This is a genomic window from Kineococcus endophyticus, assembly GCF_040796495.1.
In the GTDB taxonomy this organism is placed as follows: domain Bacteria; phylum Actinomycetota; class Actinomycetes; order Actinomycetales; family Kineococcaceae; genus Kineococcus; species Kineococcus endophyticus.
In genome coordinates, this window is record NZ_JBFNQN010000018.1 from 1 (window position 1) to 57671 (window position 57671).

At 69.0% G+C, this 57671-nt stretch carries 58 protein-coding genes and 4 pseudogenes; 37 read left to right on the plus strand and 25 right to left on the minus strand.

Features of this window, described 5'->3' with window-relative positions; translation table 11 throughout:
* Positions 1-193: 193 nt before the first annotated feature.
* The 4 genes from AB1207_RS22010 to AB1207_RS22025 all read right to left on the minus strand — a co-directional run bounded on the left by AB1207_RS22010 (position 194) and on the right by AB1207_RS22025 (position 3497).
* Entirely contained in the window at positions 194-829 is a 636-nt protein-coding gene (locus tag AB1207_RS22010) for a phosphatase PAP2 family protein (RefSeq protein ID WP_367640776.1), read from the minus strand.
* The gene (locus AB1207_RS22015; protein ID WP_367640777.1) at positions 819-2093 is read right to left on the minus strand and encodes a hypothetical protein; all 1275 of its coding nucleotides are present in this window, start codon (positions 2091-2093) and stop codon (positions 819-821) included. Before AB1207_RS22015 ends, AB1207_RS22010 begins: the two co-directional genes overlap by 11 nt.
* Positions 2090-2752, minus strand: coding sequence for a hypothetical protein (locus tag AB1207_RS22020; RefSeq protein ID WP_367640778.1), 663 nt, complete (start codon positions 2750-2752; stop codon positions 2090-2092). Before AB1207_RS22020 ends, AB1207_RS22015 begins: the two co-directional genes overlap by 4 nt.
* A 241-nt stretch (positions 2753-2993) precedes the next feature.
* A complete protein-coding gene (locus tag AB1207_RS22025) occupies positions 2994-3497 on the minus strand; it encodes a helix-turn-helix domain-containing protein (protein ID WP_367640779.1) in 504 nt (167 codons plus the stop codon).
* Between the two features lie 403 nt (positions 3498-3900).
* Between AB1207_RS22025 and AB1207_RS22030 the strand changes: the two genes are divergently transcribed.
* The 16 genes from AB1207_RS22030 to AB1207_RS22105 all read left to right on the plus strand — a co-directional run bounded on the left by AB1207_RS22030 (position 3901) and on the right by AB1207_RS22105 (position 19907).
* A complete protein-coding gene (locus AB1207_RS22030) occupies positions 3901-5940 on the plus strand; it encodes a hypothetical protein (RefSeq protein WP_367640781.1) in 2040 nt (679 codons plus the stop codon).
* A 204-nt stretch (positions 5941-6144) separates the two neighbouring features.
* Entirely contained in the window at positions 6145-6432 is a 288-nt protein-coding gene (locus tag AB1207_RS22035; protein WP_367640783.1) for a hypothetical protein, read from the plus strand.
* 2 nt (positions 6433-6434) lie between these two features.
* Positions 6435-6890: a hypothetical protein gene (locus tag AB1207_RS22040; protein WP_367640784.1), complete on the plus strand. Its 456-nt coding sequence runs from the start codon at positions 6435-6437 to the stop codon at positions 6888-6890.
* 206 nt (positions 6891-7096) lie between these two features.
* Positions 7097-10081: an ATP-binding protein gene (locus AB1207_RS22045; protein WP_367640786.1), complete on the plus strand. Its 2985-nt coding sequence runs from the start codon at positions 7097-7099 to the stop codon at positions 10079-10081.
* Positions 10078-12363, plus strand: a complete 2286-nt coding sequence (locus AB1207_RS22050; protein WP_367640787.1) for a hypothetical protein — start codon at positions 10078-10080, stop codon at positions 12361-12363. Before AB1207_RS22045 ends, AB1207_RS22050 begins: the two co-directional genes overlap by 4 nt.
* 46 nt (positions 12364-12409) lie before the next feature.
* Positions 12410-13000: a hypothetical protein gene (locus AB1207_RS22055; RefSeq protein WP_367640788.1), complete on the plus strand. Its 591-nt coding sequence runs from the start codon at positions 12410-12412 to the stop codon at positions 12998-13000.
* Positions 13000-14172, plus strand: coding sequence for a M23 family metallopeptidase (locus tag AB1207_RS22060; RefSeq protein WP_367640789.1), 1173 nt, complete (start codon positions 13000-13002; stop codon positions 14170-14172). The genes AB1207_RS22055 and AB1207_RS22060 overlap by 1 nt, the downstream gene beginning before the upstream one ends.
* A 398-nt stretch (positions 14173-14570) precedes the next feature.
* A complete protein-coding gene (locus AB1207_RS22065) occupies positions 14571-15224 on the plus strand; it encodes a hypothetical protein (RefSeq protein ID WP_367640791.1) in 654 nt (217 codons plus the stop codon).
* A 100-nt stretch (positions 15225-15324) separates the two neighbouring features.
* Positions 15325-15618 (plus strand): hypothetical protein, encoded by a 294-nt coding sequence (locus tag AB1207_RS22070; protein WP_367640792.1) that lies wholly within the window; start codon positions 15325-15327, stop codon positions 15616-15618.
* Entirely contained in the window at positions 15618-16211 is a 594-nt protein-coding gene (locus AB1207_RS22075; RefSeq protein WP_367640794.1) for an HD domain-containing protein, read from the plus strand. Before AB1207_RS22070 ends, AB1207_RS22075 begins: the two co-directional genes overlap by 1 nt.
* On the plus strand, positions 16202-16327 hold the full coding sequence (locus AB1207_RS22080; RefSeq protein ID WP_367640796.1) for a hypothetical protein: 126 nt from the start codon (positions 16202-16204) through the stop codon (positions 16325-16327). Before AB1207_RS22075 ends, AB1207_RS22080 begins: the two co-directional genes overlap by 10 nt.
* Before the next feature lie 50 nt (positions 16328-16377).
* Positions 16378-16722 (plus strand): hypothetical protein, encoded by a 345-nt coding sequence (locus AB1207_RS22085; protein WP_367640797.1) that lies wholly within the window; start codon positions 16378-16380, stop codon positions 16720-16722.
* A 747-nt stretch (positions 16723-17469) separates the two neighbouring features.
* Positions 17470-18135 (plus strand): RNA polymerase sigma factor, encoded by a 666-nt coding sequence (locus AB1207_RS22090; RefSeq protein WP_367640911.1) that lies wholly within the window; start codon positions 17470-17472, stop codon positions 18133-18135.
* 224 nt (positions 18136-18359) lie between these two features.
* The gene (locus tag AB1207_RS22095; protein ID WP_367640798.1) at positions 18360-19103 is read left to right on the plus strand and encodes a hypothetical protein; all 744 of its coding nucleotides are present in this window, start codon (positions 18360-18362) and stop codon (positions 19101-19103) included.
* Between the two features lie 114 nt (positions 19104-19217).
* The gene (locus AB1207_RS22100; RefSeq protein WP_367640799.1) at positions 19218-19481 is read left to right on the plus strand and encodes a cold shock domain-containing protein; all 264 of its coding nucleotides are present in this window, start codon (positions 19218-19220) and stop codon (positions 19479-19481) included.
* Between the two features lie 123 nt (positions 19482-19604).
* Entirely contained in the window at positions 19605-19907 is a 303-nt protein-coding gene (locus AB1207_RS22105; protein ID WP_367640801.1) for an immunity protein CdiI family protein, read from the plus strand.
* A 69-nt stretch (positions 19908-19976) separates the two neighbouring features.
* Here AB1207_RS22105 and AB1207_RS22110 read toward each other — a convergent pair whose 3' ends face one another.
* Positions 19977-20546 (minus strand): nucleotidyltransferase family protein, encoded by a 570-nt coding sequence (locus tag AB1207_RS22110; protein WP_367640803.1) that lies wholly within the window; start codon positions 20544-20546, stop codon positions 19977-19979.
* A 132-nt stretch (positions 20547-20678) separates the two neighbouring features.
* Here AB1207_RS22110 and AB1207_RS22115 point away from each other — a divergent pair, with 132 nt between their 5' ends.
* From AB1207_RS22115 to AB1207_RS22125, 3 genes are all read left to right on the plus strand, one after another.
* Positions 20679-21080, plus strand: coding sequence for a hypothetical protein (locus AB1207_RS22115; protein WP_367640804.1), 402 nt, complete (start codon positions 20679-20681; stop codon positions 21078-21080).
* Between the two features lie 240 nt (positions 21081-21320).
* The gene (locus AB1207_RS22120; protein WP_367640806.1) at positions 21321-21860 is read left to right on the plus strand and encodes an RNA polymerase sigma factor; all 540 of its coding nucleotides are present in this window, start codon (positions 21321-21323) and stop codon (positions 21858-21860) included.
* The gene (locus AB1207_RS22125; protein ID WP_367640807.1) at positions 21857-22549 is read left to right on the plus strand and encodes a hypothetical protein; all 693 of its coding nucleotides are present in this window, start codon (positions 21857-21859) and stop codon (positions 22547-22549) included. Before AB1207_RS22120 ends, AB1207_RS22125 begins: the two co-directional genes overlap by 4 nt.
* Before the next feature lie 63 nt (positions 22550-22612).
* On the opposite strand, the gene AB1207_RS22130 is transcribed toward AB1207_RS22125, so the two are convergent.
* Both AB1207_RS22130 and AB1207_RS22135 read right to left on the minus strand, forming a co-directional pair.
* A complete protein-coding gene (locus AB1207_RS22130; RefSeq protein WP_437179005.1) occupies positions 22613-23440 on the minus strand; it encodes an alpha/beta fold hydrolase in 828 nt (275 codons plus the stop codon).
* Between the two features lie 142 nt (positions 23441-23582).
* The gene (locus AB1207_RS22135; protein ID WP_367640810.1) at positions 23583-24656 is read right to left on the minus strand and encodes a hypothetical protein; all 1074 of its coding nucleotides are present in this window, start codon (positions 24654-24656) and stop codon (positions 23583-23585) included.
* Between the two features lie 567 nt (positions 24657-25223).
* On the opposite strand from AB1207_RS22135, the gene AB1207_RS22140 reads away from it, so the two are divergent.
* From AB1207_RS22140 to AB1207_RS22150, 3 genes are all read left to right on the plus strand, one after another.
* Positions 25224-25433, plus strand: a complete 210-nt coding sequence (locus AB1207_RS22140; RefSeq protein ID WP_367640811.1) for a hypothetical protein — start codon at positions 25224-25226, stop codon at positions 25431-25433.
* A gap of 395 nt (positions 25434-25828) precedes the next feature.
* Positions 25829-26866, plus strand: coding sequence for a tyrosine-type recombinase/integrase (locus tag AB1207_RS22145; RefSeq protein ID WP_367640813.1), 1038 nt, complete (start codon positions 25829-25831; stop codon positions 26864-26866).
* A 200-nt stretch (positions 26867-27066) separates the two neighbouring features.
* Positions 27067-29373 carry a tyrosine-type recombinase/integrase gene (locus tag AB1207_RS22150; RefSeq protein ID WP_367640815.1) on the plus strand — a complete coding sequence of 769 codons (2307 nt, stop codon included), beginning with the start codon at positions 27067-27069 and terminating at the stop codon, positions 29371-29373.
* On the opposite strand, the pseudogene AB1207_RS22155 reads toward AB1207_RS22150, so the two are convergent.
* Positions 29363-29596, minus strand: a pseudogene (locus AB1207_RS22155) (metal-sensitive transcriptional regulator); the annotation flags it as partial. The gene AB1207_RS22150 and the pseudogene AB1207_RS22155 sit on opposite strands and share 11 nt — an antisense overlap.
* Before the next feature lie 29 nt (positions 29597-29625).
* Here AB1207_RS22155 and AB1207_RS22160 point away from each other — a divergent pair.
* Positions 29626-30426, plus strand: a complete 801-nt coding sequence (locus tag AB1207_RS22160) for a uracil-DNA glycosylase family protein (RefSeq protein WP_367640816.1) — start codon at positions 29626-29628, stop codon at positions 30424-30426.
* Between the two features lie 23 nt (positions 30427-30449).
* Here the strand turns inward: AB1207_RS22160 and AB1207_RS22165 are convergent, their stop codons facing one another.
* The 4 genes from AB1207_RS22165 to AB1207_RS22180 form a co-directional block, all read right to left on the minus strand.
* Positions 30450-31226, minus strand: a complete 777-nt coding sequence (locus AB1207_RS22165; protein ID WP_367640818.1) for a CDP-alcohol phosphatidyltransferase family protein — start codon at positions 31224-31226, stop codon at positions 30450-30452.
* Complete coding sequence (locus tag AB1207_RS22170) at positions 31223-31669, minus strand: YidH family protein (protein ID WP_367640820.1); 447 nt, start codon at positions 31667-31669, stop codon at positions 31223-31225. Before AB1207_RS22170 ends, AB1207_RS22165 begins: the two co-directional genes overlap by 4 nt.
* Entirely contained in the window at positions 31597-32760 is a 1164-nt protein-coding gene (locus AB1207_RS22175; protein ID WP_367640912.1) for a sulfite oxidase, read from the minus strand. Before AB1207_RS22175 ends, AB1207_RS22170 begins: the two co-directional genes overlap by 73 nt.
* Before the next feature lie 96 nt (positions 32761-32856).
* Positions 32857-33801, minus strand: coding sequence for a LysR family transcriptional regulator (locus AB1207_RS22180; RefSeq protein ID WP_367640821.1), 945 nt, complete (start codon positions 33799-33801; stop codon positions 32857-32859).
* Positions 33802-33953: 152 nt separating this feature from the next.
* Here AB1207_RS22180 and AB1207_RS22185 point away from each other — a divergent pair, with 152 nt between their 5' ends.
* Positions 33954-35141, plus strand: coding sequence for a TDT family transporter (locus AB1207_RS22185; RefSeq protein ID WP_367640823.1), 1188 nt, complete (start codon positions 33954-33956; stop codon positions 35139-35141).
* A 234-nt stretch (positions 35142-35375) separates the two neighbouring features.
* Positions 35376-35753, plus strand: a complete 378-nt coding sequence (locus tag AB1207_RS22190) for a hypothetical protein (RefSeq protein WP_367640824.1) — start codon at positions 35376-35378, stop codon at positions 35751-35753.
* Between the two features lie 101 nt (positions 35754-35854).
* Here AB1207_RS22190 and AB1207_RS22195 read toward each other — a convergent pair whose 3' ends face one another.
* The 4 genes from AB1207_RS22195 to AB1207_RS22210 all read right to left on the minus strand — a co-directional run bounded on the left by AB1207_RS22195 (position 35855) and on the right by AB1207_RS22210 (position 38470).
* Complete coding sequence (locus AB1207_RS22195) at positions 35855-36361, minus strand: universal stress protein (protein WP_367640826.1); 507 nt, start codon at positions 36359-36361, stop codon at positions 35855-35857.
* 20 nt (positions 36362-36381) lie between these two features.
* Positions 36382-36759, minus strand: a complete 378-nt coding sequence (gene crcB / locus AB1207_RS22200; protein ID WP_367640827.1) for a fluoride efflux transporter CrcB — start codon at positions 36757-36759, stop codon at positions 36382-36384.
* 5 nt (positions 36760-36764) lie between these two features.
* Complete coding sequence (locus tag AB1207_RS22205) at positions 36765-37319, minus strand: fluoride efflux transporter FluC (protein ID WP_367640829.1); 555 nt, start codon at positions 37317-37319, stop codon at positions 36765-36767.
* 395 nt (positions 37320-37714) lie between these two features.
* Positions 37715-38470 (minus strand): hypothetical protein, encoded by a 756-nt coding sequence (locus AB1207_RS22210; RefSeq protein ID WP_367640831.1) that lies wholly within the window; start codon positions 38468-38470, stop codon positions 37715-37717.
* Between the two features lie 353 nt (positions 38471-38823).
* Here AB1207_RS22210 and AB1207_RS22215 point away from each other — a divergent pair, with 353 nt between their 5' ends.
* Together AB1207_RS22215 and AB1207_RS22220 are read left to right on the plus strand one after the other, a co-directional pair.
* The gene (locus tag AB1207_RS22215) at positions 38824-40155 is read left to right on the plus strand and encodes a hypothetical protein (protein WP_367640832.1); all 1332 of its coding nucleotides are present in this window, start codon (positions 38824-38826) and stop codon (positions 40153-40155) included.
* Between the two features lie 60 nt (positions 40156-40215).
* On the plus strand, positions 40216-40815 hold the full coding sequence (locus AB1207_RS22220) for a hypothetical protein (protein WP_367640833.1): 600 nt from the start codon (positions 40216-40218) through the stop codon (positions 40813-40815).
* A 39-nt stretch (positions 40816-40854) separates the two neighbouring features.
* Here AB1207_RS22220 and AB1207_RS22225 read toward each other — a convergent pair whose 3' ends face one another.
* The 6 genes and pseudogenes from AB1207_RS22225 to AB1207_RS24525 all read right to left on the minus strand — a co-directional run bounded on the left by AB1207_RS22225 (position 40855) and on the right by AB1207_RS24525 (position 47265).
* Positions 40855-41472: a hypothetical protein gene (locus AB1207_RS22225; protein ID WP_367640835.1), complete on the minus strand. Its 618-nt coding sequence runs from the start codon at positions 41470-41472 to the stop codon at positions 40855-40857.
* Positions 41469-42521 (minus strand): HNH endonuclease family protein, encoded by a 1053-nt coding sequence (locus AB1207_RS22230; protein WP_367640836.1) that lies wholly within the window; start codon positions 42519-42521, stop codon positions 41469-41471. Before AB1207_RS22230 ends, AB1207_RS22225 begins: the two co-directional genes overlap by 4 nt.
* Before the next feature lie 162 nt (positions 42522-42683).
* Complete coding sequence (locus tag AB1207_RS22235) at positions 42684-42893, minus strand: hypothetical protein (protein WP_367640837.1); 210 nt, start codon at positions 42891-42893, stop codon at positions 42684-42686.
* 382 nt (positions 42894-43275) lie between these two features.
* Positions 43276-45171 (minus strand): heavy metal translocating P-type ATPase, encoded by a 1896-nt coding sequence (locus AB1207_RS22240; protein WP_367640914.1) that lies wholly within the window; start codon positions 45169-45171, stop codon positions 43276-43278.
* Positions 45172-45247: 76 nt separating this feature from the next.
* Positions 45248-45715: an ArsR/SmtB family transcription factor gene (locus tag AB1207_RS22245; protein WP_367640838.1), complete on the minus strand. Its 468-nt coding sequence runs from the start codon at positions 45713-45715 to the stop codon at positions 45248-45250.
* Between the two features lie 147 nt (positions 45716-45862).
* A pseudogene (locus AB1207_RS24525) lies at positions 45863-47265 on the minus strand (DDE-type integrase/transposase/recombinase).
* A gap of 102 nt (positions 47266-47367) precedes the next feature.
* Between AB1207_RS24525 and AB1207_RS22255 the strand changes: the two are divergent.
* Complete coding sequence (locus tag AB1207_RS22255) at positions 47368-47754, plus strand: hypothetical protein (RefSeq protein ID WP_367640839.1); 387 nt, start codon at positions 47368-47370, stop codon at positions 47752-47754.
* A 123-nt stretch (positions 47755-47877) separates the two neighbouring features.
* On the opposite strand, the gene AB1207_RS22260 is transcribed toward AB1207_RS22255, so the two are convergent.
* Complete coding sequence (locus tag AB1207_RS22260; RefSeq protein WP_367640841.1) at positions 47878-48666, minus strand: hypothetical protein; 789 nt, start codon at positions 48664-48666, stop codon at positions 47878-47880.
* Positions 48667-49186: 520 nt separating this feature from the next.
* Between AB1207_RS22260 and AB1207_RS22265 the strand changes: the two genes are divergently transcribed.
* From AB1207_RS22265 to AB1207_RS22275, 3 genes are all read left to right on the plus strand, one after another.
* Entirely contained in the window at positions 49187-49696 is a 510-nt protein-coding gene (locus AB1207_RS22265; RefSeq protein ID WP_367640843.1) for a hypothetical protein, read from the plus strand.
* Positions 49693-50406, plus strand: coding sequence for a hypothetical protein (locus AB1207_RS22270; protein WP_367640845.1), 714 nt, complete (start codon positions 49693-49695; stop codon positions 50404-50406). The genes AB1207_RS22265 and AB1207_RS22270 overlap by 4 nt, the downstream gene beginning before the upstream one ends.
* Positions 50407-50521: 115 nt before the next feature.
* Positions 50522-51019 carry a hypothetical protein gene (locus AB1207_RS22275; RefSeq protein WP_367640846.1) on the plus strand — a complete coding sequence of 166 codons (498 nt, stop codon included), beginning with the start codon at positions 50522-50524 and terminating at the stop codon, positions 51017-51019.
* Between the two features lie 87 nt (positions 51020-51106).
* Here AB1207_RS22275 and AB1207_RS22280 read toward each other — a convergent pair whose 3' ends face one another.
* Positions 51107-51655 carry a hypothetical protein gene (locus AB1207_RS22280; RefSeq protein WP_367640847.1) on the minus strand — a complete coding sequence of 183 codons (549 nt, stop codon included), beginning with the start codon at positions 51653-51655 and terminating at the stop codon, positions 51107-51109.
* A gap of 209 nt (positions 51656-51864) precedes the next feature.
* On the opposite strand from AB1207_RS22280, the pseudogene AB1207_RS22285 reads away from it, so the two are divergent.
* The 6 genes and pseudogenes from AB1207_RS22285 to AB1207_RS22310 all read left to right on the plus strand — a co-directional run bounded on the left by AB1207_RS22285 (position 51865) and on the right by AB1207_RS22310 (position 55204).
* Positions 51865-52626 (plus strand): annotated as a pseudogene (locus AB1207_RS22285) (class I SAM-dependent methyltransferase).
* Positions 52627-52689: 63 nt separating this feature from the next.
* Positions 52690-52980, plus strand: coding sequence for a hypothetical protein (locus AB1207_RS22290; protein WP_367640848.1), 291 nt, complete (start codon positions 52690-52692; stop codon positions 52978-52980).
* A gap of 195 nt (positions 52981-53175) precedes the next feature.
* The gene (locus tag AB1207_RS22295; protein ID WP_367640850.1) at positions 53176-53646 is read left to right on the plus strand and encodes a hypothetical protein; all 471 of its coding nucleotides are present in this window, start codon (positions 53176-53178) and stop codon (positions 53644-53646) included.
* Positions 53647-53803: 157 nt separating this feature from the next.
* Positions 53804-54166: a hypothetical protein gene (locus AB1207_RS22300; protein WP_367640851.1), complete on the plus strand. Its 363-nt coding sequence runs from the start codon at positions 53804-53806 to the stop codon at positions 54164-54166.
* Between the two features lie 327 nt (positions 54167-54493).
* Positions 54494-54748, plus strand: a pseudogene (locus tag AB1207_RS22305) (transposase); the annotation flags it as partial.
* Between the two features lie 321 nt (positions 54749-55069).
* Entirely contained in the window at positions 55070-55204 is a 135-nt protein-coding gene (locus tag AB1207_RS22310) for a hypothetical protein (protein ID WP_367640853.1), read from the plus strand.
* A 296-nt stretch (positions 55205-55500) separates the two neighbouring features.
* Here the strand turns inward: AB1207_RS22310 and AB1207_RS22315 are convergent, their stop codons facing one another.
* The gene (locus tag AB1207_RS22315) at positions 55501-57141 is read right to left on the minus strand and encodes a methyl-accepting chemotaxis protein (RefSeq protein ID WP_367640854.1); all 1641 of its coding nucleotides are present in this window, start codon (positions 57139-57141) and stop codon (positions 55501-55503) included.
* Positions 57142-57671: the final 530 nt, after the last annotated feature.

Here is a 57671-nt window from a genome sequence, read left to right on the forward strand (position 1 = left end):
AGCGTGTCGCGCAGCAGCTTGGTCAGCGTGGCATCGAGATCCATGCGGTCGACCGTAGAGACGACGGGGGCCGGTCTCGACCGCTTTCCTGGAGCGTCGGGCGACGGCCAACGCGCGGTCATCCCGCACTGCGGGCGACGTCCGGTCATGGCGCATGGGGTGGGCGGGGGAGTCCCGAGTTCGACTCCTACGGTCAGGTCATCAACAGGTAGGTGGCCGCGGTGATGGCACCGCCGACGACACCGCCGAGGAGAACCTGTCCCAGCGTGTGATGTTGGAGCCGTACGCGAGACCACCCGGTCAGCGTGAGCAGGACAGCGCCGACGGCCAGCACCAGGGGGCCGAACAGGATGGTCAGCACGACGACGCTGCCGACCATGCAGCCGGTGTGGATCGACAGCTTGGTCCAGAGCGTGTTCACGAGCAGGAACGCCGGGATCGAGGCGATCGGGGCGACCGTGACGGCGACGACCTCACGGGGGGCGCCGAGGTGATGCACCACGGCCAGGCCGACCAGGCTGGTGAGAAGCCCGAACAGCACCGGGATGAGCCGCTGGTTGCGGGCCCGCAGGTTCCGGTCGCTCAGGCGGCCCAGCCGGACCCCGGCCAGGACGAAGGCGTAGGGGATGACGGCGGTGAACAGGGCCGTCAGTCCCGCCCACTTCAACGCCGAGGTCGTGGTGGGGCTGACGGCCAGCGCGACGAGGAGCTGGGTGACGGGCATGACCAGCGTGGGGGAGAAGACGTCGGACACCGCACGCGCCAGGCGCCAGCGGGGGTCCGGTGCGTCCGCGCGCGTGGGGGACGTCGAGGTGGCCTCAGCGGTCAACGCGGTCTCCGGGGAGTTGAACAGTGCTGCCCACCCGACCGGAGGGCTCGCCCGAGCCGACGCCGGCCTCAGCGGCGCGGGGGCAGGGGCGCGGGTGCTCGACCTCGACAGCGTCAGCCAGGTCCAGCGCCGTGGGCCAGGCGGCGGCCAGGCGTTGCAGCATCGGGCCGTCGTCGTCGTGCAGGTCCTCGGTCACGCGGGGCACCGGTCGCAGGTCGTCGAGCTTGCGGCGGCGGGCCAGCTCAACAGCGGTGGCCAGGACCAGGGCCTCGTCGTCGCGTTGGCGGGCCAGGGTGAGCCGGATCGCGTCGAAGTCGGCCGGGTCCATCCACGGAGTGAGCTCGGTGATGCTGTCGCGGACGGCGGTCTCCCGAGTCGCCAGGCGCAGTGCGGGGGAGACGACGGTCAGGTCCACCCCGGCGTCCGGGGTGGCCTGGTGCAGAGCAGCGCCCATCGGGCGAAGCCAGCGGGCGCGAGTGAGGTCAGCGACCTTGGAGGCCCACCGGTCGAAGCCGGCCCAGCTCCGCCCACGAGAGCGCCAGCAGCCGTAGCAGATGGACAAGAACGCCACGATCAACGCCGCGCGACCAGAGGCCATCGCCACATCGCGCAGCCCCTCGCCGGATTCGATGGAAACCGCGATGACCTTGGTGATGCCGAAGTAGGCGCACGTCAGACCTCCGATGCCGAGAAAGACGACCCCGGAGCGACGAGGAGACGGGTCTCGTGCGGTGCGCCCGAAGCGCAGGCAGTACACCGTGAAGGGGATGCAGACCACCAGAAAGTAGCCCATGAACAACAGCCAGTAGAGCGTCCCGGTCCAACCGCCGAGACCGTTCTCGACCTCCAGCAGGTCGTAGCGGTTGGGGCTGAGGGAGTAGCAGGCGAACATGGCCGCAGCCGCGAAGGGCCAGGCTTGCCGGATGCGTCGGGTGGCAGTGGGAGGACGGTGCCGGGCACTGGCCCCACTCAGATTCTCGGCGGCCACGACGGCGTTGTAGAAGGCACCCAAGGCAATGAGGTGCTTGAGGTGGTCGGGCAAGAACGGCTGGCCCACCAGCTCGCCCAGGCGGCGACCCAGCGGGTCAACACTCAGCGTGAGCGTCACCGCGCAGGCGGTCAAGATCCAGAACATGCGCCGGGTCTGATCCTCAGGCCGCGCGTGCCCCTCCCGACGGCGGCGCCGCATCAAGGTCCAGACCCATGCAGCGGTGCCCGAGCAGACCACGGCGATGAGCACGCGCCCCCACAGCAGCGCCGTCACCGACGGACCTCAACCCGCTTGGGGGAGCGGTCCTGCGCACCCCGGTCGTCCTGGGCGTCCCGGTCGTCCCGGCCGTCCTGGTCATCGACGATGCCGAGCATGTGCCGAGCACGAGCGTCGGCCACCGAGGGCACCGTGCGCGGTGCGGAGGTCTTCGAGCTGCGCAGGCGACGGCCGAGCATGGTGGCGACCAGCTCGGTGTGGCGCTCGCGCGGAGAGGTCCACTCTCCGCGCGCCAGGGACGGCAAGAGACGTCCTTCCAAGATGCTGCGGGCGGTGGCGTCGTTGATCTGCGTCAGGTGCTCGTCCATGCCCAGCTCGCAGGTGTGACCCAACAGCATGTGAGCGAACTCGTGGCGCAGGTTGTCGTCACGACCCGTCGACCACGCCGCGGCATCGACCAGCAGCAGGTCCTCGTCCTCCCCCTCCAGCCACGCCGCGCTGACGTGACGCTTCCCGGTGGCATCCCGCACGCGCTCGCGGTCGACGTACCAGACCCGCACTCGTCGGCCGCGGCGTTCCTCCAGCAGGTCGCGCAGGTCGGAGATCGAGGCGTCTTCGGGCAGGTCCAGGTCGTCGACGAGGCGCTGGCTGCGGCCGGCGACCAGCAGGTCCAGCAACCGCAGGTAGGCGCGCCGTACGGCGCGGGGCGCGTGCAAGGCCGCACGTCGCGGTTCCGTTGGGACAGCGGCGGCCTCGCGCGGGGTTGCAGGCTGGGGGATGCCGACGCCGGGGGTGCTCTCGCGCATCGCTTGCTGAACTCCACTGGATCGAGGGACCCGGCGATTATGCACAGCCGTCCGCAAGAATCAAAAAGCACAGCTCACAGCGTGTGACCGCTGTGGCGGCAGTGGATTGTTCCTCCTAGAGACGTCGCAGCCCGTGGGGCTAATGGACGGCTCAATCAGTTGGGTCGTCGGCATTTTCGCCGGCCGAAGCGGCGTTGCCGGCCTGCTGGCGCCCACTGCTGCGGGGCAAGTCGTCGCGATCTTCGACCTGGCCGATTTTCTCCATTGAGGCGATCAGGTCGGTCACTACGGCCAGGCCCTCAGGGGTCAACCGACTGGCGCGCAGGAACGTGTTCGATAGCTTCCGGTCACGCATCATGGTGAGGAAGTTCATCTCTGATTCAAGCTGAGCTGATTGTTCTTCGCCAACAAAATACTTTGGGCTAACACCAAAAACATTGGCAATAGCTTTGACTTGATCGAGTCCCGGATTTCTGCTCGCGCCTGATCGCAGCCGGGAGAGGTGTTGATGCGTAACGGCCGTCGGGCCAACGCGAGCAGTGCCGTCTGCAATCTCTTTGAGCGAATACTCCCGCCCGCTGGGATGGCGCATCGTGTCGAATAGCTTGTTCAGGCGGTCGGCAAAGTCCCCGCGGTCTTCGTCGGGGGATGCCACGAACTGCCTCCTGTGCAACAAGCTGGGTCGGGACACCCAGATTAGGGGGTCCGGCCCGCCGAGCAGTGTCGGTCGTCGTGTTCGGTCGTCGCACATTGGTGTGCGCAGCATCTAGGGTGTGTAGCGCCTTGATGCGCAGCCAGCGATCCGGGCCGAGACCTGGGGCACCAGGTTGTGGCGGTGGTGCCCCCCGACGGGGGTCGTGAGGGGCGCCACCTAGGTCCCGGACAGGACCGGAAGGCGTGGTCGTTCCATCACTCGACCGACGTCTTCCCGCGACGGGTGAGGCGGCAACCCCACTCGGCGTGCTGACCGAGACCTGCTCACCGTCCCCCGGCGGTACGTCGTGGCCGCGGCCAGCCGCCGGGGGGCGGTCCATCCATCTGAGCAGAAGGAGCCAGTGATGACACCTCCCACCCAGCACAGCACCCGCTCACGACCTCGCCCGATCACGCTCGCCGCGGCGGCGGCCATGACCGGCCTGCTGGTCATGACCCAGCCCGGAGCGGCCATCGCCGCCGACAAGACCGGCAACGACGACACCGAGACCACCGTCCTGCACCCCACGATCAGCGGGACCGACGGCACCGTCCGTTACTCGGTCGCCGGCCTGGCAGGCGGCGGCATCCAACTGTCGTTCGTCCACGTCCCCAACGAGGCGGCGGGGGAGAAGTCTGGCCGTGCCGAGACGCAGTCGAAGGAGTTCACGGTCACCGTGGACGCCGCGGCCATCGCCACCCAGACGGTGACCGACGACGGCGGCACCGTCGTCCCGGCCGCCGACACCAGCGACAACACCAGCGACGACTCCGCTGACGAGGAGGCCGACAAGACGGCCGACGAGGACGGCGACAGCGCCAAGGACGCGAGCACCCGGGGCGCCATCGTCGAGCAGGACGTCACCGATGACTCCACGAAGGTCACGCTCTCCGCCGACACCGAGGGCGTTGCAACCGTGTGGGTCCTGCCGCAGCAGGCTCCGGCCGCGGCCGACCCCGACGACCAGTCCTGGGTCACCCGGACCTGGCACCTGCTCGTCGACAAGATCACCGGCAACGACGAGGACAGCGACCAGGACGACCAGGGCGACGCCAAGCCGACCGTTGAGCCGACCAGCTCCCCGACGTCCAGCCCGACGTCGGACCCGACCTCGAGTTCGTCGTCTACCCCGTCCAGCTCGCCCACCTCGTCGAGCACCGCGACCGGCGGCGCCGACCAGGACGACGCGGACAACACGGCCGACGACGCCGCCGCGGGTGGGGGCGACACCTGCGTGGTGACGCAGGACCAGCTCACCACCAGCACCCGCGACGGCGGGGACGGCACGGTGGATGCCCCGCTGGAGGACGGCCCCAGCGCGGCGCCGACGTTCAGCGAGGAGGTCCGCAAGAAGGCCGCCCAGCAGCAGGAACAGGCGTCGGACTGCGGCGAGGGCACCAGCGCGGGCACCAGCGAGGGCACCAGCGAGGACAGCGACAAGTCCGACGGTACCGACGTCACGGAGGTCTCCGACAGCTCGACCGGCTCTGCGACGTCCAGCAGCGGCAAGGGCAAGGTTGAGGTCGCGGCCGGGGACTGGCTGTCGGGAATCTCCGGTGAGCGGCCGGCGGCCGAGAAGCTGCGCGGGGTGCCCGCGGAGGTGGCAACGACGTGGGCCGACTTCTCCGGCAACGCCGACCAACTCAACCCCGGCGCGGAGTTCGGCCCCGACGCCTGGGACAAGTCGCTCATCATCGCCATCCCGCCGTTCCCCCAGGGCTCCTCGTGGGAGGCGACCGCGGCCGGGGACAACGACGAGTACCTGCGTCACTACTTCTCGACCCTGGAGTCGAAGTGGGCCGGTCGTAACGGGACCGCCTACATCGAGTACAGCTACGAGGCCAACGGGTACTGGATGGCCTGGCCGGTCAAGGCCGGACAGGAAGACGCCTGGGCCAAGGCGTTCGAGCGGGCTCGCTCGATCCAGCAGGAGGAGTTCCTCGACGCGCTGCTGGGCGTCCGCTTCAACCACGAGTCCAACGGCTATGACGGCGACTCCCACGACCTGCTCCAGGCCATCAAGGGCAGCATCGACTTCGTGGGCACCAGCTACTACAACGCCTACCCGCCCGTCAGCACGCAGACCGAGTTCGACGAGCGGGCACAGATGCTCGACGGCGGCGGCGGCCCGAAGGGCATCGCCACCTGGCTGGCGGCGGCGAAGGAGGCCGGGCTGCCCATCGAGTTCGCAGAGTGGGCCGAGAGCGCGAAGGACGGCGACTCCGCCGCGTTCATCGACGGGATGCACGACACCTTCTCCAGCAACGCCGGCCCCGGGCCGGGGCAGGTGTTCGCTGAGTCCTACTTCAACATCGACAAGGACAACGACAACTGGCGGATCAACTCAGGCAAGTTGCCCGAGTCCGCGAAGCGGTACGCCGAGAAGTTCGCAGACGTCGGCTGAGAGCGGCCTCACTGGCTGACGGCATGTATCCCGGGGAACTCTGACCCCGAAGCGCGTTCTGGCTGTCGGCGCCGGACGCTGGCGTGGTGGGCGGATTGCCCGCCCACCACGCTGACACACCCCTCCTCGACCACTTCCCCGCTTGACGTCCAGCGGGTGCCGTGTACCGTGTAACACGTCATACGATACGACCTAGGAGAACCCATGCACACGCTCGCAACATTCGCTTCGTTCGCTACCGACGCTGCTCAAGGCGGCGGAGGGGGCGGGTTCGGGACCGGCGGTCTGCGCACCTGGATTTCGGAGAACATCGTCACCCTGGCCCTGCTCGCGCTCGGGTGCATCATCCTGTGGAAGTCGCGCGGGGGAGAGGTCGCCAACGGAATCTCCATCGCCGCCGGCGCCATCGTGGGAATCTGCTTCCTCGGCATGGCCACCGGCACCACCGCCACCGAGCTGGGTAGCTGGCTCGTGGGCCTCCTGCGGGGCTGACCATGCGCCTGCCGGACGACGATGAGATTTACAACGTCGACAGCGTCTACCTCGGTCCGCCCGGCCGCTTCATCGGCCGGTTTCGGCAACGGGCCATCATCCTGTTCCCCGGCATCTTGCTGCTCGTCTTCGTCATCGAACGCCGGGCAGGGTTCCCCTTCACACTGCTCACCGTCGGCCTCACCGTCATGGCGTGCGCGGCGTTGACGGCCTCCATCGTCGACCACACCAGTAGCGAACGATCCCTCGGCGTCCTCCTGCGCACCAGTTGGCAGGAAGTCATCGGTCGCCGCCCCCGCAGGGCGACCCCGCGCAAACGCCGTACCCGCAGCGCCGAGAAGGTCCTGCGGAAGACCGCAGTCCGTCAGCGACCGGAGGAATCGCTCGGCCCCCGACGAACCCGGTTCCGTGACCTCCCGGCCCGCACAACCCCCGATACGGACAGCTCCGCCAGTTGACCCCCGCAGCTCGCTACGCACCCACTGGAGAACTCAGCATGGCCCTCTGGTCCACGGCATCCAAGGACGCCGCACCCGAACCCCCGTCGGGGTTGTCGTCCCTGCCCAAGCACCCTCGACCCATCGAGGGTGACGACGTCGAGACGGCACCTCGTACTTCCCTCCGTGGTGCTCGCAAGCTGCGCAAGCCCAAGGACAACGACCTGGTGACTACGTCGCCCTCGGACCCGTCGCCGGCAGACCCGCAGGAAGCGACTCCGCAGCTCCCCTCGCTCGCCGCTGACCGCACCGGCGAGGACGTCCAGCCGGAGTCGACCCTCGACCAGCCGCACGACGACGTCGAGGTGGCCGACCAGAACGAGGCCGGCGCCGCCCAGCACCGCCTCCGCGACCTGCTGGCGGCGCCGACCACGGCGGCCCGACGGACCGGGGACGGGGCTCGGGCCCTCACCACCCGCGCGTTGACCCTGGCTACCCAGCGCCCGCCCCGAGCTGGGCACGCGGCCGAGACGGCGCGACAGGACGGCACGCCTTGGGCGCTGGAGTCCGTCGTGAACCACCTCACCTTCACCAAGCAGCGCATGATCGCGTGGTACCTGGCGGACCCTCAGCAGTGGAGCTTCCGGCCCACCGCTGAGGGCGAACAGCTCATCGAGGCCAACGCCGGGCAGCTCGCGGAGCTGGTCGGCTCGACCGTCTTCATCCGTCGCACGAGCCGTCCGTGGCCGATGTCGGCGTGGGCCAAAGCGTCCTGGCGCAACTCTCCCGATCCGGGGGCGGCCTACGCCGAAATCCTCAAGCGCGACCAGCGGCTCCTCCAGTCCCAGCAGCAAGCCGACACGCTCACCTACTACGGCGTGGACCTGGGAACGCGCCCTCCGCTGACTCGTGTCCTGGCCAAGGTGCATGAGGCCGTCGCGGATCGCGAGATGCGCGCCCTCCAGGCCCGGCTGGACCACCTTGACGCCATCATGGCCGGCGACGGCCTGAGCGCACGGCCGGCCCTGGGAGCGGACATGGCCTGGCTCCTGGCCCGCTCGTTCGCCCTGGGCTGCCCCGTGCGGCACGACCGTGAGGTGACCCCCGCGGAGTGGACCCGGGAAGACCTGGCCAAGTTCATCGACGGGGTCGACTGGAGCGCCGAGCCGCTGGCACCGACCATCACGATCACCTCGACCCTGGGCGACCAGCCCGTCACCCGGCACGTTGTCACCCTCACGGTCGGACAGATGCAGGAACTTGCCATCCCCGAGGGGTACGACCCCTGGATGGCCCGGGTCGATCGACTCCCCTTCCCGGTGGAGTGGACGGCCCGTATCGACGTGCGTACTCCCGAGCAGACCTCCAAGGAGATGGAGAAGCTGTCTGACCGGATCGACGCGCAGGTCAACCACTACCAGCAGGACCACGGCAAGCGTCCGCCGAAGCAGCTCGCCCGACAGTTCCACCGCACCGGTGAGGTCGAAGACGAGATGCGGACGGGCTTCGACGGCCTGAGCACCCGTACCCGCGGGTGGTACCGCCTCCACGTCTCCGGCCGCACCGAGGAGGAGGCGTTGAAGCGCGCCGAAGCGGTCCGCAACCTCTACAAGCCGAACATCAACATCGAGCAGGAACTCGGCCAGTACCAGCTCGCCCGAGAAGCCGTCCCCGGCGAGCCCCTGGCCAACACCGGGCACACCCGTCGACTCCCGGTACTCAAGGTCGCCGCCGCCGTGCCCGCGGCCACCGCCGAGGTCGGGGACAAGCGCGGTGTGCTCATCGGGGAGACCGCCGGTTTCGTCTCCCGAGCAGTCGTGCACGACCTGTGGCTGGGCCCGGAGGTGCTGGACCAGTCCGGCCTCTGCCTCATCGCCGCTGCCCCTGGTGGCGGGAAGTCCAACCTCATGGGCCTGCTCATCGCCAAGACCTGCGCCCAGGGCGTCCCCTGGACGGTCATGGACCCCTCCGGTCGTCTGGGCCAGCTGTGCGCCCTGCCCTGGTTCCGGGGAATCTCCAAGCAGATCAACCTTCTGCGCAGCGAGGCCGGATCGCTCAACCCCTACGCCCTGGTCCCCGAGCCCAAGCGCGAATGGTTCACCGACGAGGACGACCCCGAGAAGTCCTACCGAGACGCGGTCACCGCGGCACAGATGACCCGGCGCGACCTCACGTTCGACACCCTGCGCTGGTGCCTGGACCCCTCCCAGGCCCGTGACGGTGAGATGCGTACCGCTCTGCGCGACGCGATCGGCAAGGCGCCGGCCACGATCCACTCCAGTGCACACGGCGTGCTGGAGGTGCTGCGCCCGCGCAAGGGCGTCTACAAGACGAGCGGTGCAGTACTGTTCCGCAGGCTGGAGGAAGCCAGCCAGCGCGAGCTGGCTCGGCTGTTCTTCGCGCCGCCGGAAGGAACGGGCTCCACGCACAGTGAGGAGACGCAGCAGCCGCGGCTCAAGGTCTACAACCTCAAGGGACTGGTGCAGCCCGAAGAACAGAAGGAGCAGGACGACTGGTCGTTCGAGGAGCTGCTGTCCCGACCGATCATGAACCTGGCGGCCTGGAGCTCTGCCTCGGACCTCTACAGGGGCGACATTCACTCGCGCAAGGGCTTCTCGCTGGACGAGGCGCACGAGGTGACCAAGGTCGGCACCGGAAAGGCCCTTGTCGGCAAGGTGCAGACCGACTCGCGGAAGTTCGACATTGCCGCACTGGTCGCCACCCAGAACCCCTCTCGCCTCCTGGGGGAGGGAGCAGCGAACCTCGTGGGTTCCGCCTTCGTCGGGCGGACGCTCGACCTGGACGAGCAACGGGACGCCTTGAAGATGCTGAGGCTGCCCGCCGGGGTCGGGTACGAGGCCATCCTGGGCGGCCTTTCTCCCAAGTCCTCGCGCACGCGCCGCCCGGCGGACGACTTCGAGGGGGAGAACGAATGGCTGAACCGATCGACCCCCGCAGCGGCCAACTACAAGGAGTTCATCTTCGCCGACGGCATGGGTGGTGAGAACGGCCAGGGCGGGATCGAGAAGATTCGCGTCCTCCTGACCCACCACCCGGAGCTGTTGCAGGCGTTGGACACCCGATCGGACCCCACCCGTGCCGCGGCTGCTCGCCGTCGTGCGGCGCAGGACCGAGAAACGATCGACCTGACCAAGGCCGAGGAATCGGCCGCCGGTGGCGCATCGCTGACCACTGGAGAGGAGACCTGGTGAGCACCACGCACACCCCGCAGGCAGTCTCCGGTAACTCAACGCGCGCCCGGTGGGTCACACGAGGAGTCCTGGGCCTGCTGCTGGCGCTGCTGCTCGGGGGAGCCGCCGGTGGAAGCGCGCAGGCCGCCCCCGCAGCGGCTCCCGCGCTGGCGGCCATCGACCTGGACTGCAAGGAGACACCGCTGCCCGCCGGTCCCAGCGATGGCCTGGCCGGCACCCTGAGCACCGCCCCGACCGAGCCGGTCTCGGGCGACCCGTTCAGCAAGGACGGGCCCACTCTGGCGGAGGTCTACGGCTACTCCTACACCTGGCAGGTCTACGACAACGGCTGCGGCGTCACCGATGGACCGCTGGCGTCCTGGGGCACCGACACGGCGAACCTCATGCTGGGTCTCTCGGACAGCGTCCTCGCGCTGACCGGATCGGCTCTGGGTGCGGTCGTCGACCCGTCGGGATGGATTGGCGTGCTCGACGACCCGATGGTGCAGGCCACCCAGGCAGTCCGGGAAGGCTTGTGGGGCCCCTGGCTGGGCGTGGCGATGATGCTCGTCGCCGTCGTGATCTTGTGGAGAGCGCGCGTCTCGCAGGAGTTCTCCCGCACCATCAACGCCGGGGCCTGGGCGATCCTGGTGCTCGTCGGGGTGACCGTGCTCCTGGACTACCCGGTGGAGTCCACCCGGGCCGTCGACGACGTCACGCAGTCGGTCGTGACGACCGTCTCCAACAGCTTCGACCAGCGCGAGGACGACGGAACCGCCTCGGGCGCGGTGAACGCCCAGATGGACGCCTTCTCCCGCCAGGTTCTCTACTCGACGTGGGCCAAGGGCGCCTTCGGGGACGCCAACTCCAAGACCGCCCAGGAGTACGGCCCCGCGCTGTTCAAGGCGTCTCACCTGACCTGGCAGGAGGAGGCCACCGTCAAGGCCGACCCGGAGGGGGCGGGCAAAGAGATTCTGGACCAGAAGGCGTCCGACTTCGAGGAGACCGCCGACGCCGTCAAGAACTCGGACAGAAGAGCCTACGAGTACCTGACCGGGAACGAGAGCCGATGGCCGGCGGCTGAGCAATCCCTCATCCTCACGCTTCTGCTCATGCCGTTCCTGTTGCTGGCCGGGATCATCGTGCTGGTCTCCTACCTGGTGATCCGGCTCGGGGCGCCACTGGCGCCGGTGCTGGGCCTGCTCGGCATCATCGAGCCGTTGCAGTCGGTCGTCACCAGCGCGGCCAAGAAGATCGGAAGCGTGCTGTTCGCTGGCCCGGTGTTCTGGGTCGGAGCGAACGTGAACCTCATCATCGCCAGCGCCATCCTGAACCAGACCGACGACGAGATTGCCTGGTGGCTCCGTTACGGCCTGGCCGCCGCCGCGGGCATCCTGCTGTGGATGCTGCTCAAGCCCGCCGCGTTCTTCACTGGCGCTGCCGGAGGCGCAGCCCGCAAGGCGTGGGGCGCGTTCCGCGACTTCCAACTGGTCAAGGCGGGCACCAAGGGAATCCGGGACCGGCAGGACCGCGAGTACGGTGAGGAGAAGCGCCGTCGTGGTGCCCCGGCGCCCGAGCGTCAGGGTTACGGCGAGCGGTTCACCTACCCCTCGCTGACGACCGGACCCAACGCCAGCGACCGCGAGACCCGCACGCCCCAGCCCGAGTCGGTGTACGTCGGCAACGTCACGGCCTCCCGACACCACGAGGGGTCGCAGGCCGCAGCCACGACCACGCCCGGGACGTTCGTGCGTCGTGAGGTGGCGGCCCCGGCTCCAGCGACCGCCCTGCCCGCAGGGGGGGCCCGTCGCGGCGTCGACACCCGCTCCACTGTTCGGCGCATCGCCCTCGACTCCGCGGCAACAGGTTCCTCGGAGGCCGGCGACGACACCAGCTCGTCGAGCGCCAGCAGCATGAGGGGCGCCACGAGGAACGCGGTCGCGGGCTCCCGCGCCGCCTCGACGGCAGCGGCCGACCCGACCTCGGAAACCCCCCGTGGTCAGGCGCCTGGTTCCGACCGGGGGCTGACCGCTGGAGGCAAGCACCGTGTGGCGCCGGTCGACGGCGTGCTCGACGAGAACCGTCCCGGCAACACCGGAAGCACCTCGGCCTTGCGGCCGGCCACCGCGCAGGCGTCGGTCCCGGTGCACCTGGCCGAGAACGAGGCCGTGGTGGACGGGCAGGTGACCCACCGCGTGCCGGACGGGGTCGCGGAGTCGAACTCCTATGTCGACCCCCGCACCGGGCGCACGGTCTACGAGGTTTGGTCCCCGATGGGCTCGGAGGTGCACGATGTGGAGTGAGATTCTTCGGCCGATTCTGCGCTGGCCGCTGAGGTCGCCCCTGCGGTTGCTGGCTAGCATCGCCGCCGTCCTGGTGCTCATCTTCGGCCTCGGCAGCTTGAACCGGCAGGGCGGTGACACCCGCCCGATCGCTCAGGCGACGGCCACCACGGACGAGCAGTCGGGAGCTGACCAGCCCTCTGGTCAGGACAGCGGCGGAGGCGCCGGAGGTCTCGACGAGGACGAGGAGGAGGCCGCCCCCGAGCCGCCGGCCATCGCCGTGCAGCGCGCCGCCGCCTTCCTCACCGCCTGGGCCAGGCCGACGGTTCCGGCCGATCAGTGGCGTGCGGACCTGGCACCGTTCGTCGACCCGCTCCTGGCTCAGGGGCTCGCCCTGACCGATCCGGTCAACGTCCCGGCCTCCCGAGTCGAGGACGCCGGCACGCTGGTCCGGTCGGCTACCCGCTCGGCGCTGTACGACTTCGCCACCGACGCCGGCACCGTGCAGGTCACCATGACCAGCGACGGCATCACCTGGTGGGTCAGCGAGGTCACCCCGCAGAAGGCGACCTCGAGAGCGGACACGCCGGAGCCCACTCCGGGGGCTGACGGCGGCCAGAACGGGGCGGGGGGCGCCACGGCACCCCCGGCGGGCTGATGGTCGAACCCGCCGCCGTCGCCGCCCTGCTGGCCAAGGAGGCCGCCCGCCGTGCCGCCGTCGCCGCGTGGAAGCGACGTGGCGGGGTGGCCGCCGCCATCGGCGCGGTGCTGGTGGCCGCACCGATGGCCTTCATGGCCCCGGTCGCGGTGATGGGGGGAGCCGACACTCAGAACGTCTCGGCCTGCACCCCGCTGGGCAACGGCGGGGTGGGCCTGGGTGTCCCGCAGGGCAAGGCCATCACTGCCGCCAACCTGACCCAGGACCAGAGCGACAACGCCCGCGTCGTCGTCACCGTCGGCCAGCGAGCCGGGGTGCCCGTACAGGGCTTGGTCGTGGCCATTGCCACCACCCTCCAAGAGTCTGGGCTGCGGAACATCGACTACGGCGACCGCGACTCCCTGGGGCTCTTTCAGCAGCGTCCCTCGACCGGCTGGGGAACACCGGGTCAGGTCACCGATCCGGTACTGGCCTCCGAGGCGTTCTACGGCGTGGCCGCTCACACCAACAATCCCGGCCTGCTGGACATCAAGGGGTGGCAATCCATGAGCGTCACCCAGGCAGCGCAGGCGGTGCAGCGCAGCGGCTTTCCGACGGCCTATGCGAAATGGGAAGACGAGGCCCGCATCATCGTCGCCTCGGTCGGGGGCAGCAGCTCCACCGTGAACCCAGACACAGGAGCCACGGTTCCGGGGACCAGCGACGCACTCACCGCGGCCTGCAACCCGTCAGGGGGATCTCAGAGCGGGGTGGAGGTGGGGGCCGGCGGCTGGGTCGCCCCCCTGCCGACCCCGTTCGTCATCACCTCCGGCTTCGGCCCCCGTCGGTCACCGACGGCCGGAGCCAGCTCGGTGCACGCAGGCATCGACTTCGGCGTCCCGATCGGAACGCCCGTCTTCGCCGCCGCCGAGGGCACCGTGATCCGGGCAGGAGCGGCCTCGGGCTACGGCATCGCGGTCTACCTCCAGCACGCAGACGGCGTCATCACCCGCTACGGGCACCTGTCGCGCACCACCGTCAGCGTCGGGGACACCGTCACCGCCGGCCAGCAGATCGCCCTCAGCGGCAACACCGGGGTCAGCACCGGAGCGCACCTGCACTTCGAGGTGCGTCCTGGTGACGTCCCCACCAACCCCGTACCGTGGATGGCCAGCAAGGGGGTCACGCTGTGACCTGGCGTGAGCAGATCAGCGGGGCCGGCCAGCAGGAGGGCCCGGAGACCGTCGAGCGGAAGGGGTGGGCCGTGGAGCCCGAGGAGCCCCGAGCGCCCCACGGCCGCCAGGGTCCTGACCGCGATGAGGCCGCCGACCTCCCGGCGTTCGACTTCGCCGCCGCCTGGGGGGGACCGCTACCTCTGGTCCGAGACCACCGAGACCACCGAGACCACCGAGACCACCGAGACCACCGAGGCCACCCCGACGACCTCGGCGGGGACCTGGACCACGAGCACGACGCAGAGCGCGTCCACACGCCCAGGTCCACCGACGACTTCCCCAGCGGAGCCACCAGTGACACCGTCGGGGAGGTCTTCGAGGTCGAGGACACCTCCTGGCTGCTGGTTCCCCCGCCGGTGCGGGCCGCAACCAGCCTGGAGCACCTGCCTGACCTACCGGCGGGCACCGCGGTCGCTCTACGGCATCCGGGCGGCGGCTTCCTCCTCGACCTCGTCCTGACCAAGTCGAGCACCCAGGTACGCGCGACGTCCGACCCAGCCGAGCAGGGCCACGAGCCGCAGGAGGCCCGGCACGCCCTAGTGACGAGCGAGGCGCACTGGGCGGTCCACCGGTACCTGCGTGACTGCACCTGGTACCAGCGTTGGGCGCCAGCTCGGGACCTGTTCGTCTACAGCGACCTGCCCCCATCGGCGGCTACCGCCGGGCCCGGCGGCAGCACGGCGAGCGACCGGATCGACGGCCGAGCTGGAGGCGGGGCCGTCCGGAGGAACTGGGCGCAGGAGTTGGACCGCGACCCGAGCCTGCCCCCGACGCAGCGTCCCGCTCCGGCTCGCGAGTCGGGTTCCCTGCTGGGCCGACGACTGCGTTTCCAGGCTAAGCCAGGGGACTGGCAGTGGGTGATCGCGTCGAGCGAGCCCTACAGCGACGAACACGGTGCGATCGTCGTGCGCGTCGTCTCCATCACCACCTGGCACCTGTGGCACGCCCACAGCTTCGACAACGACGGTGCGGTGCTCGCCCTGCCTCTCGAACGGGCCTGGGTCTACTGACGTCTTCGTGTTACGTGTAGTGCGAAACACGGTAAGGTTTCACCCATTCCAGGACGCCTGCTGAGTGCGTCCACCCTCAACCTCGCACCCAAGGAAACCCATGACTCAACAAGTCAGTAAGAAAGACAACGACCTGGCCTACCTCATCATGGCCTGCGTCGCTCTCCTTGCAGTGCAGCGCCTCTGGTCAACTCGTATCAAACCCTGGGTGCTGGAAAACCTACAAGCCGTCCAGGCCGGCGACTGGCAGCACAGTGTCAGCGGTGACGTGACCACGCTGGACGTCGTCGGCATGAGCCTGCTGTTGCTGCCCGTCGTCGTACTGCTGCTGCTGATTCGCCAGCGCCGCAAGAACAGCAAGGACGCGAAGAACAAGACGAAGGAGAACAGCTGATGACTGAACTCTCGCGCACCATCCCGCGACACGACATGTCCCGACCAACTCGAGAACTGGGTCTTGAGGTGATCCGCAGCCTTTCCGATCCCGCGCGTGCGGCGGCAGAATCTCTGCTAGCCGAATCCCTGCGTGATCGGTGGTCTCACGTTCAGAGGGTTGCAGCGACTGCCGGTGAGTTGGCGGACGCGGTCGGACTGTCTCAGGCCGAGCGCGACCTCGCGGTGGCTTCGGCGTGGCTGCACGACGTCGGCTACGCACCCGCCCTCCTGCGCTCGCTGGACTCACGCTGCCTCGGCCCCACCGGTTTCCACCCCCTCGACGGGGCCGTCTACCTGTACGCCGAGGGCTGGCCCGACGACCTTGTGGGCCTGGTCGCCCATCACTCCCTGGCGGACGTGGAGGCCCTGCACCGCGGCCTAGAACCCGAGCTTGTGCAGTACCCCGACCGTCCGGGACTGGTCCGCGACGTCCTGTGGGTTGCAGACCTGACCTCTGGTCCCCGAGGGCAGCGACTCACCATCGACAACGCCTGGCCGACGTGGTGCTGCGCTACGGCCGAGACCATCTGGTCAGCGAGTGCATGGTGGTAGTCGCAACCGCCGCGATGGCCGCAGCCCGCAGGCTGCACGCCCGCGCCGACGCCGGCGGACGCATGTCCGTGGCGTTGAGCGTGGCGATGGGCGCGTGGCCTGACGCGGCCGGGTGAGCGGGACGCTGCTGACGACACGTTGGTACGAAGACTCACGGAGGCCCCTCATGGACCAGGACGTCCCGCGCGATCATCCCTCGCTGGAGCAGTACCCGGATCGTCCGACCTACCTTGCCCGTATCGACGGTGTGCTGTGGCGGATGCCCATGCGCGACGACTACGACGCGGCTGTTCCCGTCCCGGTCACCGACCTCATGCAAGCTCGGTCCGTCATCGGTCTCCTGGAACGTCTGGTGCACAAGGGGATCGTGGATGACCCGGTGGTGTTGAAGATGATCGGACGAACCGCGGTTGTCGGCTCCAACGAAGCTCCGCCGCTCACTGCTGGTGAGGTCGAGCGGTGGTTAAGGGATCTGCGAAGTCGCATCAATGCCTGGATGCCGCACTACTGACGTTCCCCCCCCGGCTCACACCCCTCGGAGCTGGGTGTCCGGGAGCCACTGCTGAGCTAGCAGGGTGTCCTCCCCTGGCCGGGGGATGGCGTAGGTCACGCGGGCTGACCAGCCTCCGAAGGGCAATCGACGCCACGCAGTCATCACGCCCGGGTACGGTCCGTCGCTACCCTCGTCGTCGCCCAGGACCCTGCACAGCGCCGCGGCGGGCCGCTCGTCGGCGCCTGGCCGGGCCGCAGCCTCAGCCGCCGCCTTGCGCTGTGCGAGGTCGGCCGCTCGGACGCGGTCTTGCTTGTAGTCCCCGTCGATGCGGGCGCGTTGCACCCGTGAGAGCTGGCCTCCTGCCACGCATCTATGAGAACACTTGTTCGAACTGTGCCGTGAGGATCACGCCCAAGCTCTGTTATGTCTCAGGACATCGGTGACAGTTCTGCATCAGGACATCGGTGACACTTCCAGCTCTTGTGGTGGTGACACTTCCCGGTCTTCCGAGCCCACCGGGCTGCCTCAGCTGGCCCACCGCGCGGCGCGGACCCCCTGCGCCCGGCGATCCACACCCGGTGCACGTTGATGGGCGGACCCGTCCACGCGAGCAGCACCCATGGAGCCAGGCCGCGGCCCACCCGGGGCGGCCGCGACTTCACGGTCACGGACGTCACGGTCATGCCGAATTGAGGACGTTCTCAACTCGTGCCTCATGATCGGGAACCCGGCCGCAGCTGCGGGCATAGGGAGGGCGTGAGCGAGATGGCAGACCAGGCCGCACCCAGTGACGGGGCGCTGTGGCGGCGGGCAGCGGCCGGAGACGGGGACAGCTTCGGAGTCCTCTTCGACCGTCACGCCGAGGCAGTACACCGCTACTGCGCCCGCCGCACCGGCTCCCTGGATGCCGCCGATGACCTGCTGTCCATCGTCTTCCTGGAAGCCTGGCGCCGGCGCGAGGAGGTGCAGCTCGTCGACGAAGTCGCACTGCCGTGGCTGTACGGAGTGGCTCAACGCACCGTGCAGCGGCGCTGGCGCACGGCCCTGCGTCACCGCCGCGCTCTGCAACGCCTACCTGCGGTGCTCGCCACTCCCGACCATGCCGATGAGGTCGCCGCCCGCCTCGATGATGAAAAGCACCTGGCTCAGCTGCAGGAAGCCTTCCGCCGACTGCGCCCTGCAGAGCAGGACGTCTTGACGCTGTGCGTGTGGCAGGGCTTGGACTACGCCTCGGCCGCGGTCGCCTTGGGCGTACCGGTCGGCACGGTGCGCTCGCGCCTGTCTCGCGCGCGAGCTCGACTGCAAGCCCACGTGCCACCCCCGGGCGAAGCCTTGCCGGGCTGCGCTCCCGCTGCGAGACCGCCAGCCGCGCCCCGCTCCTCCACCCTCGCAGCGCCCCCTACCTCCACCACCGCTTGGGAGCAGTCATGACCTCCACCTTGTCCGGTATGGATCCCCGACGTAGGGCTGCGGTGCGCGACCTGCTCGTGGCTGAGGTCAACGCCACAGCAGCGCGCCCGGCAGGCTTGCCCTCAACGTCCACCGAGGGGCCGGATGAGCACCGACCGGCCGCGGCGACAGCCCGGCCACCCAGGCCGCGCAGGCCGCGGCCGGCGAGGCGCCGCATCGCCGTGGGGCTCGCCTCTGCCGCGGCGGTGAGCGTGCTGGCGGCGGTGATGCTGGCCGGGGACCCCACCGCTCCGGCCAGCTACGCCACCTGGACCGCAGCCCCCAGCCCCGCGCCGGCTGCCGGCAATTCCGAGGAGGACGGAACCTGGGATCGCGTGCTCGGGTTCTTCGGCGTGGGTGGCATCCAGACTCAAGCCTCCCAGTGCGAGGACCTCACCGGCGGCAGTGTCGGCATCGAAGGCGTGCCCCGGCGTGAACGTGACGCGGCCCAGCGCAGCGTCCTGGTCGACCGCCGCGGGGATTGGACCTTCTGCGTTGACGTCATCAAGGGCGCCGGCACCGCAAACGATCCGCTCATCGTGATGAACGGGCTGAAGGCGGACAAGCCCATTCCCGAAGGCATCGTGGCCAGCAACAACACCACCGTGTGGGACAAGCCGTACACCTGGCCCGCTGGTGCCAACATCAGCGTGCTGGGCGGTAACCCCTTCGCCGCACCCGACGTCGACGCCGAGAAGGAGAGCTACTCCCTGGTTGGTGGGGCCGGCCCAGACGTGACTGGGGTGGACATCAACTTGGCCGATGGAACCGTCGTCACCGCGACCGTCCATGAGGACTACTGGGCTGCGTGGTGGCCCGGAACCGTGACAACGGCCCGGATCAACACCCTCACCATCAGCACGACCAGTGGTGAGCGCTACGACGTGGACCCTCGCACCATCGACCTGCCCTGGGAGCAGTACGGCGCCTCCACCACGCCGTGGCCCTGACCGTTGGATGTGAGGAGCGCACACGCGGTCATGGCGATGGCCGCGCGGTCCCGTCTGCGTGGTTGATTCCCGTCTGGCAGTCGTTGAGGGCATGGTGTTGATGTGGCACGAGGCGTGGTCAAGTGGTTCCGAGCAGGGAAGGGCACCGGCGCCATCAGCAGTTCTGAGTTGCCCCCAGGGCGCGACGCGTGGGTGCACCTCAGCATGATCGAAGGACCGGGACCCCTCACTTTGGAGATCGGCGAGGCGGTGGACTTCGAGTACGAAGCCGCCCAGCAGGACAGCTTCGACTTCCGAGCCACCCGGGTCCAACGCGTCACCGCCGATGACGTGCCGGTAGCGGGCCGCCCGGCCCGCTCGAAAGGACGATCTCGGTGACGCGCACGTCTTACCGCGAGGGCGGTACGCCAGAGTCAGAATGGGCTGACGTCGACGCCAAGGACTGTGCGGCGCGAAGATCGTTCCATGGATGAGTCCTACCGCCCTCGTGCTCTGCGGGTGATGGCTGAGTACGGGGAGCAGGACCCGGCCTGGGACAGCGACATCGAGCACATGGGGCCGGTCACGCTGGCCGAGCTCGGCGTCAGCGAGGACCTCGTCCGGCGGCTGCGCGGGTGGAACGAGCGGTTTAACGCCATCGCCTTGACCGACTTCCGCTTCGGCAGCGCAGCCGTGGAGGACGCGTGGGCCGATGAAGGACTGCGTCTGGCCTACGAGCTGCAGAACGAGCTGTCGGACATCGTGATCAGCTACGTCCACGACGACGACCCGCGGCCCCTGCGAGACCGCCGCGGGCCAGGGTGAGCATCACCCGCACACGCCGCGGTGCGCGCGGCGCACGGTCATCCCGCTGTCGTGACGTTCGCGCTGAGCTCATGGCCAGGGCTCCACGACCAGATGAGGCCACTGCTGGGCCCACCGCTGGGCCTTGGTCTCGTAGACCTCCCGGGGTGCCAGGACCGGGTTCGGTCGCAGGCGCATGGAGAACAGGTCGCTGTAGCCGTGCGGCGCGTAGACAAGCAGCTGATCCTCGGCGGTGGTGACGCCGAAGCAGCAGGTCGTCGAGGCGAAGTGGTCGATGGCGTCGGTGGCGCTGGTGAAGGGTGCGGCGGGGACGCCGAAGTGTTCCTCGTACCAGAGGTGCACGCGTGCTTCGTTGCGGACCTCGACAGTGACGTCGAGGTCCGCGAACAGGTGGCTCGCGCGTTGGATGACGGCGTCTTCCGCCTCGTAGGACAGGTCGGCGGGGTCGAAGTAGAAGAGGTCGTAGTCGTTGATGCCCGCACCTGGATCCCGTTCCTCCAGGGCGTTCCAGACGGTCTGGAAGACCGCCCCGGCGGTCAGCCACCACTCGTCGAGCCCGAGCTGAGGTGCTCGCTGCAGCAGGATGCGGTTGACCGGGTTGGTCAGCACGAGGTCGAGAAAGCGGGCTTGATCGTCCACCGCGTCAGTGTGTCCGATCCTGGCACGCCGTTCGGTGACGACTTCACGGTCATCCCGCGGTACGCGCGGAGCGCACGGCGCCCGACCTGGCCCACGCTCCTGGTCCAACCCGACGCTGACAGGCTGCATCACGTGCTGTCGAAGCGATGGGCCCGCGAACCACGATGGGTGCAAGCAGCCGCCACCGCCTTGGTGCTGCTGCTGACCTGGGGAGGCCTGCAGCACCTCCTGGACTTCATCACCGGCGGCTGGCCCCCCTACGCCTACGCCCCCCGGTGGCTTGCGGCCTACTGGAGCGCCCTGCTCCTCCTGGACCCCTTGGCCGCCGTCCTCATCACCCGCCGCCACCACGCCGGCATGCTCCTGGCCCCGCTCATCCTGCTCACCGACGCCGCCGCGAACGGCTACGCCATCCACGCCCTGGGCCTCGGCGGCCCACTGGCCCCGATCGGGCACGGCGTCGTGAGCATCCTGGCCATCGCCAGCACAGCGCTGACCCCGCGGCTGCTGCGACCTGCGAACGGCCCGGCCTGAGCAGGGCGATCAGGCTCCCCAGGTGCCTGCATCACGAGGGGCCGCTACAGCGATCGCACTGTCATCCCGCGGTGCGGGACTGTCATTGACCTCAAAGTCGCCGCAAAGTGCCGGCCGTCCCGCGGTGCGCGCGGACGCACGGTCATCTCGCGGTGCGGACTTGGGGACTCCGGCAGACCGCCCCGTGCAACCCCCCAGCCCGACTGCGGCGTACATGCTGGCGACAGGGAGGAGGGCGCGGTGCACCTCAACTACGACGACGACAACGTGGCAACGTTCGACGCCTTCGCGGCCGCTGTCATGCCCCGACTACGCCACATCGCCTATGCCTGGTGTCACGACTGGCACCACAGCGACGACGTCGTCCAAGACACCATGGAACGCCTCTACGCTGCCTGGCCCCGTGTCCACCGCGGCGGCCAGGAGTACGCCTACGCCCGCACCACCCTGATCCGACGGCTCATCTCCGAGAACCGCCGCGCCTGGCGACGCCACGAAAGCCTCACCCTCGACGACGTCCCCGCAGCCCGACAGCGCACCGCACCCGACGCAGCCGGCCACGCGCTGGAACGTCTGGACGCCTTGGATCTGCTGCGGCACCTCCCCGTCCGCCAGCGCGCCGTGGCCATCCTGCGTTTCCTGGAGGACGTCCCGGTCAGCGACGTCGCCGACCTACTGCAGTGCTCCGAAGGCACCGTCAAGAGCCAGGCCCACCATGCCCGCCGCTTCCTGCACCAGCACCTCACCGACCCGCACACCCCAGATGGAGCCTGGCGATGACCCACTCCCCCCACCACCACGAACGCGGCGAAGACGACACCAGGACAGGTCAGGACGTCTCCGCCGGCCTGCGCGCCGCCTTGCGTGAGCGGCCCGCCCCGCCGCCGACCTGGGACATGGCCACGATCAAGGCCCGCGGCCGGCGCCGCCGGGCCAGGGCCCGCGCCGTACCGATCGCCGCCGGGTTGCTGCTCTTCGCCGGGGTGGGCGCGGTCGCCGCCACCAGCGAGTGGCCGTGGAACACGACCACCACCGTCGCCACGTCGGGGGTGGACGCAGAAGGCAATGACCCTGACCAGGTCGTCCGCGGCTACCTCAGCGCCCGTCAGGCCGGGGACAACGCGCGCGCCTTCAGGGACTACTGGACTCCCGACGTCGGCTCGCGGCTCGACGTCACCACCGAACCCCTCCTGGTCGACCACGTCGACATCGGCCCGACTCAGACCGCACCCACCGGCGCCGCCGCCCGAGTGCAGGGCTGGCAGCAGGCCGTCACCGTCACGGTGACCCTGCACTGGGACAACGGCCCCGGCCTGAGCACAGGCAAAGCACCCTCGCCCGCACAACTGGTCCTCGTCCGCCACGGCGACGACCAGCCGTGGCGGATCTTCTCCTCTTTCGACTTCCCCGGGTACAGCGTTCCGTCCATTCCTGCCCCGCCCAGCACGGGTGAAGCCACCACCGGCTGACCCCGACGTCACGGTCATCCCGCGGTCCGAGCGGAGCGCACGGTCATCCCGCGATACAGGCGATTAGCCGGCATGTGGCGACTGATCCCCGGAAGGCACGTGGCCGGTGTCGAGGTACCGGCGCAGGAGTCGAGCCCAAGCCTGGGGCTGATCGAGGTGGACGTCGTGACCTGCGTCAGGCACGACGACGTGGCCGGTGCCCGGTCGCAACTGGAGCATCCGTTCGATTTCCGCGGCGTCGAGGTAGCTACGCTCCGCCTGCACCAGCAGGGTCGGTGCCTGCACCTGCTCCCACTCCGCCCAGCGCGCGACCTCAGCCACCGCCGCGATGGCCGCCTGCATCACGTCAGCATCGAAGCGAGGCCAGAACCCGCCGTCTCGCTCCTGCAGGTCCTGCGCCCAGGCCTGAGCGATCGGCGTCGCGTCGTGGTGGGCCACCGCCGCCTGCCGGGAGGGGAACGGCATCGGCCAGGAAGCGAACCAGTCCCCCAGCTGCTGAGAGGAGTCTTCCCCGCCACCGACCCCGCCTTCCAGCAGCACCAGACGCTGCACGAGGCGGGGATGCCACGCGGCGAGCAACAGTGCGGTGTGAGCTCCCATCGACTGCCCCACCAACGAGACGGGGCCGTCGCCGACGACGGTATCGATCAGAGCGGCAGCATCGTCGACGTAGGCGCGGCGGGAGACGTCACCCGGGCGGCGGGTGCTGTGTCCGTGGCCGCGCTGGTCTAAGGCCAGCACCCGGTAGCCGTCACTGAGCGCGGTCGCGGTGGCCACCATCTCCTGCGCGCTGCCGGCCAGGCCGTGCAGCAGCACCACCACGGGTCCAGAACCGCCGGAGTCCAAGTACGACAAGGTCACGTCCTGGTGGTGGACGTGTAGGCGCTGCACGGTGGGCTCCGATGGGTAGAGGTCTGAGCGTGGCCGACCGTAGACGAGTACCAGCCGCGACTTCATGCGACTTCATGCGACTTCACGGCCAGCCCGCGGTGCTCAGCGTGCACCATTGCGCCGCTGGGCTTGACTGACCAGCTCACAAGTGCGTGAACAGCAGCTCTCGACGTAGTCCGAGTCCGTACCGCTCGTCCGGTCGGGCGTTGCGCCTGAGCCAGTCGTCCACGGCGTTCCCGAGGACCTGGCGGCCGATCAGCCGACCGATACGCATCTCGTGGGCCAGCATCGTCGCCGATGCCAAGTTCACAATGTCTCGGGCGACCACAGAGGACTCCAGATCGTTTTGCGGTCCCTCCGTGAACATGCGCGCGTCCTCGTAGTTCGCCTTGATGCGCAGCCGAAACAGGTAGTCCACCATCGTGTGCGGCCGCACCTTGGCGATGGCCGCGGCGCGCTGGGCCGGCTTGAGGCGGCCCTTGCGCGGCCACGTCGGCTCCTTGCGACCCGCCTTGCCCTGCGCCCTTCTCGCGGTCTCTTCTGCGCGCCATGACTTCTTCTGCGCCGCGACGAGCTCAAAGCGGAGCTTGTCGAGCTTGGCGTCGATCGCGTGGGCGCGCGTGCTCGTAAGCGCCTTGGCTGCGATGTCCCAGCAGTTGTCCCGGTCGCAGGTCGTCCATGCGTGCACGTCGGCCAGCGGCCGCCCCGGCCCGTTGCGCGATCCATCTGCTGCCGACTCCTTGTGCCCTGGATCACCCATAGCGAAGCTCCACGGAGCTACCGAGAAGGCGCGGGTGATCCAGAGCGCTCCAACCTGGTCCTGCGTCCCGGGGTGGTTCGTCGGCCGTTCCCGTCCCTCCGCCGTGATCAGTGCCTGCGTCGCGCCGTAGGAGATGTAGTAGAGCTGCACCGCTCCCCAACTGTTGGCGAGCCGTATGAGGTCTTGATCGCGGGCCGTGTGACGGGTCATGTTGAGGATGAGCTCCGTACCCCACGCCCGGTTCAGGCAGTCGAGGACGAGTCCCACGTCCACCGGCTGCGGCTGCGGCTTCGTCGACGCGGGGACGCGGTTGGCGAGCGTCTGCGCCAGCGTCTCAAGGCCGCGCTCGGTCGTCGTGACGCCCGAGAAGCCAGCAAGGTGCGCGAAGGCGCTGAGGTAGTGCGAGTGCGTGCGGAACGAGCCGACAGCCTCGTCGTTGATGAACGTTTCGGTCACGAGTACATGATCGCCGAGGTAGTCGTTGTCCCTGGGGTGCACGCCTCAAACGACTTCACGGTCATCCCGCGGTGCGCGGGCGCACGGTCATCCCGCGGTGCGCGGGCGCACGGTCATCCCGCGGTGCGCGGGCGCACGGTCATCCCGCGGTGCGCGGGCGCACGGTCATCCCGCGGAACGGGTGGTAGTAGCGGCTCAGTCGCGTGACGCGGCACCCTTTCCACTGCCGGCGCGCTTGCGCGGCCACAACACGATCCACACCACCGAAGCGATGGCGGCACCCATGATCATCGACGGGACGTCCATGGTCCACCCTCTCAAGACCGCCCCGACAAGGCGCCATGACCTACCGCGGGCGAGCAGCTCATCTCGCGGTCCGCGACCTCGCGGTCATCCCGCGTTGTGCGCGCTGTCACGACGGGCGAGCGACGGCGACTCCGCTCTACGACTGTCACCGATGTCCTGAAACATGAAGTGTCACCGATGTCCTGATGCAGAGCTGTCACCGATGTCCTGATACATCACAATCACGCCCAAGCTCCGCCGTGCTGGGTGCATCCTCATGAGGTGCCCCTCATAGCGCGCTGCACCGCCACCCTTGCCGGCGATGAGCTGGTCCTGGCCATGCGCAACGGCGCCGAGCACAGCCGCATCCCCGTCGACGACACGATGGACCCTGTCGAGGCGATGGAGCGTATGCACCAGGGGACGATGCCGGTGCGTTTGCTCTGGTCTATTGACCGTACTAGCGAACACCTGATTCGCCGCGTCTGCTGAGAAGCGCTCCCAACACCTTGCGTAGATGCCATGCGGGAGCGTTGCCATGCCGGTGACCGGTCACTAGCCTCGGTCCTCGCGTCATCGCAGACGCCAGCTCTACCCCATCAGCGGGGTCCTGTCGGATCGGAGCCCTGGATGCCCGGTAGCAAAGGATCGAGTGGTCTGTCCCGTGTGACGATCTTCATGGCCCAGGTGCGTCGTACACGATGAACGCCGTTGATCGAAGGCATGAGATCGCCACCCTCCCCTTATCCAGAATCGGCACAGTCGAGCCAACCGCGAACGATTCACTGCAGGCCTTCACCTGGCGATGTCCGCAGTGGCCTCGAGCTGCCGATGCCGTCAACGGATACCTACGTCAGCTACAGAGCAGCGACGCCCGACCAAGCACCTTGCGTTCCTACGCCTACGACGTACAGCGGTGGTTGAGGTTTCTCCGATCCATCAACGTCGAGTTTGACGAGGCGTCACAGTTCGACTACTACGACTTCCGCACCTTCCTCAGGCACCACGGCAAAGACCACGGCGCCAGACGGTCCCGCGGACCACAGTTCGCGCAGCGCAACCTCACGACGGGCAAGGTGCACGCCCACGCCAGCGAGTTCGGACTGGCCACTCTGCAGCACTCACGTACCGTTCTGCACGAGTGGTACGAGTTCCTCCACGACGTCACCGGCGCACCGTTGACCAACCCGATCCCGCATTCCTACCGGCGGGAGCGAGGTCACCAGCGGATCCATGAGCACCACAACCCGATGCAGGACTTCACCGCGCACCGTCCCAGGCTGCGCGAAGGCGGCCGCAGAGTCCCCACTACCCAACCCCGATCCATGACCAACGACACCTTCGACGACTTCTGGAAGGCGCTGACCTGCCACCGAGACCGCGCGCTGGTCAAGGTGCACGTCGATACGGCGATCCGCCCCTCAGAGCTGCTGGCTCTCACCGCTGGTGATGTGGACTGGGGTAGACCGACGATCATCGTCACCAGGAAGGGCACACGGGCACGCCAGGTTCTCCCCCTATCACCCGAAGCACTGGAGTGGCTTGGGAGGTACCTCATCGAGGCGGACTACGCGCCGACGCCCGAGCAGCCGCTCTGGGTAACCAGACGGAAGCCACGCCGACCCCTGGCCTACGACGCCTACCGCCTCGTCTTCCACCGGGTGAACGCGGTCCTGCAGACCGACTGGACGCCGCACGACCTGCGCCACACCGGCCTATCCAGGATGCTCGCCGCCGGCATGCCCGCGCGCTACGTGCAGGAGATCGCCGGGCACGCGAACCCGCACACACTCACCCGGTACACCAGGCCGCACCTCGAGGAAATCATCGCCGCCCAAGCCGCGGCTCGCTCCCGCCCAGAACCCCCGCCGCCGCCCTCGGCTTACGACCCGCAGGACCTGCAGACCCTCTTCGGCGGCCGTTGATCGCTGGCATGGACCGTCGGGCCACCGAGTCGGGTCTGCCCTGAGAGGGCGGCCACCAAGGAGGCGGGATGCAGGGCACGGGGCAACCGGTCATGCACATCGTCAGCGCGGAGGTTGGCGTGGGAACAGCATGCGAGCGGGTCGGTGTCAGGGTGGGAGCTGATCATCCGAGTGCTGGGTCACCGGCCAGCCCTAGCACCATGGCCACGGTCGAGGGCTCGAGCCTGCGGCGCGCCTCGGTCGAGGCAATCGTCGAGCGCATCCTGGAGCACAACCGCAGGGAGGGCAAAGATCCCAACAACGTGCGACACCGGGTCCGTGGTGCTGAACACGTCTTGCGCTATCTCTCGACCCATGACGGCGCGTGCTGGCAGGAGCGCTGGGACTCGTCACCTCTGGCCATGGCCACCCTCAACCGGTGCCCTCAGCTCATCGTCCCCGGCTGCTCGACCCCACTCCGCGCTCGGCTCACGAGAGGTGTCTCGGTCTTGCTGTCCCTCGACGTCGTCCGTCCTGGCCTGCACTTCGTCACCGGGACCAGAGCCTGTGAGCTCTGGAAGCAGCTGCCGCTGTGGCGACAGGATGCCGATGCCGGCCTACTGCAGACCCGACGCCAAGGGACCCTGCAGTCCAGGCAGCACGCCTGCGCCCTTCTGGGGCGAGTGATGCTGCTGACCGGCAAGACGATCGCGCAGGTCAGTAGCGAGGATCTACTGCACTACAGGGCTCTCACCCGTGACGTCGCCCCGGCCTACGGCATCGAGCAGCTGTGGAACGCGCTGGCGGCGCTGCCGACCAGCCCAGTCACCGGGACCTTCCGTGCCAGTCAGCGTCCCGGCCAGCGCAGCATCGAAGAGCTGGTCGACCTGTATCCGGTCCGCAACCGTCGTGTCCGTAAGCTCTTCATCGTCTACTTCACCCGTCGGGCACCGGACCTGGACTACTCCAGCCTGCGGACCTTGGTCTTCACCTTGGTCTCCTGGTTCTGGTGCGCCGTAGAAGAGGTCGAGCCGGGAATCGACACCTTGGCCCTGGCGCCGGCGACCGTGGAGGCGTGGGTCCAGAAGGCGACGTTCAGGACTCTCCCCGGTGGTGAGCGGGTAGAGCGCCGCAACCTGCCTCATGGCTACATGACCGTCCGCAGCTTCTATCAAGACCTCCAGCGGTGGGCCCATGAGGAGCCTGAACGGTGGGCGGTGTGGGCCTGCAGGTCACCCATCACCGACCAGCATCTGGCCGGCTACCGCAAGTGGCGGCGACGCCTGACCAGCGAGATGCACCAGCGAACCCGTCACCGCGCTCCGGTTGTGACACGGCTGGCCGACGCGGCCGAGAGTTTCGCTGCCGAAGCTTCTGCGCTGCTCGAAGCTGCCGCAGCCGCAGACAGCGGGGCGGAGTTCGTTCACGACGGCGCCCACTTCCGGCGCGTGGGAGCCGGCAAGGCCGGGCAGCGGATCCGTGTCCTCCAGCTCGACGCCCCAACGGCTCAGGTGCGTGACCTGACCACCGAGGAGGAAGACGCCTTCTGGGCGTTCTGCTTGATCGAGACCCTTCGGCACACTGGGGCACGCATCGAGGAGGTCCTGGAGCTGACCCAGATGGACCTGACCCCCTACGAGCGCGACGGGCAGACCGTCGTCTTGCTGCACATCAACCCGTCCAAGACCGACCAAGAGCGGATCGTCGTCGTCCCACCTGAGCTTGCCGCCGTCTTCGCGCAGATGACGACCCGTGTCCGTCACGCCGCCGGCGGCACGGGGCAGGCGCTTCCGCTGGTCACCGCCTACGACTATGGGGAGGCGCGCGAGCTCGCCGCGCTACCGATGCTGTTCCAGCGCACCGCCGGACGTGGCGTCATGGGGGTCACCAGGCCGATGAACAGCAAGTACGTTCGCCAGGTCATCACCGCGACCTGCGATCGGGCGCGGATCACCGGCCCTGACGGGCAGGTTCTGCGCTTTACACCGCACGACTTCCGGCGGTCCTTCGCCACCGATGCCCTAGCTTCCGGGCTGCCCCCGCACATCATCGCCAAGCTCATGGGCCATGAGTCGCTGCTGACGACCCAGCAGTACATGGCCATCTTCCCTGAGGACGTCATCCGCGCTCACCGCTCCTTCGTCGCCAAGCGGCGGTCGCTGCCTGAACGTCGTGAGGAGTACCGGTCCACGACCGAGGCGGAGTGGAAGGAGTTCGAGGAGCACTTCGGCAAACGGCAGATCGCCATCGGCAACTGTTTGCGCGCTTACAGGTCTTCGTGCAGCCACGAGTACGCCTGTGAGCAGTGCAAGCTAGCCCGTCCCGACGAGGCCGCACGCCCCCGCCTCCAGCGGGTGCTGACGGGCCTGGCTGAACAGCTCACCGAGGCGCGTTCACACGAGTGGGCAGGAGAAGTTGAGCGGCTGCTCTACATCCAAGCCGCCGTCCACGACAAGCTCGCAGAGCTCGACCGGGCTCGGCGACGCAATCAGAGCGTGACCCTACCGATGCCCTCGGTCAGGACCTGACGAGTCGGGCGATGGCGGCCGACGCCTCCTTGATCTTGGCGTCGGCCTCCTGCCCGCCGTGGTGGATGGCGTCGGTGACACAGTGCGCCAGGTGTTTCCTCAGCAGGCTGAGGGCGACGGCCTCCAGCGCCTTGGTGGCCGCGGAGACCTGGGTGAGGACGTCGATGCAGTAGGCGTCCTCCTCCACCATGCGCTGCAGACCACGCACCTGGCCCTGGCATCTTCAAGGACACACCCCTGAGAAACTGCCTCGTGGCACCCCTGCAGAAACGCCCCGCCCGGAGGTCCTCGGCGGTCCCTGCGCTGCCCCTGAACGGACTCCTGGACAAGACCACGAATGACGCCGTAGATGAGGCCGCCAGATCAGCCGATGCCGCGGTTGAGCGGACCGGCGATGGCTCAGCTCACGCTGGCTGGTCGCAGAGAAGGCAGCAGCTGCACGCACCGCACGTCGCGACGCTGAACGACCTGGTTCGACGCTGGCGTGACGCTGACCCCTCGCGCCCTGTGCCCTGGTTCGATCCTGCCGATGGCGGCACAGCTGCCCGCATCATGTTGCTGCTGGAAGCTCCGGGGCCCCGCACCATGACCTCCGCAGGGTCCGGTCTGTGCTCAGAGGACAACGCCGACCCCACCAACGCCGTCATCCGCGCCCAGCGGCAGGCTGCTGGGCTACCGCGCACGTCGTGTGTGAAGTGGAACGCGCTGCCCTGGCCGATCGCCTCACCCCCGAAAGCGGCTGAGACTGCCGCCGCCGCCGAGCATCTGCGTCAGGTGCTGCAGCTGCTGCCGAACCTGGACCTGGTCATCACCTTCGGCGCCCGAGCGTTGTCGGTGCTGGGTCTGGCCTCGACCCTGGCTGAACCCACCCGAGCTCTACCGGTTCTGGCGGTACCGCACCCATCCCAACGCAACACCCATGCCCGCTACGAGGCCCTGTCGCGTCTCCAGCGAGCCTTCGTCCACGCTGCCGGCGTCGTCGGACACGACGAGGGTGTTCATCCACGAACGACACGGACCGATGCAGACAGCGCCAGTGGTAGCAGGGCCTGAGACGGGAGGGCGTGCTCTTGCAGTCAGCCAGCGTCGGCCGCATCCACCAACTGCACCCCGTCGCGGGCGAAGGAGAACACCAGCAGCGCCAGCGCGCATGCCAGCACCGTCGTGGCGGCCGCGGTCGGGACCGCCGGCACCAACGCCCCGCACAGCGCCGCGCCCTGAACGACCGCGATGACCTTGCGGGAATACCTCGGACGCGGCGTGCCGCTCAGCGGCGGCCACACCCGCGAGAGCCCCACCCACACGTAACGCATCAACCCGATCGCCAGTACCCACCAGCCCACCGTCAAGGTGGCCACGACCGACAGCACCAACAGCAGCGCTGCATCGACCTCCATGTCCAACCGCGCCCCAGCCGCGCTCGAGGTGCCGGTGCGCCGCGCCACCCACCCGTCCACCCCGTCCAGCACCAACGCGGGAACGGCCAACCCGAGGAGCCACCAAGGCCGCGGCGGCAACGTGGACACCAGCACCAGGACCGCCGTGGTGGCGCAGCCCCCCACCAGAACTGTCCGCGCCAACGTGACGCGGTCGGCGGGCCCGCTCCAGCGGTCACGCCGGGAGGCGACCGCGACAGCGGCCGCCAGGACCACCCCGATGCCGGCGATCGCCGCCGCACCGTGGGTCGCGGCCCATCCCGCGTAGAAGGCCAACCCCGCACACACCACGACCGAGATCAGCGTCGCCACGCTCGCATCACGCACCCCGGTCCCCACCACCGGCCGCGACGCCTCGGACACCTCGGACGTCTTCGCCCCGTGGTCTTGCGCGGCGCGGTCCTGCGCCGGGCTCACCGGTCCGACACCAGCAGGACCAGGGCCCCCAGCACCGCGATAACCAGCACCGCCGAAGAGATGACCGCGGTCCGGCCGCGGCTGCCGGTGACGTAGCGGTCGGCCTCGATCTGCCGGTTGACCCGGTGGTAGCGCAGCGTCCCCTGCACCACACCCGCGACCCCCACCACGACCAGAATCGATCCGGCCAGCACCGACCCGAACTTGACGTCATCGCCGAACTTGGCGATCGCCAGCCCGAACACCATGACGCTGGCTGCGGTCCGCAACCACGCCAGGTACGTCCGCTCGTTGGCCAGGTGGTCACGGGCCCGACTGCCGTTGCCGACCTCGTGCTGGATTCGATGTGCCCCGGAGTCTTCCAACTTTTTCAGCCAGTCCTTCCTCGGTGGTGGACCTGCACCGACGGCCAGGAGTTGTTGACGTACCCCTTGGGGTTCCACAGGTCGGCGGCCTCACGGGGCTGCAGCGCACCGGTGTCGTCCCAGGCCCGAGCCACCACGGAGATCACCTCCGAACCGGGGACGACCACGTCGCTAACCCGGCAGGTCCAGTGCTGCCACGTCCAGTCGCTGAGCGGTTCCTCGAGGTCGGCCTGGCGCCAGTTCCGGCCGCCGTCGACCGAGACGTCGACCCGAGCCACCCGACGGTCCTGACCGGCGAAGGCGTACCCCGCCACGGAGAAACCCTCGGTCAGGTCCACGGCGTCTCCCTGGACGGGGCTGAGGATCTCGCAGTTCAAAGCCACCGGTCCCAGCGACAAGCCGTCTCCCGGGCCGGCCTCGCCAGGATCGGCCTCCGGTGGCAGCAACCGGTAGGCGGTGGCCTGGAAGTAGTCCGGCGACGGTTCGGCGCTGAGGACGATGCTGGTCAACCACTTCACGCTGCGGGCGCCGATCCATCCCGGCACCACCACCCGCAACGGAGCACCGTGGACAGGGGTCAGAGGTTCCCCGTTCATCTCCCACGCCAGCAGCACCTCCGGCGACATCGCCTTGTCCAGGGGAATGGAACCGCCGTAGGCCTGCGGAGGGTCGGCGAGCTGGGAGACGTCCGGGGCGTTGAAGCACACGTGCCCCGCCCCGCTCGTGTGCTCAGACCCGCTCGCGCCCTCAGACCCGGTCGTGCCTTCGGACCCGCGACCGGCCTCGACGCCGACCGATGCCAAGCCGACCGATGCCAGTACGTCACGAAGCCGCACTCCGGTCCACGTGGCCGTCGACGTGGCCCCACCGGCCCACGGGTCCTCCCCGGGGATGTCACGCACCGTCAAGAAGCCGGCCCGGCGGTTACCGGCGCACTGCAACGTCGCCGCCACGGTGACCGCCTCGAAACCCTCCTGCAGCTCAGCCAACGACAGCTCGCGCTCGTGCTCGAGGAGACCGCCGATGCGCAGCCGCCAGCGGTCGGGGTCGATCTGGGGGATGGGGCCGTGGTTGCGGGAGTAGAACGTGTCCGTCGCCGTGATCGGCTCACCCAGCAGGGCTGCCGGAGGCGATTCGGCGTTGTAGGGGTGCTCCTCGTGAACGATCATGTCCTCGCGCTTGCCCCAGACACCCACGGATACGCCTCCCGGCCTCACGCTCAACGGTCTGGGGTGATGCTGCCACAGCACAAGACGGCGGGCACCTCAGCCGGTGCGCGCCACGATGGCCAGCAGATCGCGTGCCGGTCCGGTCGGGGTGGTCCCAAGCGGCCACACCGCCCGCAGCAGCCGCCGCAAGTCCACCCCGAGGACTGGCACCTGCACCAACCGACCCGCACGTACCTCCTCGGCCACCGCGAACTCGCTCAGGACGGCCGGCCCTGCCCCGCCGAGGACGGCAGAACGGACCGCGCTGGTGGACGCCAGTTCGAGCAGCGCGGGTGCGAGACCGGTCCCGGAAGCCGACCGCGAGTCCGTGCGCGGATCGGCGTCCAGGGCCGTCCGCAACGCCGCCTCCAGGGACTGTCTGGTCCCCGAAGCCGCCTCCCGCTGGACCAGCCGCGTCGAGGCCAGTTCAGCGGCCGAGATCCCTCGCCGCCGACGCGCCCACGGATGGCCCGGGGCCACCACCACCCGTAGCCGGTCCTGCGCGACCACCGTCTCCTGCAGACCATCCGCCAGGTCCGGGCCTTCCACGAACCCCAGATCCGCCGTCCCCGACAGCACCCGCTCGGCCACGTCGACGGAGTTGATCGCCTCCAAGCTGACCGCGGTGTCGGGATGCTCGGCCGCCAACCGCACCAGCCACTGCGGCAGCAGGTACTCCGCCACCGTCAAACTGGCCGCGATCCGCACCCGGGCATCCCGTTCGACCCGTAACGCCGCGACACCGGCCTCCAGCACCTGCGCGGCAGCCAGCACCTCCCGGGCCCACGCCACCAGCAGCACCCCTTCCCGGCTCAGCGTGGCCCCCCGCGGGCTGCGCTGCAGCAACGTGACCCCCATGGCCCGCTCGGCCCGGCGCAGCCGGGCACTGACCGCCTGCTGGCTCGTGCCCGCCCGCGCCGCCGCCCGCCCCAAGCTGCCGGTCTCGGCCACCGCCACCAACAACTCCAGCGTGGCCAACTCGGGAACCCACGGCGACAGCACCCGCACACCCTACCCACTCACAACGCGATGTTAGGGGTACCCAACATCGTGGCGCCTACTACCGCGCTGAGCGTCGCGCGAACCTGGAGTACGAGAGCACGGCACCACGACGCCAGCAGCCAGCAGCAGATACGAGATGCAGAGGCAGTTCGATGACCGCCACCCCTGACACCCAGACCGACGCGAACGCGGGGACCCACGCTCAGCACCTGACCCCCCGTCAGCACGTCTCCCCCCGTCAGACCCGCCGGGTCCTGCCCGCGCTGGAACGCAAACGCGATGCCTTCGCCTTCATCACCCCCAACTGGTTCGCCGCGGCGATGGGCACCGGCATCGTCGCCAACGCCGCCATCACCCTTCCCCTGCAGATCCCCGGCCAGCGAACCTTCGCCCTGGCCGTGTGGACCCTGGACGTGGTCCTGCTCGCCGTGCTGCTCGCGGCCACCCTCGTGCACTGGGTCGCTCACCCCGCCACCGCCCGCCGCCACATCTCCCACCCGGTGATGAGCCACTTCTACGGCGCCCCACCGATGGCGATGCTCACCGTCGGTGCCGGGGCTCTCCTGGTCGGGCACGACCTGATCGGGATGCAGGCCGCCGTCACCCTGGACTGGATCCTGTGGACCGCGGGGACGGTGACGGGCCTGTTCAGCGCCGCGATCGTGCCCTACATGGCCTTTACCCGCCACGAGTACAAGCCCGAGAGCGCGTTCGGTGGGTGGTTGATGCCGATCGTGCCGCCGATGGTCTCGGCCAGCACCGGCGCCCTGCTCATCCCGCACACCCCGCCCGGTCAGGCCCGCGAGACGTTGCTGCTGGGGTGCTACACGATGTTCGGGCTCTCCCTCATCGCCAGCCTGGTGGTCATCACCCTCATCTGGAACCGCCTGACACAGCACAAGATCGGCGCCGCCGCCGCGGTCCCCACCCTGTGGATCGTGCTGGGCCCGCTGGGGCAGTCGATCACCGCCGTCGGACTGCTGGCCAACCAGGCCGGCGACGTCCTGCCCACCACCTACGCCCACGGCGCGGAAGCCCTGGCGATGTTCTACGGCCTGGCCACCTGGGGCTTCGCGATCCTGTGGCTGGCCATCGCCGCGGCCATCACCGTCCGCACCGCCCGGCAGCACCTGCCCTTCAGCCTGACGTGGTGGAGCTTCACCTTCCCCGTCGGCACGATGGTCACCGGCACCAGCGGCCTGGCCGCACGCACGCACCTGGACCTGTTCGCCGTCGCCGCGGTCGCGTTGTACGTGCTGCTGCTGGGTGCCTGGGTCACCGTCTTCACCCGCACCGCCCGCGGCGCCGCCCACGGCCGGCTCCTACTCCCCCCGGTGTGAGGGACGCTCATGGGCATCATCACCGTCCCCGGCCTGCTCTCGGCCAAGCACCCCACAACGCGGACCGAGACCCCTGGTCCCAGCTCTGCCGTCACCTCACCTCGAGTCGAGGGCGCAGGCCTGCGGACCAGACCAGAACACCGCGCGTTCTCCTCTGCTGCTGGCACGAGCCCACGCCGCGGGCCTGACCTCATGTCTGGAGCCAGTCCGCGAGCCGTCGGAGAATCGTGCGCGATGCCCACGCCGCACGCGGTTCATGCCCTCGAAGGCCAACCGGAGGCGACCGGCGCCGATGAGACCGCGGGTGGTGGCGTCGTGGTGGCCCTCACCGGACTCCCCAGCGCGCTACGGCTGGCCGCTGACGGTGCAGTCCTGCTGGATCTGCGCGCGCCCAGCGAACGGGCCGGCTCTCCGGTCCAGCACACCGTCACCGTCGAGACCTGCCGACTCGGCGAGCAAGCCGACCTCAGCGAGCCCGCCGACAGGGTGGATGTCGTCCAGGCAACGTCCGCCCGGTGGGTGATCCTGCTCGGTGGCGACCACGCCCAGCAGCAAACAGTGCTGCGCGACCTGCCACATGATTGCCCGGTGCTGCTGGTCGTCGACTGCTGAGGCGACGGGCAGCGATTCCTGGCCGTCAGGCTCCGGGCTTTCAGGATCCGGACCTTGGACCGGCCCTCGGGCGCTGTGCCTCCCAGGAGACGCCGAGGAGCTCACTCACCACCCGCGACGTCGGGGACGACCACCACGGTCGCGGCTTGCCGGGTGCTCAGGTGCAGGGCCACCGACCCGCTCAGCAAGGCGTGCACCGACCCGCGCCAGCCGACGCCGCGGCCACCGACGACCACAAACCCTGCCCCGACGTGGTCGGCCAGCTCAGCCAGCACGGTTGCCGGATCCCCCAGCAGGCCCTGCACCTGTACGTTCAGTGCACCCGCACCCGTACCGGCACCGGCATCGGCATCTGCGTCGTCAATGAACTCGGCGCACAACGCACGGACACGAGCCTCGACCTCGGCGACTTCTGGCGCCGGCGCATCATCGATCAGCGCAGCCGTGTCCGCATCCACCGGGGCGATCATCTGCGTCCCGTCCTCGCGGACTCTTTCCACGACCCGGGAGGGATCGCAGTACGCCACGATCAGAGGCACCCCGAAGGCCCGGCTCAAGGCCACCGCCTCGGACAGGACCTGCACCGGAGCGGTGGGGGTGAACCCCACGACGACGGGCCCTCGCTGCGTCACAGTTGCCATCCCAGCACCAGACCCACCGCCGCGGCTACAGCGCTGCCCAGGAAGGTGGCCACGCTGTAAGCCACAGCAGCAAGCCCCGCACGCGCCTGCGCCAACCGCAACGTCTCCACCGTGGCCGTGCTGAACGTGGTGTAGCCCCCACAGAACCCAGTACCCAGCACCGTCTTCCACACGCTGGGCGCGCCGTGACCCAACACCGCCCCGGTGACCAGCCCCAGCACCAAGGACCCGCTGACGTTGATGACCAGCGTTGCCCAGGGGAACGAGCCGGCCCAGCGGCGGCGGATCTCACCGTCGACCACGAACCGGGTCACCGCCCCTGCGGACCCGGCCAGGCAGGTGACCAGCACAACCACAGCGCTCATCCCCGTCACCCCCGTTCTTCCCGCCTTTCACGTTGCGTCTGGTTCTCATCAGCAGAACCGCCGGCGTCCGGGGAGTCCGGGTCGACCGGCAACCGGGCCAGCCGCCAACGGTGGTGCCCGGCTGCTGCCGCGATCCCACCCAGCCCCAGCAGCAGACCGACGACGACACTGCTCACCCCGTAGACGGCGGCCAGACCAGGACGGTGGGCGTGGACCAGCAGATCGGTCTCCACCGCCAACGAGCTGTACGTGGTGAACGAACCCAGGAAACCCGTCCCCACACCCAACCGGAGCAGCCGGCGGCGGCCGACGTCGTCACCGCGCCGGGCCAGCGCCTCCAGCAAGAACCCCAGCGCCGCGGTACCGACAGCGTTGACTGTGAACGTCGCCCACGGCCACTCGCCCGTCGTCACCGGCCGATACCAGGCCAGCCCGTAGCGGGCCGCAGTCCCCAGTAGCGCTCCACCGGCCACCACCAGCACCATCCGCGGCGAGAGGTGCAGCGGAGGCACCCCCTCCGGGACCCGATGGCCGTGCGGAGCAGACGCAGGAAAGGTCATGAACGCAGTCTCGCAAGGCCGGGACCGTCCCGGGACAAGGGCTCAGAGCGCAGTAGTGCAGTAGTACGGAGAAGGGAGTCACGGGGAGCTCACCAGGCACTTGCTCGCGATGGATGGTCGCGAGTCGGCCCCTGGCGCTTCGGACCCACAGCCGACGTTCAGCCATCGACTGACGGGCGCAGCTCGCCCGAAGGCGGATCGCTCAGAGTGGCCTCGCGGTCGCAGTAGTACGGAGAAGGAGTCATGAGGAGCTTGATGAGGCTCTGGCTCGCGATGGGTGGTCGCGCGTGGGGGAGTGGCGATACGGCCCGTCGGCCGACGTGCAGCGCATCGACTGAGCCCTCGATCCATACGGGAGCCAGTCATCGGCTAGCTAGCTGCTAGCAGCTAGCTAGTCAGGTCGTCGGGGAACTCGGGCTGGGCACGCTGCGGCGTCCATCGCGGGGCGCGAGCTGGGTCACCCGCGGCTCCTTGATTCCCATGAGGTGCGCGACGTCGCGATTGGTGAGGCCGGCGTCTTGCAGGGCCACGGCCAGGCGTCGCCAGCGCCCGGAGAACTCCTCCTGACGTGCGGTGGCCTCGGCCACCTGATGCCGGACTGCCTCGACGTGGGCAGTCATCGCCTGCGGGTCCAGCGCGCCGTCGTCCGGTGCGCCGGCCGCAGCAGTGTCCAGGGGGGTGCCCGGGGGTGTGTCGGAGCCCGCGAGCGCTGGGGAGTCGGTGGGTGCGGTGTCGGCGGCGGTGTCGGCGGTGGCGCGGGCGACGAGCTTGTCGACGGCGGGGCGGGAGACGCCGAGGGCCTTGGCGGTCTGGGTGGAGCTCAGGCCGCTGCGGCGTAGGGACAGGGCTAGGTGGCGCCACTGGCTGCGGGCCTGGTCGAGGGCGGCTGTGGTGGCCTCGTTCTCTGTGCGGGCTGCGCTGACCTCGGCGTGCAGGTCGGGGGGCAGGGTGCCGGGGGCCAGGGCCGCGCCGTCGCCGCCGGTCTCGACCAGGGTCGCTCCGGTGAGGGCCTGGACCTCGTCGAGGTGCCCAACGTGGCCCAGGACGTCGTCGCCGCGCAGCAGTCGCCAGTAGCGGTACTCGCGGTGCACGAGGACGTTGGCGGCGGCCGGCTGGGTCCGTGGTGCGCTTGCAGGGCGTCGTGTTGCCACAGCGGGCTCCTGTCCTGCTCCTTCGGGGAGTGGGTGCGTGTCGGGGCGCGATCGGCGCTCAGGGCGCCGCCCGCGGTGTGGATGGGCGACACAGAGGATACCCCCCTAATGATTCATGGTGCTAGGGGGTGCGGAGCGGGGCTACTGCCCACTCGACGCGGTTTCGCCCGGGAGCTGCGTGGAGCAATCGGGACGGAAGTCGGCCGAGCGGAGCTTCCCCACACCGCCCGGCCGACTGGTGGCATCTTCGCACAAGTGTTCGACTCGCGCCAGAAGTCGCTTCATTGACAGCACCGGATACTGGGCTCGATCGATCTGACCCAGCGACGTTGTGCAGCGGCTAGCCTGCGATTGTGGGCAACACTCCCGGTAACTCCGCCCGTTCGGTGCCGTTTGGCAATAGGTCGACGTGGATTCTGTCTTTGGCGTCCGCGGGGATTATCTGCGCGTTGGCGTACGGCGCCTATGAGGCAATGACGCTGCTACCGGCCCGGTTCGTGGACGAGAGTTCATACATGACGGGCCCGGTCAACGCGAGGGTGCCTGACCGGGACGCCATCGAGAACGCCTACAACCAGGCCCGGGTGCCCATCGGCGTCACCGCGGCGGCGTTGCTGGCGGCTACGGCGGTAGCGGCCGGCGTCGTCATGAACAACCGGACTGTCTCCCTTGGTGCCGCCACCTTGCGACAGGCGAACCAGAAGGACCAGGACGACAGGAAGCAGTGGAGCGAGGAGCAGTTCTCCAAGCGGTATCAGGACGCGGCGACCCAGCTCGGGGATACCTCCGCCGCAGTGCGGTTCGCCGGGGTCTACGCGATGGTGCGCCTGGCTGAGGAGTGGACGACGCATCGGCAGGTGTGCGTGGACGTGCTGTGCGCTTACCTCCGAATGCCTCCGCCTAAGGAGCAGCAGAAGAACTCTGACGACGAGCGCGAGCTGGCCGCCTGGCGAGCGGAGTGGGAGGTGCGGCGAGCCATCCTCCAGCAGATCGAGCTGCACTGCCGTCCCGCCGAAGGAGAACAGGACGGGGCCTGGTCGTCGCTGCGCTACGACTTGAGCTGGTCCACGCTCGACGGCTTCGAGATGCACAACGCCGTGTTCAAGAACCTGTCGCTGTACGGCGTGACCACGACCAAGGGGTCAGCAGTCAATCTCGTCAACGTCCGGCTTGACGACAAGATCGACGTGCGCCAGCTCACGATCCAAGGAGGTTTCGGGGTCGTGACGTCTGGCACCGCGGACTTGAAGCTGACCGGGCTGAAGGTGGCCGGAGGCGCTCACGTGAACATCCGGCACGACACACCCAGACGTGACTCCGTCCGACTGAATGAGGTACGCCTAGAACCCGGTGCTCAGCTGACCTTGCACATTCCACCGCAAGGAGTGGCGAACTCCGTCACGGGTCGAGACATTCGCATCAGCTCCAACAGCAACGTAACCCTGTACGGGGAGAAGATCGTGCAGCCCTCTGGACCCGCCATCTGGCTCAGAGGAGTCCGCAAAGAGAGTGACGGCACTATCTCTGTCCACCACAACGTCATCGGCGCGCGTCTGGCGTCTGTCGAGTTCGCCCAGGACTCGCCGTCAAACAACTTTCACCAAACCGCTGTGAAGGTCATTGTGGACACGACGCAGCCCTCAGACCACATCGTCCGGTTTCCCGTCGACAAGTTGAAGGACTGAACCGTGCCGGCGCTATGGACGTCCATCAAGAACGGGGCCCGTGCCACCGGAACATGGGCGATGACTCGCAGAGAGGGTATCCGCTTCGGGTTTGAGGCGGGAGCGATCCTCCTTGCTGTGGTTGGGCTCGTCCTGTCGTTCTTCTCGACGCGAGCTGCCCTCGACGCGGCCGAGGCGTCGCGTGATGGTCTGCGGTCCAGTCTGGATCAGGCCAAGCTCCAGGGGGCCGTGCCGGAGTTTCTGGAGACCGCGTGGATCGAGGAGGACGGTGGCCGGCGCTTCTACCCGGCGGGCCTGGTGACAAACTCCGACGGAACTATGACCGTCAGTGATCTACAGGTCATCAACAAGGGCTTGGCGGCAACCGATGTGCGGGTCACCCTCTGGCCAGGAGAGGCGACCATCAACGAGAAGACCAGACAACTCACGCCTGACCCTTCCATCGGGCTGAGCTACTGCACTCAGGATGCACCTCTCCGACTTGAACCTCAGTTGATTACCGAGATCGAGTTCACAACTAGGTGCAGTATGTCCGAAGCCGCAACCCCCCTCGATCGAGCACTCCTCACTTTCAACTATGGCACTGGAGCCAGTGACAACGTCTACGTCCGGTTCGGTCAGATTCAGAGCACGACGGGAGGCTCTGGTGGGTCGCTGTGAGTCTTGGGGGCGCCGGTCGACGTCTCACGGCTTTCGCGCTCAAGCGAGTTCGCCGCGTTCGCGGTCGACGCGGCGGTTCTCCAGCGTCCGGCGGTATCGCTGGACGAAGTAGAACGGCACCGCGCACATGGTCACCGCGGCCAGGATGATGAACCCGACGAGGAAGACGGCTTGACGGTAGTCCTGGACCTCGGCCCAGGTCAGGGCGCCGGACTCCAGCCTGGACTGGATGACGTTGAAGCCGATGACCCACACGGCGATGCCGACGCCGACACCGACGACGGCGGTGCTCACGGCCAGGAGGCCGGGGCACATGAGGTTGCGCGCGACGGGCAGGCCCAGGGCCTTGTCCCGGGCGCGGGCGGCGCGCAGCTCCCGCTCCTGCTGGAGGGAGGACAGCGGCCACAGCAGCATCGAGACGACCATGAGTGCGAACCCGGCCCAGGACAGCCATCTGACGTCGGTGGCCACCGACAGCAGCATGACGAGCAGTGACCCGGCGAACCCGACGGCGAACATCGACAACATGCGCACCGCGGTGGGGCGTTGCCCGGTCGGTGCCCGGAGCACCTGCACCCCGGATCGGATGATGAAGACCAGGACGGCGAGGAACAGGACGGCACCGAGGATGCCGAGGACGTTCTGGCTGAGACTCACGAGGTGGTGACTTTCCGGTGCTGGGGTGCTGGTCGAACGTGGGGCGGTTGACTGCGACGTCGCGGGTGACGGCGCGGTGGGTGCAGCGGTGGGCGCGGTGGCGGGGTGGGCGGCGGCGTCAGCAGGTGGCCAGGAGCCGGTTGAGCCGCGTCCGCCTCGGCCTGGTCGACGCTGAGGCGCCAGGTGGCTTTCACGTCGATGTAGGCAACGGTGTAGGTGCACCAGCCCCCACGCCAGGACGGCAACCACTCGGCCGGGTCCTGGTCGGACTTACCGGAGTTCTCACCCTCGGTCGTGGCCACGAGGTTGGCCGGGTCGTTGGCGAAGCGCAGCCGCTCGTCCTCGGTCCACCCTGAGGCACCCGAGGCCCACGCCTCGGCCAGCGGCACCCGGTGGTCGATGGGGACCAGGCGGCTGGTCTCCTGCCCGCGCTGGAACTGCACGGTCAGCCCCGAGTACGGATCGGCCAGGACGCCGTAGGTGACGGCGCACCCGTCGGCTGCGGTCTTGACGTTGGTCAGGTCCCGGGCCAGGACGTCGTTGCGGGTCGAGCAGCCGTTGCCGTCCACGTCGGCCCAGGTCTGCCCGAACAGGGTCCGGGCGTACCGCTCGGCGCCGGCCTCGGGCGCCAGGGGCAGGGCGGTCAGCTTCACGCGCGCGTCACCGAGGGCCTGGGTGAGGGCGTACCCGCTGAGCATCCGGGCGCCCTCGACGGCGGTGGCGGTGGCGGTCGCGGTGGCGGTTGGCGCGGCGGGGGTCGAGCTGGTCTCCGAAGGCGAGAGCGTGGGCGTGGGTGTCGGCGAGGACGTCGGCGCCGAGCTGGTCGAGCTGGTCGAGCTGGTCGCCGTCGCGGTGGGACCGGTGCTGGAGGGGCTGGATTCGGTGGCGCTGCCCGGCGTACAGCCGGTGAGGGCACCGGCCACGGTGAGGGCGCCGCACAGGGCGCCGGCGGCCGAGGCGAGGCGACGCCGGGGCCGACGCCGGGGCCGGGGCCGCGGCCGGTACCGCGGCCGGTACCGGGGGATGCGCTGGGTTCTCGAGGTGGGCATGGCTGCAACTCCCGCAGTCGGTGTGGATCGTGGATGACGTCCGCGAGCGCCGGGGAGGTGGTCGGGTGAGGTTCTGGTCAGGCGGGATGACCGTGAGTACCTCTGCGAAGAGGCACATGTGCCCTGTCACACCGCATGTCCGCTCGCGATGCGGCGCAGGGTTCAGGAGGTGTACCCCAGCAGCGTGCCTGGCTCAGACAACTCCCGGCGGCTGTGCCGGGTCGGGTGGAACTGGACCAGGGTGGGTGGTTCGGCGGTGATACCGGTGTTGACCCAAGCGATGACGTCGCCGGAGACGTCGCCGGAGACGTCGCCGGAGACGTCGCCGGTGGCTTCGTCGTCGAGGACCTGTTCGATCCACGTCGGCTCCACTCCTGCGGTCCGTTCCCGGGCCCAGGCACGACGACGATGACGTTGGAGAAGTCGCACGCGTCTTGGCACTTGATGGTCACGACGGAGGCGGTGGCCGTCTCGACCTGGGTGCGTAGGCGTTGCAGCTGGGCGAGGTGGTCGGTACCCCGGTGTTTGCGTTTGCTGCCGCAGTCACCGCCGCGGCAGACGATGACGAGCGGGCGGCGAGGCTCGAGCGGTTCCTCACGAGTGCTGCGGCGTCTGGCCATCGCCTACGTCTCCTCCGCTGATGGGGCACGAGCGTGACGGGACCGTCACGTTGTCTGCCCGTCGGACCCGAAGAGGCCCCCACCCGCGGCGTGCGGCGAGGGCCTCTTCGGTGTGTTTGGTTTGGGCCAGGCGTTCAGTCCTTGGTCCAGTCGTTGGACCAGGCGTGAGCGCGCAGCAGCCGCAGCCCGTTGAGGGCGACGACGACGGTGGAGCCTTCGTGCCCGGCGACAGCCAGTGGCAGCGGCAGGTGGCCGACGAGGTCCCACGTCACCAGCACCACGATGAATGTGGCGGCGATGACGAGGTTGGCGACCACGATCCGATGGGCCCGCCGCGAGAGGGCCACCAAGCGGGGAACGGTGTCGATTTCATCGCGCACGATGACCGCGTCGGCGGTGTCCAGGGCGAGGTCGGAGCCGTGGCGGCCCATCGCCACCCCGGTGGCGGCGGTGGCCAGGGCCGGGGCGTCGTTGACGCCGTCACCGACGAGCAGGACCCGTTCGCCGGCCTCTTGCAGCTGGCTGACGATGCGGGTCTTGTCCTGCGGCAGCAGCCGGGCGTGCACGGCGCTGATCCGGGTGCGGGAGGCGATGTGCTGGGCCGTGGTCTCGTCGTCGCCGGTGAGCAGGTGCACCGGGGTACCGGTCAAGTCCGCTGCCGCAGCGACCGCGGCAGGAGAGGCCGGGCGTAGCCGGTCCACCAACGTGATCGTGCCTACGGCGGCGTCGTCGAGGTGGACGGTTACCACGGTGCCGACCTCCTTGCCGACCCTCTTGCCGACTTCGTCATCGGCGCCGTGACGATCATCGCGTTCGGCGCGCTCGACGCGGACGGTGTGCCCATCGACGGTGGCGCGGACCCCGCGGCCGGGCAGGGACTGGAAGTCCTGGGCGGTGGGGACGTCCAGGCCGCGTTCGAGGGTGGCCCGTAGGATTGCTCGGCCCAGGGGGTGTTCGCTGGACTGTTCGGCCGCGGCGGCGGTGCGCAGTACCTGGTCCTGGCTCAGGCGTCCGGCGGTGATGACGCGGGTGACCTCCGGGGCGCCTTCGGTGAGGGTGCCGGTCTTGTCGAAGGCGAAGACGCTGGTGCGCCCGACGGCCTCCATAACGGTCGCGGACTTCACCAGCACCCCGTGCCGGCCGGCGTTGGCCATCGCCGACAGCAGCGGCGGCATGGTCGCCAGCACCACCGCGCACGGCGAGGCGACGATCATGAAGGTGATCGCCCGCAATAGCGCAGCCTTGAAGGAGGCGTCGAAGAACACCATCGGAATGGCCAGCACCACCAGCGTGGCCACCACGACACCCAGGGAGTAGCGCTGCTCCACGCGCTCGATGAATAGCTGCGTCTTGGCCTTCGTCGCGCTGGCCTGTTCGACCATCGCCACGACGCGGGCGATGACCGATTCCCCGGCGGCGCGCTCGACGCGCACTCGCAGCGCGCCGGTGCCGTTGACGGTGCCGGACAGCACCTCATCGCCGGGCCGGCGCGGGACAGGGACCGATTCGCCGGTGATGGCTTGCTGGTCGACCTCAGACAGGCCCTCGACGACGGTGCCGTCGGCGCCGATGCGTTCGCCGGGGCGGATCAGGACGAGGTCACCGATGGCGAGGTTGGCGACGTCGACGTTCTGCTCGCTGCCGTCGGGGTGCAGGCGGGTGGCCTGCTCAGGAGCCAGGTTTAGCAGGGAGGTGACGGAGTCGGCGGTGCGTTGGGTGATGACCGCCTCGATGGCCCCGGAGGTGGCGAAGATGACGATGAGCAGCGCGCCGTCGAGGACCTGCCCGATGGCGGCGGCCGCGACCGCGGCCAGGACCATGAGCAGGTCGACGTCGAAGGTCCTCTCCCGCAGAGCTTGCAGCCCAGCCCAGCCCGGTTCCCAACCGCCGGCGGCGTAGCACGTGAGGTAGGCGGTCCAGTACGCCCAGGTGGGTGCGTTGGACAGTTGCAGCGCACCGCCGATCAAGAACAGCAGCAGCGCAAGGCCGGCCCAGCGGACCTTGGCCAGCTGGATACCGGTGCGGAAGATCGACGGCGGACGGGCAGGACCCGCCCGGCCCGTTCCAGGTCCGGGCGAGGGGTCAAGGTGCTGGTGACGCCGCCGCTCACGCTGTCGACTCCCGCGCCGGGCAGGTCGCGGCAGGTTCCGGGTCAGGGCCAGCAGCCGAGGCAGCAGCGGTGGTGAGGTGGTGGCTGTGCGTGCGGGCGGCAGTACCGGGGGCGACCCCGGCGCGTTCGTGTGCAGTTCGCGGCTCCAGGGCGTGTTCGGCCTGGGAGACGGCCTCGGCAACCAGGTTGCGGGCGTGGTCGTCGGTGAGGCGGTAGAAGACGCGGTTGCCTTCCTGCCGGGTGGTCACCATCCGTCCCCAGCGCAGCTTGCTCAGGTGCTGGGAGACCGCGGTCGGGCTCTTGTTGACGATGTCGGCCAGGTGGTTGACCGACAACTCCTCATCGCGCAGGGCCAAGATGATGCGGATGCGAGTGGGGTCGGACAGCAGTGAGAAGACCTCGGCGGCCACCTCGACGTACTGACTGTCCACGCCCAGCGTGCATCCCTTCGTACCTTCACTCATGCGAAGACTCTAACTCAGTTGTAGCTCACTCTGGAGGACGACTCCTGTTAGGTGCCTGCGGATTGCGAGGCCACCGACACGATGTGACGTCCGTGACCATGAACTCCGGGCGATGTGATGTATCAGGACATGGGTGACAGTTCTGCATCAGGACATCGGTGACTCTTGATGTGTCAGGACATCGGTGACAGTCGCTGCAGTGAGCGGTCGCCGGCCCGCGGGTCGGCCGTTGCCGACGTACCGCACGCCTGGGGCGGGGCAGGTGTGCTCGATCAGGACCTCGCCCTGAAGATCGGTGACGATGATCTTGTCGCCGTCGGTGGTGATGAGGACCTGCTCGAAGCCGTACTGCCCATCACCCGGTACTGCACCGAGTTCAGCATGAAGGTGCCGGCGCTGGTCAACGTCCTGAGACGGGTGTCGACGTGAAGGTCCAGCGGCGCAGCGACCGGCGGGTCGGTGCGCACGGTTGTAGATGTGCCCGTGGGTGTGACCCCGGGCGAGCTCAACCCGCTGGGGCCGGGCTCGGCGACCGCCCGCGAACGCCGCGGGTCGAGCAGCGGCGAGAACGGAGCGGCGGCCTTAGGTTGCTCGAAGTGCGGCCGCGGCGCCGCCGCCTTGGCGGTGGCCAGCCACGCCGTCAGGGGCGTGACCCGGCCTGGCAGACCTTGGTGGGGTCGCTGGGTGTTGTAGACGTCGTCGAAGGCGTCGACCTGCGCCTGCAGCTCGACGAAGCTGTCGGCCAAGGGCTGCTGGTCCAGGTAGCGGAACAGGGTCTGGTGGAAGCGCTCGTTCTTGCCTTGCGTGATGGGCTTGTACGGCTTGCCCGTGATCGCCTCCACCCCCAGGGCGGAGACGTGCTCAACGAGCCGGCCCACCCGCCCGCGCCGGGTGGGGTTCAGCGCGGTGCCGTTGTCGGTGAGCAGTCGTTGCGGGACACCGTGCGCGGCGACCGCCTTGTCGAACGTGGCGATGGCTGCCGCGGCGGTCTCGCTCGCAGCGACCAGGGAGGCGAGGGCGTAGCGGGAGTGGTCGTCCAGGAGCTGGAAGATCACGCACTTGCGTCCGCCGGTGAGGACGTACTCGGTGGCGTCCATCTGCCAACAGGCGTTCGGGGCGGGGTAGACGAACCGTCGCCACGCTGAGCGGGGCCGCTTCTTCGGCTCAGCGCGGGCCACACCCCGCTCGCGCAGGATGCGGGCCAAGGCGGCGGTGGAGGGCACCACCGGCAGGCCCATCGAGGTCATCTTGTCGTGCACGCTGATCGGGCCGTGGTCCAGGCCGGAGGCGGCCAGCGCGGCCCGGACCGCGACGGCCTGGTCCTTAACGTCCTCGGTCAGTCTTGTCGGGCTGGAGGCTGGGCGCCGGGATCGGGGCTCGAGCACCGCTGCCGGACCATGCTCCTGTGCTCGTCGGCGCAGCGCGTAGAAGGACTTGCGGGAAATGCCGTGCTCAGCGCAGAAGGTCGAGACCGCCCCGCGCGGGGCGTCTTGGGGCCACTGCGCGATGGCGAGGCGGATGCGAGGGGCGATGGGGTCATGAGCAGCCACCGCCGCAGCGTGAAGTCACTGTCCGCGAGCTCCACCGCGGGATGACCGTGACGTCGGTCAGGTCGCGGTTCCGCGGTATGTAAGGCGCGCGAGGATGGCCCTGTGTCGATCTCTTCCCCCAGTACCGGACCCAGAGCCCTGACGCCACGTGAGCGGGAAACGCTCACTGCGCTGCTGGAGCGGGGTTCCGACAACGACAGAGACTTTCCCGCCACTGCAGCCGACCGCGCCCGGTGGCTGGCCCAAGTGCCGCAGACCCTGGCCGGCCGCTCGTGCGGGTGCGGCAGCTGCCCCTCGATCGAGCTCACCGACGCCGAGGGCTACACGCCGGCCACCGGTGACAGGCGCGTGGTGCTGAACGCCGAAGCGCCCGGTGCCCTGCTGATGCTCTTCATCGACGAGGACAGGCTCAGTTACATGGAGCTCGCGCCCTTGAAGGACGACAGCATTGCCACTTTTCCCGCTTCCACGGACATCCAGCCCGTGTGACCCGCCCTCTCGCCACGACTCTGACGTCGCGGGGCGCCAGCGAAAGCGCGCGCACCGCGAGATGACCGTGCGCTGTGCAGGCCGCGAGATGACCGTGAAGTCGGTGGCGTACAGGTCCGTCGGTCACCGGTTCACGATCTGGGCGAGGCCGCGGAACCAGTGCTGCAGGTACGGGGTTTGGCCACGGCTGAGGGCGCGGTCGATGCCGTCCAGGACCATCTGCCGGCTCCAGTGCCCGCGCCGGACCAACTGCGGGATGACGTGGTTGTCCAGCCGCCGGTTGCGCCAGGGGGTGGTCTCGTCCCGCTGCGCCAGCGAGGCGCCCTCGATGCCGTCAACGTCGAAGATACGCGCAAAGGTCACCTGGACCAGGCAGGGTCGCTGCTCCAGGTAGCGCAACAGGTAGGTGCCGCTGCGAGCGCCTGGGACGCCAGTGGCCAGGCAGAGCACTGCTCCCGGCTGAGTCGGGGCGGGCACTAGACCCTCGTGGGCCCAGTCGAACATCGCGTCCAGCCCGCGGATGCGGTCTCGGGCCTTGGGGTTACGCAGGAAGCGGACCGACCACTCGGCGACGAAGGTGTCGAGGTCATCGGGGAAGAAGGCCTTCGGCAGGTCGAAGGCGTCGGGCATGTCCAACGGGGCATAGTTCACCGCCTGCGACACCGTGGAGCAGGCCAAGAGCGCGGCGGCGGCTGCTGACCAGTGCCCAGACCGCAGGGGACCGGACCACTCCCCGTCGGGGGCGCGTGCGCTGTCGGGGTGGGCGGTGACCAGGCGTTCGTGAGCGCGGACCTCTGGGCGCAGGCGCTGGCGCTGCGCTGCAGGTATCGAGAGGAGCACCTCAATGGCCTGATCGCGGCGGCCTCGACGCAGAGCCGACCACAATGCGGTGGTCTTCGGGGCTTGGTCCACCAGGGGACAGTACTGAAGACGTCACTCCCAATAGCACGCAGATCGGCATGGCCGTGACGTCCGTGACGGTGAAGTCGGGGCCGGCCCGGGTGGGCCACGGCCTGGCTCCAGCGGTGCTGCTCGCGTAGCCGGGTCCGCCCATCGACGCGCGCACCGCGTGTGGGTCGCCGGGCGCAGGGACTCACCCCGCGGTGGCCAGCTGAGGCAGCCCGACGGTGCTCCAAGGGCGGAGAAGTGTCACCACCACGAGGGCTGGAAGTGTCACCGGTGTCTTGATGCAGAACTGTGTGATGTATCCAGACATCGGTGACAGTTCTGCATCAGGACATCGATGACACTCGATGTGTCAAGACATCGGTGATGGTCGTGGGGTGGAGTAGGCGCCGACGCCCACGACTGCGCGCACAACGCGGGATGACCGTGCGCCGCTTGAGAAGCACGGCCTCGACCTAGAGTCGTCGCGCGACGAGGTGTTAACGGGGGGTTGACAGCTGTCGATGCAGGACGGTTCTCTGGACGCATGGACGATCAAGTCGGGTGGCAGCAGGTGCTGGTGCACCGCCCGCCGCATGAACGAGACGAGGCCGGTACACGGTTGCAGGGCAGTGGAACTGGTCCCGCTCACGTGGCGCAGGTGCTGCTCGATGCCGGGGACGCCTTGGTCGCAGCGGCCACCGCAGCAGAAGCAGCGGCGGAGGGGAGTGAGCGCTGGACGCAGAGGTTCGGTGGGGCGGTCGCTGTCGCGGCGGCGTTGACGGAGCTGCAGGCGCACGCCGCGGCGGTGCTGGAGCGGGCCGCCACGTTGCGTGGGCAGGTGTACGCCGGCTTGCTGCAGCAGCACAGCTTGGCTGAGGTCGCCCGTGCGCAGGGTGTCAGTCGTCAGGCGGTGCACCGCGCCGCCCGCACGGCTGGCGTATTGCACGAGCACCCGGCGATCTTGCGTCCGGTCGGCCTGTCGTCGGAGGGCCGGCGACCGGTGAGCGAAGGCGATCGACTGCAGCAGCCCACGGACCGAGGAGGACGGCGATGAGCACGGTGATGCACGGCGGCGCTGAGGCGGATGCCGCTCAGGAGGATGCCCGTCGCGCGGCCCGCTGGGCGCTGGGGGCGCAGTTGCTGCGCCGGGTGTCGGTGGCGCTGCTGATGGTGGTGCCGATGGGGATGTACGCCGCGGCGTTGGCCGACAGTAGTCGTGCTGTGGGGTGGGTGCTGCTGATGCTCGCGGCTGCGGCGGTGTGGTTGGCCGCCGATGCGGTGCAGGTGCGCGCCGGCTGGCACGTGGTGCCCGGTCAGCAGCTGCCGCGTCGGCGGGATGTGGCGTTGCTGGCGGCGGTGGACGTGGTCGGTGCGGTGCTGTTGATCGTCGGCTTCGCGGTGGTGTCGGGGGCGGTGGGGCAGGTGCCGGCGCTGTCGGCAGTGCCGGGAGCCTTCTTGTTGTACGAGCTGGCCTGGTTCTGCGCCGCGGCCGTCGTCGGTGCCCTGGTGAAGGTGCTCGCTCGTGGTGCGGGTGCCCGTCCTGGTCACGCGGGCCGGGGAGGGTTGGCCAGGCGTACCCGGGTGCGGGTGTGGGTGCTGGCGCCGGTGCACCTGGGCATCGCGGTGGCCGCGCTGCTGGTGGCGCAGGCCTGGGCGTTGCCGGAGGTGCAGGCCGATGATCTGGCGTTCAGCATGTTGGCGGCTGCTGCGTTGCTGGCGGCTCTTCCGCTGCTGCGTCGCGGGCTGGCAGCAGTTCACCGCTAGGCGACCGGGCCGAGCCTGAGCGCGCACCGCGGGATGACCGTGCGCACGCGGACCGCGGGATGACCGCGCCGCCGCGGCCGTTCCACCGAGTCGATCACCCCTAAGGTCGATGGTCGTGGCGCGGTGGTGGTCTCGTTGGCGGTCGGCTCCTCCTCAGGGCGAGGTGGCCGCGCCTCCTGCACCAACGGTTCCCGAGCGGGTCGCAACCTTCTCCGGTGTCAGTCGAGAGGAAGTCCTGGGTAACGGCACAGGCCTGTACGAGGTCGTCAGCGACGCCGGTGTGCACATCACCTTGCACGAGACCGAGTTGGTGCGGCTGGAACTGGCCGCCGTGCCGCGGGCCGAACTGACCTTGTGGTGCCGCTTCGACCCCGACTGGGTGCCGGCCGGGGCCGAGACGACTCCGGTGGTGCGGTTGCATTTCACCGATGTGGTGGTGGAAAGCATCGACGTCGACGAGGACGGCTGGGACCTGGCCTCTGGCAGCGACGCGCAGGTGCGGTTGATGGACTACGCGCCTGGTGACTGGTTCCGGCTGCAGACCTGGGCGTTGGTGGTGGACTTCCAGGCTGGTCACGTGGACCTGTCGCTGCATGCGACGGAGCCTGGATGAGCGCCTGACGTCAGCTGCTCCGACCGGGGGGGCGGGATGACCGTGACGTCGCGCCGTCGTGGACAACCGCGCGCGGCCTGCGCCTGCCTAGGCGTTTGCGACGCGCGGGTGCGGCGGCTTCGCGGTGTACCCGGGGAGGTCAGGGGCGAGGGTGACGAGCCCGTGGTCCCCCACCTGGCAGCCGTGCCCGATCACGCAGACACCGATGTCGCCCAGGTCGGCACCGACGACCCACCACTTGTCGTCGCTGTGGCGGTATCGGTGCGCTGACACGACCTGACCGTCAACGGTGACGCCGACGGGTTCCCATAGCGGCCCCGTCCCCCAGTTGGATGCCACTTCTTCACGGTGGTTCGCCTCGGTGCCGGGCAGGATGAGCAGAGCCTCTGCGATCGCGTCGCGCGTCGCGCCCTGCCAAACCCCGGGGTAGTCGGCTGGTCGGCAGATGGTGCGCATCCCTGGACGTCCGCCGCCAGGACCTCCGTGCAGGAGCGTGATCGTGTGCACGGGCTCGTCCTGGGGGTTCCACATCGACACGCCGCGGCGGCCGGTGAAGGAGTTGTCCAACCCGAGTACGCGGAAGGGCAGTGGTAGAGGCGGCGCCCACATGTACGTCGACTTGGCGTTCAAGATCACGAACGGCTCCCGGTGACTCGGCGGTGCAACTCCTTCGCCACTCTGCCGCAACGACCACCGCGACGGGAGCAGTCAGAGCATCCGCAATTCGGCAAGACCGTGACGTCGTGGGTCGCCAGCGCACAACGCGGGATGACTGTGAGGTCGTCGGTGCGCGGTCGCGGGCAAAGCCGTGGTGCACGCCGGCAGGCCGTGGTCGGATGCGGCTGGTGAGCGATGAGGAGTTCCGCAACCCACAACTGGCGGTCCTGTACGACGCGCTGGACAGCGACCGCAGCGATCTGGCCGCCTACCTCGCCCTGGCCGAGGAGCTGCGCGCACGACGGGTCCTGGACATCGGTTGCGGCACCGGGACCTTCGCGTTCCTGCTGGCCCAACTCGGGCATGACGTCATCGGGGTCGACCCGGCCGCCGCTTCGGTGCAGGTGGCTCGAGCAAAGTCGGGTGCGCAGCAGGTCCGGTGGTTGGTCGGAGACATGACCTCGGTGCAGGTGGGCGACCGGGACTTGGTGACGATGACCGCTAACACCGCCCAACTCCTGGTCGAGCCTCAGGCGTGGGCGGCGACGCTGAGCGCGTGTCGTGCGGCTCTGGTCCCGGGTGGGTACCTGGTCTTTGAGTCCCGCCGTCCCTCGGCTCGGGCGTGGGAGGGGTGGACGGCTCAACGGGACCCGACGCACGACCCGTGTGGAGGGGATGGGGACGGTGCATAGCCAGGTGGAGACGCTCAGGGTCCAGGAGGCGCTGGTGACTTTCCGTTGGACCTACGTCCTACCTGGTGCGAGGGAGGGGCGGTGACGGTGACCTCAACCTCCAAGCTGCGGTTTCGGGAGCAGGCTGAGCTCGAAGACGACGTGCGAGGAGCGGGGTTGGATGTGCTTGAGGTCCGAGAGGCCCCGGACCGTCCCGGGCAAGAGTTCGTCGTCATCGCACAACGGCCGACGCAGGTCATTGCGCGGACAGCGGGATGACCGGATGTGTTTCGCCCCGTCGAGGATGGGCCCTGCGAGTATGGCGGAGTGGACATTGCCAGCGTGGATCCTCGAGACGTCAGCTGGGAGACCGAACTCCCCGTCTACCGCGTCTACTTCTGGGGTCTGCCCGGGCCGGCTGCGGCCGCGGCTTGCGATGAACGGCGGGTCAGCGGGGCCGGAGATGTCGAGGAGGTCCTGCGGTGGGCGCACCATCAAGCCCAGGGTTGCGCCTTCGTGGGCTACGTCGAGGCCGGTGACCGTGATGATCGTGGTCTGCTGCGCCTGTACGGCGAGGACCCTTCCGCCAGTGACGACGGACCGTCCGGTGTGCCGGCGACGGCCACTGGCTGATGTCTCGAGGTGCATCAGCATCGCGGGATGACCGTGCGCGCGGGATCCCGACGCGGACTCACCTCTGGTGGTCGTTGACTTCCACCACGCGGTTCCTTCGGGGTCGCGACCAAGGGCCACTCGGTTCGTGCGCCCGACCGGGTGATCCCTCCTGTTCTCCGCTCGTCGTGGTGCCCGAGCAGGTAGGAACGCACCGTGCGCAAGGCGATGACGGCAGCAGTGCTGGTCCTGACACTGTCGGGGCTGTCTGCGTGTGCGAGGTCCGGTGAGGACGGTGGGACGAATCCTGACGTGCCGGCGACGGCGTCTCCCGAAGAGGTCGTCGCCGGTTACCTGCAGGCGTTGCAGGATCGGGACGAGGACGGGGCTGTCGCGTTGACGATTCACGCCTACGGCTGGGGTGACGGGTGGTCGGCCGATCCGCCGCCAACCCTGGACGTCGTGGAGGTCGGGACCTCGAGTCCGGCTCTCCTGGAGGGTCCAGTCCAGACGCAGTGGGACGACGCCGTCACCGTGCCGGCGAAGGTGGTGGTCGCCGGAGACGAGGACGTCGCCGACGGGCCCGCCGACTTGACGTTCACGCTGTGGCGCGGGCGCGTCAACGACCGCTGGTTGATCGCGGGCTTGGGGGCAAGCTCGGCGTCGGGCGAGGTGAGCATCGGCTGACGGGCAACCTCCCGAGCAGTTCTACGAGGACGGCGGACGACCGCGGGTGGCGGTGCGTACCGCGGTCAATCTCGGCAGCCAGCGATCGAACCCCCGCGCACGGCGGGATGACCGTGACGTCGTCGGAGCCCGGCGACCCCTCTGAGACGCTGCCCGCATGGAGAGCTCTGGGTGGGTCGCTATCCGCTGCATCTTCCGCGGCCAGGCTGAGGACCCCGGTGAGGTCGTCTACGAGGAACGCGTGACGCTCTGGCGAGACACCGACGTAGATCAGGCCATCGAGAAGGCCGAAGCGGAGGCGCAGACCTACGCGAGTGAGACGACCTGGGAGCCAGAGCGGGTGACCGAGTACCTGGGGCTTGCCCAGGCGTACACGCTGTCCGATGAGCCGGGGGACGGGGCTGAGGTGTTCAGCCTGATGCGGATGAGCGATCTGTCGCCGGCTGCCTACCTTGACCGGTTCTTCGACACTGGCCGTGAGCGTCAAGGGGACGTCGGTGGGTTTGCGGAGCTGGCCTGAGACCGCCTCCGCCCGTCTCGCGACGTCACGGACGGCGGGATGGGGTGAGTCCCCTGGCGTGGTGTAATTCGGCCCGACCAGCCTGGGGCTCCCCGGTGTGTCCAGGACACAGGTGAAGGCCACCGCGTGAAGCTCTGCGAGTACCCGCCAAGGAACTCGTAGAAGAAGGATCAAGGCGATGGCCCTCGAGGACCCAGTATGCCCTGCCCACCCTGCTTGAGGCTCTGAGCACCGCAGAGGACGGCCAGCTGATGCGCCGGATCCTGGGCTTGCTCCGGTAGGCCGGACACCTGAGATCAGGGGTGCGCCCCTGGGAAGATGGGTGTCATGTCCTCCTCGAGGAAGCAGCCTCGACCTCGGCGGTCGTTCACTGCCGAGTTCAAGGCCGAGATCGTCCAGCGGTGCCGGGCCGGTGATCGCAGCGTCGGGCAGGTCGCTCGCGACTTCGACCTGACCGAGACCGCGGTCCGTGAGTGGGTCCGCGCCGCCGAGCGGGACGAGCGCGGCGACGGCGGTCCAGGCGAGCTGTCCGCGGACGAGCGTGAGGAGCTTGCGCGGCTGCGGCGGGAGAACCGCCAGCTGCGCGAGGACGTCGGAATCCTCAAGCGTGCCATCGCTTTCTTCGCCGGCTGCGTCCTGATCGAGGCCCACGATGAGTGGCAGTCCGGGGAGCGGCGCTACCTGTCGGAGTCCTCGATGACGTTACTGACCCCGCCCGAACCAACCGTCCTGCCGACGCCCGCGCTGCGCGCGGACGCCGACACGAGCACCACGCTCGACACCACCGCCGAACTCACGGCATAGTCCGAACCCGCAGCGCTCCACGCGCGCAGAGTTACACCACTTTCGGGGACGTCATCGGTACGGGGCCAGCAGCTGGACTACTTCGACGGCTCCGATGCGGTGCAGCAGTGGCAGGCCGTGCGGGCGGCGCTGACCGGTCAGGCTCCGCAGCCGAGGGGCGAGGTCGTCTGGACCGGCGGGCGGTGGGTCAGCGACGACGACCAGGAGCTGCTGGTGCTCACCGGGCAGTGCTGAGCGGCGACAGCAGCGTGATCGGGCGGGGGACTGTGCGCCGGCCCGGCGCGCCGGGGAGGGTGGGGATGTGAGTTTGTCGGCGGTGCTGCGCGATGTGCCTGACCGACCGGATTTGGTGGCTCAGGTGCCGCTCGGGTGCCCACCGCAGTTCCTGGTGGTCGAAGGGGTCCGGCGGACGTGGGGGCGTGAGCTGACCGTCGCGGAGGCGGTGGCTCACGCCGAGCGAGGACGGCCGGCGTACCTGCTCACATTCGGCATGTGCGTTCAGCTCCCGTCGGGTAAACACCCGAACGACCTCACAAGGTGAAAGTCGCCACCGCCCGCTCAAGGGACTGCGCGACAGCGCCCACCTGGCCCGCCACCTGCTGGGCGTCCACCGCTGCGCGCGTGGTCCCCTCCGCGGTGGTTGCGACCTCAGCAACCGTGCCTGCAATCTCATCGCTGGCCAGGGCGACCGAAGTCACGTTGCGCACCATCTCTGCGGTGGTAGCCGCTTGCTCCTCCACGGCGGCTGCGATCGTGGCCTGCAGCACGTCCACACGACTGATGACTTCCCCGATCCCGCGCAGCGCGGCCCCGGCGGCCTCGGCATCCACTTGGGTGGCGCCGACCTTGGCGGTGATTTCCTCGGTGGCTCGGGCGGTCTGAAGCGCCAGGTCCTTGACCTCACCGGCCACGACGGCGAAACCCTTGCCCAGCTCACCGGCACGTGCGGCCTCGATGGTGGCGTTCAGGGCCAACAGGTTGGTCTGCTCGGCGATAGAAGTAATCATCTTGACCACCTCGCCGATCTCGCGGGAGGAGGCCCCCAGACGAGAGATCGTCACCTCGGCTTCGCCTGCGGCGCGTACGGCGTCATCGGCGACTTGCGAGGCGGAGGCCGTAGACTCCGAGATCGATTGAATGGCAGCAGTCATCTCCTCCCCGGCTGCAGCCACCGTGGCGATGTCGTTGTTCATCCTGTCGGTCGTACCAGCGACTTCCACGGTCGCCGCCGAGGTCCTCGCGGCCTCCTTCGTCAGGTGAGCGGCGGACAAGTGCAGCCCGGTGACCGACCCGGTGAGGCTGCGTGCGTCCTCGGTCAGGTCCCGCACGAGGGTGGAGAAGGTGTCCAGGGACTCGTTGGTCGCCCGCGCCAGCACTCCAATCTCGTCCAGTCGCCCAACCTCGGCGCGCTGGTCCAGACGGCCCTCGGCAAGACCGCGGACCACGGTCACGACCCTGCTCAGGCGCCTGGTGATCGACCGCGTGACCAGGGGGGCTGTGACCGCGGCCAGCAACACGGCCACCAGCGTGGTGATCAGCAGGATCAGCTGCAGTCTCTTCTCAGCGGTCTCTGAGGCCGCTTGACCAGCTCGACTGCGCTGATCCAGGCTGTCCGTCAGCTGCTTCGTGGTCTTGTTCAGCTGCGCCCAGCTGGTGTCCAGAGGCCCGTTCAGCACCTCGTAGGCCTGCCGGAAGGCTTCTGGAGTTCCTTGCCGGGTCAAGGCCACCAGCTGGTCGGTCTGCTGGAAGTACTGGTCCCATTGCTGGCGTACCTGCAACAGCAGCTGGCCCTCAGCAGTGGTGAGGACCGAGGTGTTGAAGCTGTCTAGGACGGCGCTGCCTTCGCGCCCAGACTGCGCCAGCCCGTCGATGCTGTCGGTGTCTACGTCCAGTGACTCCACCCCGTCCATGACCGCCTGGGAGAATACGTAGGCCTGCCACCCGGAGGCGTCGGTGTTGAAGTACTCGACCTGGTGCGCGTTGCGGACCTGCTGGCTGATGTCCCTCTGGGTGGCTGCGCGGTCGCTGAGGTCGTGCAGAGCCCACAGTCCCGTCCCGCCGCAGATGATCGTGCAGGCTGTCAGGGCGCCGAAGGCCGCGCGCAGGCGGGAGGCTACAGAGTTCATCACAGTGAGGTCATCGGTGGCGCCGGCGACACCCTCAAGACTCAAGACCCACGAATCTGGTAGTGGGGTCGATCTCCCGCTCAGGGGCGCGATGTCGGTACCAGGGGCTTGCAGGGGTTGAGAGCGCCGAGCGGCTCAACGAGGGTGGACTGGATGTAGCGGCCCGCCTCAGTGATGAGCAGCACATGGTGAGCGACGTGGCTGGTTCGCCCGCCGGTCCGCGGCCCGACGTGGGGTTCAGGCCGCCGGACCCTGGCCGACTCAGGCGCTGAGGATCAGTGGAGGTGGGCCATGAGCGTGCAGGCGAGACCGAGGCATGGTCCACTTCGATCCACTGTGCCGCAATGGGAATGCTGGAGGTGGTAGGTGAAGAGAAAGTCTGACGACGGGGCCTCAGCCCGGTGCGAGCGCCATGGGATGAACGCGTACTCCGCGCCCACCGTGTGATGACCACGAGATTCGTGCGGATGCGGAGAGTGTTGACGCTACGACCATGGTCTGAGGTCGCGCTTGGGATGTACTACCCCAGCCTGACGCGCTGCCGGTGGGCACACTGGAGACTAGACCCATGACTC

Coding starts and splice junctions, on each gene's coding strand:
- AB1207_RS22030 (WP_367640781.1), top strand. CDS start 3,901: ATGACACCTCCCACCCAGCACAGCACCCGCTCACGACCTCGCCCGATC.
- AB1207_RS22035 (WP_367640783.1), top strand. CDS start 6,145: ATGCACACGCTCGCAACATTCGCTTCGTTCGCTACCGACGCTGCTCAA.
- AB1207_RS22040 (WP_367640784.1), top strand. CDS start 6,435: ATGCGCCTGCCGGACGACGATGAGATTTACAACGTCGACAGCGTCTAC.
- AB1207_RS22060 (WP_367640789.1), top strand. CDS start 13,000: ATGGTCGAACCCGCCGCCGTCGCCGCCCTGCTGGCCAAGGAGGCCGCC.
- AB1207_RS22070 (WP_367640792.1), top strand. CDS start 15,325: ATGACTCAACAAGTCAGTAAGAAAGACAACGACCTGGCCTACCTCATC.
- AB1207_RS22075 (WP_367640794.1), top strand. CDS start 15,618: ATGACTGAACTCTCGCGCACCATCCCGCGACACGACATGTCCCGACCA.
- AB1207_RS22080 (WP_367640796.1), top strand. CDS start 16,202: ATGGTGGTAGTCGCAACCGCCGCGATGGCCGCAGCCCGCAGGCTGCAC.
- AB1207_RS22085 (WP_367640797.1), top strand. CDS start 16,378: ATGGACCAGGACGTCCCGCGCGATCATCCCTCGCTGGAGCAGTACCCG.
- AB1207_RS22090 (WP_367640911.1), top strand. CDS start 17,470: ATGGCAGACCAGGCCGCACCCAGTGACGGGGCGCTGTGGCGGCGGGCA.
- AB1207_RS22105 (WP_367640801.1), top strand. CDS start 19,605: ATGGCTGAGTACGGGGAGCAGGACCCGGCCTGGGACAGCGACATCGAG.
- AB1207_RS22125 (WP_367640807.1), top strand. CDS start 21,857: ATGACCCACTCCCCCCACCACCACGAACGCGGCGAAGACGACACCAGG.
- AB1207_RS22150 (WP_367640815.1), top strand. CDS start 27,067: ATGGCCACGGTCGAGGGCTCGAGCCTGCGGCGCGCCTCGGTCGAGGCA.
- AB1207_RS22175 (WP_367640912.1), bottom strand. CDS start 32,760: ATGATCGTTCACGAGGAGCACCCCTACAACGCCGAATCGCCTCCGGCA.
- AB1207_RS22185 (WP_367640823.1), top strand. CDS start 33,954: ATGACCGCCACCCCTGACACCCAGACCGACGCGAACGCGGGGACCCAC.
- AB1207_RS22190 (WP_367640824.1), top strand. CDS start 35,376: ATGCCCACGCCGCACGCGGTTCATGCCCTCGAAGGCCAACCGGAGGCG.
- crcB (WP_367640827.1), bottom strand. CDS start 36,759: ATGAGCGCTGTGGTTGTGCTGGTCACCTGCCTGGCCGGGTCCGCAGGG.
- AB1207_RS22205 (WP_367640829.1), bottom strand. CDS start 37,319: ATGACCTTTCCTGCGTCTGCTCCGCACGGCCATCGGGTCCCGGAGGGG.
- AB1207_RS22220 (WP_367640833.1), top strand. CDS start 40,216: ATGACTCGCAGAGAGGGTATCCGCTTCGGGTTTGAGGCGGGAGCGATC.
- AB1207_RS22230 (WP_367640836.1), bottom strand. CDS start 42,521: ATGCCCACCTCGAGAACCCAGCGCATCCCCCGGTACCGGCCGCGGTAC.
- AB1207_RS22245 (WP_367640838.1), bottom strand. CDS start 45,715: ATGAGTGAAGGTACGAAGGGATGCACGCTGGGCGTGGACAGTCAGTAC.
- AB1207_RS22265 (WP_367640843.1), top strand. CDS start 49,187: ATGGACGATCAAGTCGGGTGGCAGCAGGTGCTGGTGCACCGCCCGCCG.
- AB1207_RS22270 (WP_367640845.1), top strand. CDS start 49,693: ATGAGCACGGTGATGCACGGCGGCGCTGAGGCGGATGCCGCTCAGGAG.
- AB1207_RS22300 (WP_367640851.1), top strand. CDS start 53,804: ATGGAGAGCTCTGGGTGGGTCGCTATCCGCTGCATCTTCCGCGGCCAG.